Origin of the sequence: Streptomyces olivochromogenes (assembly GCF_021538895.1) — a bacterium.
GTDB classification, from domain to species: domain Bacteria; phylum Actinomycetota; class Actinomycetes; order Streptomycetales; family Streptomycetaceae; genus Streptomyces; species Streptomyces olivochromogenes_A.
On sequence record NZ_JADDRL010000048.1, the window covers coordinates 1 to 57,190 of the forward strand.

Genomic DNA, 57,190 nt, shown 5'->3' on the forward strand with positions numbered 1-57,190 from the left:
GCACCGGGCGGACGACTGTGAAGCCCTCGCCGACGCCGTACTCACCGACCTGCTCCCGCCCGGTGACGCCACCGACGACACCGCCCTGGTCATCGTGCGCCTGTGAAGGGCGGTGCCGGACCCCGGCGCCTGTCGTCGGACTCCCGCCGTCCGGTTGCTACTTCTTGGCGGAGGTGCGGTGGCGCTCTATCTCCAGGGCGAGGTCGCCGCGCTCCCTGCGCGCCGTGTCCGCCTCCTCGCGCACCTTGTCGAGGCGCTCCTCGAGCTGCGCGACCCGCTCGCGGTAGCGGTCCAGTTCGGCCCGTACGAACTCGGCGTCGGCCACCTGCTGCGCCGTCTCCTTGCGGATCTTCTCCGTCTCCGCTTCGAACTTCTCGTTGGCGTCGTCCAGTTCGGCGATGGCCATCTCCGCGGCCTCTTCCGCCAGCGCCGTGCGCTGCTCGGCGGCCAGGGTCCGCTGGGCCGAGGCCTTGGTCACGGTCTCGATGCGCGCCTCGGCGGCGGCCGAGTCCGTGACGATCGCCAACTCCTCGATGTAGACGGGCAGATCCGTGGCCAGCCGGGTCATGAGCGCCAGGAGATCGTCGCGGCCGCCCGTGGCCCCGTCCCGCGCGGATTCCATCGTCGGTACCGCCTCTGCGGCCTGCACAGCCTCCGCCGGCTCCCCGGCCTGGGTGTCGGTCCCTGCCTTGGCCGCCTTCTTGGCCTCGGCCACCTGGCGCTTCTCCTCCTTGCGCTGCTGCCGCTTGGCGCGGAACTTGCGGAAGGCCCCGAGCGCGTTGTGGTCGGGGTGAGCGCAGTAACGAGGCGCCGGGTCCTCGGGCGTCGGCGCCGCGGGAGGATGGGTGCAGTCCGGGTAAGCGCAGACCGCAAGCGTCTCGACAGTCATCTTCTCGCCTTTCCAGCGATGTTCAGGACGTTCGTCGATCACGCTAGAGGCGGACGGGGCCGAACGGGCGTCCTGCCGACTGGGCGTCAGCGATCGGTAAGAAGTCGTCAGCCCTTGCCGAGAAGCACGAGAAGCAGCTTGCGGTCAGTGCAGATAGGCGGGCGACACCGCCGCCGTGCTGATCCGTCGCGCCCGCCCCGAACCGTCCGCCGGGACCTCGTACAGATCGGCGCCGTAGTCCCCTGGCAGGGCGTACACGATCGTGCGGGCGTCCTTCCACACCGCCTGGTCGTCGACGCTTCTCGACTCGGCCAGCGGCGTCTCGCGCATCGTGCGCAGGTCGAGGACGTACAGATGCCAGGGGGCGTCCTTCGGGAGGCCCGCCACCCGCTTCTTGTAGGCGATGCGGGTGCCGTCGGGGGAGAGGGAGGGGCATTCGACGTTCGTGTGGAGGGTGGTGACCGTACGTGCGTGCAGGTCGCCCCGGACCAGATAGGTGTGCCCCCCGGTCGCCAGCGTCGCGTAGAACGTGCGGTCGTCCCCGGCGAACGTCACGCCCCAGAAGTTCACGTCCGCCGCGCGGTACGGACGGCCGTCCTTGACGATCCGGAAGGCCTCCAGGGACGGGATCAGCCGTCCCGTGCGGGTGTCCACGATCGCCGCGCGCGTGGAGAAGTTCGTACCGGCGTACGAGTCACCGCCCACGAACGCCGTCCAGGCGGCGTACCGACCGGTGGGGGAGACCCGGGCGCGGGACGGGATGCCCGGGACGTCGTAGCGGTCCCGGGTGCGCAGGCGGGAGTCCAGGATCAGGGCGCGGTAGGTGTCGGAGACGGCTCCGTGCACCGCCTGGAGGCACACTCCGGTGCCCGAGCCGGCGTAGAAACGCAGGCACTTGACGCCCGAGGCGGTGCGCGGGCCGGCCGGGTCCGTCGCCGGGACCGTGGTCAGCTCGTCGCGGTGCGGGCCCCAGGCCATGTTGCGGAACACCATGCGGCCGGGGCCCGTGAGCGTGACCTTGCCCGAGGTGACCCGGGGGCCGCCGGCCTGGGTGTGGTCGCGGCGGTCCGCCCGGGCCGACGCGTGCAGGACGGAGGCCAGGCCGACGGCCGCCAGGACGGCGACGGCGCCGAGCAGGATCAGGATGCGGGTGCGTACGGTCATCCCGTTGCCGTGCCTTTCGGGCGCAGAGGGGTCGGGTTTTTCGGGCGGAGGGTGTAGGAGAACGCCGCGCACGCCGCCAGTGCCGCGGTCGCCGCCACCAGGGCCGTACGGTCGCCCCACAGCGTCCAGGCCGCGCCGAACAGGAGCGAGCAGGCGAACCGGGCCAGCGCCTGTCCGGTCTGGACGACGGCCAGGCCCGACGAGCGCAGTTCCTCGGGCACGCGGTCCGAGGCCGCGGCCATCAGCACGCCGTCGGTGGCCGCGTAGAAGCCGCCGTGCAGGGTGAGGACCGCGTACGGCAGGGCGGTGCCGTGCCAGGAGGTGAGCAGCAGGGCGTACGCCAGGAGCAGGGAGCCATGGCCCGCCAGGAACACCCGCCAGCGGCCGGCGCGGTCCGCCAGGCGGCCCAGCGGCACCGCGAGGAGCAGGAACGCCGCGGCGGTCCCCAGCGGCAGCAGGGCGAACCAGCGGTCGGGGACGCCGAGCCGGCGTTGCAGCAGGAGGTAGATGAAGGAGTCGCTGACCGTGGCCAGGCCCAGCAGCAGGGCGCAGATCGTGAGGCGGCGCAGATCGCGCCGCCTCAGCAGGGCGAGCGCGGCGCGCAGGGTGGGCCGCACCGCGTCCGTGGCCGGCCGCGCCGCGGCGTCGGCCTGCGCCGGACCGTCCTCGCTCCCCTGAGGGGCCTCAGGGGTCTGTGCGACCGGCACCCGCTTGCCCGGCACGAACAGCACCAGTACCAGCACACCCGTCACGGCCACGCAGAAGCTGACCGTGAACACCGCGTCGTAGCCGTCCACCGTCGCCCGCAGGATCAGGAAGGCGGCCAGGGGCCCGAGCAGCGCGCCCGCCGTGTCCATCGCGCGGTGCACCCCGAAGGAGCGGCCACGGGTCTCGGGCGTGCTGGACAGGGAGATCAGTGCGTCGCGGGGCGCCGTGCGCAGGCCCTTGCCGGTGCGGTCGGCGGCCAGGATCAGGCCGATGGGCGTGAGGGAGTGCGCGAGCAGCAGCAGCGGCTTGCACAGGGCCGAGATGCCGTAGCCGAGCCCGGCCACCCACTTGTGGCGGCCCCCGCCCCGGTCGGCCAGGTGGCCCCCGGCCAGGCGGACCAGCGCCGAGAAGCCGTTGTAGATGCCGTCCAGGAGGCCGAAGCCCAGGGGCGACAGGCCCAGGCCCGCCACCAGGTACAGCGGCAGCACCGCGGTGACCATCTCGGACGAGACGTCGGTGATCAGACTGACCGTGCCCAGCGCGAGCACCGTGGGGGCGACCGCGGCACGGCGCCGCCCGGCCACAACGGGCCGGACGGCGCCTTCCGCGGAGGCCGGCGCGTCGGGGGAACTCGCGCGGCTGTCCGCTACGTACACGTCACGGCGCCCAGATGCCGGTGATGTCCCTGGCGGAGGCCGCGTTGCCCGCGTGCGCGGAGAGGCCCTGGGTGTCCTCCAGGGTGCGCAGCAGGTCGTAGTGGTTGTAGGTGGTGGAGGAGGACGACCCCGGCGTCACCTGCTGGCCGTACAGGACGGTCGGGATGCGGTTGCCGCTGAGCCGGTTGTCCTCGTCGAAGGTGACGACGAGCAGGCTGTTGTGGGTCTTGGCCCAGGTGGCGTAGGCGCCCAGGTTGTTCTTCAGCCAGGTGTCACCGGTCGACACCGAGCAGTCGTGCATGTCGCTGCACAGGTTCGGGACCACGAACGACATCTGCGGGAGCGTGGAGTAGTCGCTCGGGAACTGGGTGAACGTCTTCGCCGTCGAGGTCGGTACGTTGCTGAAGCCGAACCACGGGTTGTGCTTGCGCGCGTAGCGGCCGCTGCTGCAGGTGGTCGAGCCCTGGCTGGGCAGCGACTCGTTGTAGCTGGCCCACGTGCGGCCCGCGGCGATCACCTCGGAGGCCAGGTTCGCCTTCGAGGAGAAGCCCGGGGTGTAGCAGCTGTCGTCCGTGATGCCCTGGGTGGAGCCGGAGAACAGCGCGAAGTAGTTCGGTTGGCTGGGGTGGGTCTCGGCGTAGGACTGGCTGAGGTTGGCGCCGCCGGTCCTCAGCGAGTTGATGTACGGGGCGCTGGAGGAGCCGATGACCTGGCTGTAGGCGTGGTTCTCGAAGACCACGACGACCACGTGGTCCGGGGAAGGCACGGCGCCCGCGGCGTGCGCGGATCCGTTGCCGAGGCCGGTCCACAGCCCGATCGCGGCCGCGGCCAGGGCCGTACCGGACGCCACCATGGCGCGGGCACGGCGAAACGCCGAGCTGGCAGAACTGCCGGACACATCAACCTCCGGTAGGGGGAAGGACGGGGTTGGCGGTGCGGACAGAGCATGCGCACGCCATCATTCCCGTTCCTCACGGGCCGCAACCGGGCGGATGAAGACCGTGTGAACTACTCCTGAGTGTGGGCCAGTTGAGTCGGCACCCGGTGGGGCGGTCCGGTGGCCCGCTTGCGATACACCCGGCTCGCCCAGCCTCCCCCTGGGGGGCTATGCGCGGCGCCACCGGGTCTGACTGAACGGTCCGCCCTTTCCGAAGCCGAACACCGTCCCCGGGGTCACCGAGTAGACGAGGGCCCGTCCGGAGTCGTGATGGAAGGACCCGTCGCGCACCTCGAAGCGCCAGCCACTGCCGTACTTCGCCTGCCACGCGGCCGCCAGGGCGCGCAGCCGCCCCTCGTCGGACACCCGCACGGCCTCGCCCTCCACCACCAGGTCGTAGCCCTTGTCCCAGGTGTTCGTGCCGGTGGTGAGGACGACGTGCGGGCTGTGCTCCAGGTTGCGCGCCTTGCGCTCCTCGGGGCCGGTGCAGAAGTGCAGCGCGCCGTCCGCCCACACCGCGAGCAGCGGAGTCACGTGCGGTCGCCCGTCCGGCCGTACGGTGGAGATCCAGAACAGCTCGGCCGCGGCGAGCCGCTCCGCGACCGTGGACCAGGCGGGCGCGGCGGCGTCCGGGTCGGAGTAACGGCGGTCCAGCTCGCCCTGGGGTTCCTGCATGGTGCCTCCTCGGAACGGCGGTTGCCCGCGCAGGGGACCGGTCGACGGTCTCCCCGCCGATGAGACCGGGCACGGCGGCGGAACTCATCGGTGTCCGCCCCGGAGCCGGTGTCGGTCGGTGCGGTTAGGCTCGGGCCAGGACGACCTTGATCCGAGGGGAGGCCGCGGATGACGCCGGGGCGCAGGAGCAGTACGTTCACTCGGCTGCTGCGGCACGGATTCACGGACCCCTCGGCCGCCGAGCGGCTGCTGGACAGCGACGAGCTCGCGCCCGTGCGCAACGACCCGTTCCTGCTGGAGGCACTGGGTGCCACCGCAGAGCCGGACCTCGCCCTGCACGGCCTGGTGCGGCTCCTGGAGGCCCAGCCCGGTCCCACGGCCCGCCGCGAGCTCCTGGACACGCTGATAGCCGCCAAGCCGCTGCGGGACCGACTGCTCGGCGTCCTCGGTGCCTCCGCCGCCCTCGCCGACCACCTCACCCGGCATCCGCGCGACTGGGAGGCGCTGGTCACGTACGAGCCCCGGGACCTGCACCCCGGGGTGGAGGAGTTCGAGCGGGGCCTCGCGCAGGCCACCGACCCGGTCTCCCTGCGCGTCGCCTACCGCCGCTGCCTGCTGTCCATCGCCGCCCGCGACGTGTGCGGCACCACGGGCGTCGCCGAGACCGCCGCCGAGCTCGCCGACCTGGCCACCGCCACCCTGCGGGCCGCGCTCGGCATCGCGCGGGCCGCCGCGCCCGACGACGCCGCGCTGTGCCGGCTCGCGGTGATCGCGATGGGCAAGTGCGGCGGCCACGAGCTGAACTACGTCTCCGACGTGGACGTGATCTTCGTCGGGGAGGCCCTGGGGGCACCCCCAGGCCCTTCAGGCACTGGGGGAGGCGCCGACGAGGGCAAGGCGCTCAGGTCGGCCACCAAGCTCGCCTCGCACATGATGCGGATCTGCTCGGAGACCACGGTCGAGGGCTCCATCTGGCCCGTGGACGCCAATCTGCGCCCCGAGGGCCGCAACGGCCCCCTCGTGCGCACCCTGAGCAGCCACCTCGCCTACTACCAGCGCTGGGCCAAGACCTGGGAGTTCCAGGCGCTGCTCAAGGCCCGCCCGGTGGCCGGGGACCTGGAGCTCGGGCAGCAGTACATCGCCGCCGTCGAACCGCTGGTCTGGAAGGCCGCCGAGCGCGAGAACTTCGTCGCCGACGTGCAGAAGATGCGCCGCCGCGTCGTCGAGAACATCCCCGCCGCCGAGGTCGACCGCGAGCTGAAGCTGGGCCCCGGCGGCCTCAGAGACGTCGAATTCGCCGTCCAGCTGCTGCAGTTGGTGCACGGCCGCTCCGACGCCTCGCTGCGCAGCGGCACCACGCTGGACGCCCTGCAGGCCCTGGCCGCCGGCGGCTACGTCGGCCGCGCCGACGGTTCCCAGCTCGACGAGGCCTACCGCTTCCTGCGCTCCATGGAGCACCGCATCCAGCTCTACCGGTTGCGCCGCACCCACCTCGTCCCCGAGAGCGACGCCGATCTGCGCCGCCTCGGCCGCTCGCTCGGGCTGCGCGCCGACCCGGTGGCCGAGCTGACCCGCGAGTGGAAGCGGCACACCGGTGTCGTACGCCGCCTGCACGAGAAGATCTTCTACCGCCCGCTGCTCGACGCCGTCGCCCAACTCGCCCCGGGCGAGGCCCGGCTGAGCGCCGAGGCGGCCCGCGAACGGCTGGTCGCCCTCGGCTACGCGGACCCCGCCACCGCCCTGCGCCACCTGGAGGCGCTGGCCTCCGGCGTCACCCGCAAGGCCGCCATCCAACGCACCCTGCTGCCCGTCCTGTTGGGCTGGTTCGCGGACTCGGCCGACCCGGACGCGGGCCTGCTGAACTTCCGCAAGGTCTCGGACGCGCTCGGCAAGACCCCTTGGTATCTGCGGCTGTTGCGGGACGAGGGCGCGGCGGCGGAGAACCTCGCCCGCGTCCTGTCCGCCGGCCGCCTCGCCCCCGACCTGCTGATGCGCGCCCCCGAGGCGGTGGCCCTGCTCGGCGACGGGGACCGCGGCAGCGGGCTGGAACCGCGCGTCCGCGTCCACCTGGAACAGGAGATCCTCGCCGCGGTCGGCCGCGCCGAGAACGCCGAGCAGGCCGTCGCCGCCGCCCGTGGCGTCCGCCGCCGCGAGCTGTTCCGTACGGCCGCCGCGGACATCGTCGACTCCTACGGCACCGAGGCGAACCCCGCCGAGCCCGACCAGGGCGCGCTGGTCGACCGGGTCGGCAGCGCGGTCTCCGACCTCACGGCGGCGACCCTCGCGGGCACGCTGCGGGCCGTCGTCCGCGAGGGCTGGGGCGACACCCTGCCCACCCGGTTCACGATCATCGGCATGGGCCGCTTCGGCGGCCACGAGCTGGGTTACGGCTCCGACGCCGACGTGCTGTTCGTGCACGAGCCGTGGGAGGGCGTCGAGGAACGGGAGGCCTCGGAGGCGGCCAGCAAGGTGGTCGCCGAGATGCGCCGCCTGCTGCAGGTCCCCAGCGCCGACCCGCCGCTGCTCATCGACGCCGACCTGCGCCCGGAGGGCAAGTCCGGGCCGCTCGTGCGCACCCTCAAGTCGTACGCGGCGTACTACCGCCGTTGGTCCCTGGTCTGGGAGTCGCAGGCGCTGCTGCGGGCCGAGCCCGTCGCCGGGGACGAGGACCTGGGCCGTCGTTTCGTCGACCTGATCGACCCCCTGCGCTACCCGGTGGAGGGCCTGGGCGACGAGGCGGTGCGCGAGATCCGGCGTCTGAAGGCGCGCATGGAGTCCGAGCGGCTGCCGCGCGGCTCCGACCCGAAGCTGCACACCAAGCTCGGCCCCGGTGGCCTGTCCGACGTGGAGTGGACGGTCCAGCTGCTCCAGCTGCGGCACGGCTGGGTGGAGCCGGGCCTGCGCACCACCCGTACCCGCGAGGCGCTGGCCGCCGCCCGCGCGGCCGACCTGATCTCCACCGAGGACGCCGAGACCCTGGACGAGGCCTGGGTGCTGGCCACTCGGGTCCGCAACGCGGTCATGCTGGTCCGCGGCCGGGCCGGCGACACCTTCCCCACCGACGGCCGCGAGCTCGCCGCGGTCGGCCGCTACCTCGGCTACGGCGACGGCCACGTCGGCGACATGCTCGACGCCTACCGCCGCACCACCCGCCGGGCCCGCACGGTGGTGGAGGAACTCTTCTACGCCGCGTGATCCACCGGACGGGCGCCGGGCCCCTGCCGGGAAGCTCAGCAGTGGCCGCCGGACCGGGCTCAGGGCAGGTCCGGCGGGATGAGGTCGGAGCTGGCCGACGGTGCCACTGCGGCGCCAATGAGCGGGGGCTGGTGCGGGCAGCTGCAAGGTGGAGGAGGGCGTCGACGCGAGGGGGGTCCCCCGCGCGAGCGAAGCCGAGCGTGGGGGAGTCGGCAACCGACGACAACACGGCAGATGGGCGTGCAGGGCCCCGCGTCTCAGGCCCGATCCGCCGGACCGGCCCTAGGCCTCGCTCGGCAGCAGTGGGCCGTCCGTGCTCCTGTGGGGTGCCGGGCGGGGGAGGGCGTAGGGCAGGGCGCCGTACCAGAGCCGGGCCACGGTGAAGCCGAAGGCGAGGCAGAGGATGCCGCCGACCGCGTCGAGCCAGAAGTGGTTGGCGGTGGCGACGATGACGAGCAGGGTGGTCGCCGGGTAGAGCAGGCCCAGCACGCGCACCCACGGCACGGAGGCCAGCGCGAAGATGGTCAGCCCGCACCACAGGGACCAGCCGATGTGCATGGACGGCATCGCTGCGTACTGGTTCGACATGTTCTTCAGATCGCCGGACGCCATGGAACCCCAGGTGTGGTGGACCATGACGGTGTCGACGAAGTGGCCGCCGCGCATCAGGCGGGGCGGGGCCAGGGGGAACAGGTAGTAGCCGACCAGGGCGACGCCCGTCGTCGCGAACAGCACCAGACGGGTCGCCGCGTAGCGGCCGGGATGGCTGCGGTACAGCCACACCAGCACACCCAGCGTCACCACGAAGTGCAGCGTCGCGTAGTAGTAGTTCATGCCCACGATCAGCCAAGACACCGAGTTCAGGCCGTGGTTGACCGACTCCTCGACGGCGATGCCCAGGTGGTGCTCCAGCCGCCACAGCCAGTCGGCGTTGTGCAGTGCCTTGCCCCGCTGCTCCGGAACCGCGTTGCGGATGAGCGAGTACGTCCAGTAACTCACCGCGATCAGCAGGATCTCGAACCAGAGACGGGGCCGCCGGGGAGTGCGCATCCGACGCAGAAGTCCCTGCCCGCCCTCGCCCGTGACGGCCCGCGGAACGGCCACCTGGTCGCGACCTTCCGGTTCTGTCACGGTCGAGTCACTCATGGGCACAGAGTCTGCCAGAAAAGCCTTCTTCGACAGATCATCCCAAGGTCGGGTCCGTGACGCATGTCCTACGGCGCACGGACTCCCGGCTCTCCTACCAGGGAAGTGGCCGCGTCCGTCGGTCTTCCGTCCGAAGGACGATTCCGGACGATTCCAGCGAGACTCAAGGGCGATTCCGGTCACCGGGGGCCGAAGCGGTCGAACCGCGCACCACCAGCTCCGGCATGAAGACGAACTCGCTGTGCGGGGCGGGAGTCCCGCCGATCTCCTCCAGCAGCGTGCGCACCGAGGCCTGCCCCATCGCCGGCACCGGCTTGCGGATCGTCGTCAGCGGCGGGTCCGTGAAGGCGATCAGGGGGGAGTCGTCGAAGCCCACCACCGAGATGTCCCGGGGTACTTCCAGGCCGCGCTGCCGGGCCGCGCGTATCGCGCCCAGGGCCATCATGTCGCTCGCGCAGACGATGGCCGTGCAGGCCCGGTCGATGAGCGAGGTGGCGGCCGCCTGGCCGCCCTCCAGGGTGTAGAGGGAGTGCTGGACCAGCTCCGCCTCGACCACCTCGGGGCTCAGCCCTAGCTGGTCCTGCATCGCGCGCAGGAAGCCCTCGATCTTGCGCTGCACCGGCACGAACCGCTTGGGACCCAGCGCCAGGCCGATCCGCGTGTGCCCCAGCGACACCAGGTGCGTCACCGCCAGCGTCATCGCCGCCCGGTCGTCGGGGGAGATGAAGGGCGCCTGCACCTTCGGGGAGAAACCGTCGACCAGCACGTACGGCACGCCCTGGGCCCGCAGCCGCTCGTAGCGCTCCATGTCGGCCGTGGTGTCCGCGTGCAGTCCGGAGACGTAGATGATGCCCGCGACCCCGCGGTCCACGAGCATCTCGGTCAGCTCGTCCTCGGTGGACCCGCCCGGCGTCTGCGTGGCGAGCACCGGGGTGTATCCCTGCCGGGTCAGCGCCTGGCCGATGACCTGGGCGAGGGCGGGGAATATCGGGTTCTCCAGCTCCGGCGTGATCAGGCCCACCAGGCCCTCACTGCGCTGCCGCAGCCGTACCGGACGCTCGTAGCCGAGCACGTCCAGCGCGGCCAGCACGGACTGGCGGGTGGTGGCAGCGACGCCCGGCTTCCCATTGAGGACCCGGCTCACCGTCGCTTCGCTCACCCCCGCCTGCGCTGCGATGTCGGCAAGCCGTGTGGTCACGGCACTGGACTGTACCGGCCGTATCTCGCCTTGCACACCGATCGGACGTCGTGCGCGAGCGCTCCCACGGCTCACTGCGGGTTGCTGCGTCATCCGCGTCCTCGTCCTTCTCGTCGGCTCGTGGGCCGGTCGGCTGGTCATCGTCGTCCGGCCTGCAAGGGGATGATCCCCGTACCGGAAAGGTATGGCAAGAGCTTGCAGAGTCTTGCACAAGTGTCCGTCAACCCGCTGATCGGCAGCGGATCAGGGTTGCGGGGGAATAGAGCCCAGGTCACGGCGGGGTAACTGTCGTGTTCTCTTGCACTTTTTTTCTGCAAGGTCTTTCGCAACGCTTACATCGCTGTTACGTTCTCGACGCCCGGCGGCCGCAAAGGCGCAGTCGGCAAGTCGCAGGGGCGGCGGACGGGACCGCTCACTGCACCACTCGGGCTTTGACCCTCAAGGAGAACTCATGCGGCGTGGCATAGCGGCCTCCGCGCTGGTGGCGTCCCTCGCCCTCACGGCGACGGCGTGCGGCGGGAGCGACAGCGGGAGCGACAACGGCGACAAGGCTTCCGGCCCGGTCACCATTACTTGGTGGGACACGTCCAACGCCACGAATGAGGCACCGACGTACCAGGCCCTGATCAAGGACTTCGAGGCCGCCAACAAGAACATCAAGGTCAAGTACGTCAACGTCCCCTTCGACCAGGCGCAGAACAAGTTCGACACCGCCGCCGGTTCCAAGGGCGCCCCGGACATCCTGCGCTCCGAGGTCGGCTGGACCCCGGCCTTCGCCAAGAAGAGCTACCTGCTGCCGCTGGACGGCACCGAGGCTCTCGCGGACAAGGACAAGTTCAAGTCCAACCTGATCACCCAGGCCCAGTACGAGGGCAAGACGTACGGTGTGCCGATCGTCACCGACACCCTCGCGCTCGTCTACAACAAGGCGATCTTCAAGAAGGCCGGCATCACCGAGGCCCCCAAGACCTGGGACGAGCTGAAGTCCGACGCCGCCAAGGTCAAGGCCAAGACCAAGATCGACGGTTACTGGGGCTCCACCCAGGCCTACTACGCGCAGTCCTTCCTCTACGGCGAGGGCACCGACACCGTCGACGCCTCCGCCAAGAAGATCACGGTGAACTCCGACGCCGCCAAGAAGGCGTACGGCACCTGGCTGGGCCTCTTCTCCGGCAAGGGCCTGCACAAGGCCGACACGACCGCCGACGCGTACGCCCACATCCAGGACGCGTTCGTCAACGGCAAGGTCGCCGCGATCATCCAGGGCCCCTGGGAGATCACGAACTTCTACAAGGGCTCGGCCTTCGCGGACAAGTCCAACCTGGGCATCGCCACCGTCCCGGCCGGCTCCTCCGGCAAGGCGGGCGCCCCGACCGGCGGCCACAACCTCTCGGTCTACGCCGGCTCCGACAAGGCCCACCAGGCCGCCGCGCTGAAGTTCGTCAACTTCATGACCTCGGCGAAGTCCCAGTCGACCATCGCCCTGAAGAACTCCACGCTGCCCACCCGCGACGACGCCTACACCGACCAGGTCAAGGCCGACCCGGGCATCGCCGGCTACGGCACGGTCCTCTCCGCCGCCCAGCCGCGCCCCGCGCTGCCGGAGTACAGCTCCCTGTGGGGCCCGCTGGACACCGAGCTGCCGAAGATCGCCGGTGGCAAGGAGTCCCTGGACAAGGGTCTGAGCAACGTTGAGCTCGCGATCCAGAAGCTGGTTCCGGACTTCAGCAAGTAAGTCCCGAGTGGCCGCCGGATCTTCCCCCAAGCTCTCGACTTCGCTCGAGCAGGGGGGACCCCCACTTCTGACTGGGGGGAGAGATCCGGCGGCCACCGGCCGTGCCCAGCCCGTCCCCCTTGAACATCCAGAAGGTGTCGAACCATGACAGTCGCCATCGACCGCGCGACCGGTAAGCGCCGCGGTGACGCGCCTCGGCCCGGGCTGGGCCAGCGCCTGAAGCACGGATTCCAGAAGCACTGGTACGCCTACGCGATGATCGCCCCGGTGGTCGTCGTGCTCGGTGTCCTGGTGATCTACCCCCTGGTGTACGGCCTCTACCTGACGCTCACCGACGCCAACAGCCTCAACACGGCCCGCACCATCGGCGTCAACCACATCGATGCGACGTACAAGTTCATCGGCCTCGACAACTACAAGGACATCCTGTTCGGCCCGACGTCGTACGACCGCTTCTGGTCGCACTTCATCTGGACGATCGTGTGGACGGCGCTCTGTGTCGCCCTCCACTACGGCATCGGTCTCGGCCTCGCCCTGCTGCTCAACCAGAAGCTGCGCGGCCGCACCTTCTACCGGCTGGTCCTGATCCTGCCCTGGGCCGTGCCCACCTTCGTCACCGTGTTCGGCTGGCGCTTCATGCTCGCCGACGGCGGCATCATCAACTCCTTCCTCCACACGCTCCACCTGCCGGCGCCGGACTGGCTGGAGGACACCTTCTGGCAGCGCTTCGCCGCCATCATGGTCAACACCTGGTGCGGTGTGCCGTTCATGATGGTCTCGCTGCTCGGCGGCCTGCAGTCCATCGACGCCTCCCTCTACGAGGCCGCCGAGATGGACGGCGCCAACGCCTGGCAGCGCTTCCGGTACGTCACCCTGCCGGGGCTCAGGTCCGTCAGCTCCACCGTCGTACTCCTCGGCGTCATCTGGACCTTCAACCAGTTCGCCGTCATCTTCCTGCTGTTCGGCAGCACCGCCCCCGACGCGCAGATCCTGGTCACCTGGGCCTACTACCTCGGCTTCGGACAGCAGCCGCGTGACTTCGCCCAGTCCGCCGCCTACGGCATCCTGCTGCTGGCCATCCTGATCGTCTTCACCTCGTTCTACCGCCGCTGGCTGAACCGCAATGAGCAGCAGCTCGCGATCTGAGGCAGGAGCCCCCATGAGCACCACGACACCCGAGATCACCGACGAGAATCCGGTGACCCCCGAGGCTCCCGCCGCGCCGAACCGCGGCCCGGCGCGCCGGCGCGGCGAGCGCGGCCTCCTCGGCTCCCTCGCCTCCCACGGCATCCTGACCGTCGCGAGCCTGATCGCGCTCTTCCCGATCGCCTGGCTGCTCTTCCTCTCGCTCGGCCCGGACAAGGACGACTACCTCCACCCCGGAGGCATCTGGTCGAAGATGACCTTCGACAACTACTCGTTCGTCCTGCAGCACACGAACTTCTTCGACTGGCTGAAGAGTTCGCTGATCGTCTCGCTGGGCACCACGGTCGTCGGCGTGCTGGTGGCCGCGACCACCGGCTACGCCGTCTCCCGCATGCGCTTCCCCGGCTACAAGAAGCTGATGTGGGTGCTGCTGGTCACCCAGATGTTCCCGATCGCCGTGCTCATCGTGCCGATGTACCAGATCCTCTCGGACCTGCAGCTCATCGACACCTACCTGGGCCTGATCGTCGTCTACTGCTCGACCGCGGTGCCCTACAGCGCCTGGCTGCTCAAGGGCTACTTCGACACCATCCCGTTCGAGATCGACGAGGCGGGACGCGTCGACGGCCTGAGCCCCTTCGGCACCTTCACCCGGCTGATCCTGCCGCTCGCCAAGCCCGGCCTCGCGGTCGCGGCCTTCTACAACTTCATCACCGCCTTCGGCGAGGTCGCCTTCGCCTCGACGTTCATGCTGGACGACAGCAAGTACACCTTCGCCGTCGGTCTGCAGAGCTTCGTCAGCGAGCACGACGCCCAGCGCAACCTGATGGCGGCCACCGCGGTACTGGTCGCGATACCCGTGTCCGCGTTCTTCTACCTCGTACAGAAGAACCTGGTCGCCGGCCTCACCGCCGGCGGCACGAAGGGCTGACCCCTTCGGGGAAAAGGCTCCCGCGCGCCTGTCCGCGCGGGTGGCGGCCGCGGTGCACCTCCGACCCCGCTGGCACCGCGGCCGCCTCACCAGCCCGTCGCCCCACCCACGCTTCCACGACCCGACAGCCCTCCGCCCCAGGCCTCACCCGGGCGGGGGACCCCCCTCGCATCAAGGACGCCATGAGCCAGCACTCCGCCGACCCGGCACCGAACTCCGCCGTCGCCACCGTCGCCAAGCGCCGCGACTGGTGGCGGGACGCGGTGATCTACCAGGTCTATCCGCGCAGCTTCGCCGACAGCAACGGCGACGGCATGGGCGACCTGGAGGGCGTACGTTCCAGACTTCCGTATCTGCGCGACCTCGGCGTGGACGCCGTGTGGCTCAGCCCCTTCTACGCCTCGCCGCAGGCCGACGCCGGCTACGACGTCGCCGACTACCGTGCCGTGGACCCCATGTTCGGCAACCTGCTCGACGCCGACGCGCTGATCCGCGACGCGCACGGGCTGGGCCTGCGCATCATCGTCGACCTGGTCCCCAACCACTCCTCCGACCAGCACGAATGGTTCAAGCGCGCGCTCGCCGAGGGTCCCGGCTCCCCGCTGCGGGACCGCTACTACTTCCGCCCCGGCAAGGGCGAGAACGGCGAACTCCCGCCCAACGACTGGGAGTCGATCTTCGGCGGCCCGGCGTGGACCCGGGTCACCGAGCCGGACGGCACCCCCGGCGAGTGGTACCTCCACCTCTTCGCCCCCGAGCAGCCCGACTTCAACTGGGAGCACCCGGCCGTCGGCGACGAGTTCCGCTCCATCCTCCGGTTCTGGCTGGACATGGGCGTCGACGGCTTCCGCATCGACGTGGCCCACGGCATGGTGAAGGCGAAGGGCCTGCCGGACCTCGGTTCCCACGACCAGTTGAAGCTGCTCGGTAACGATGTCATGCCGTTCTTCGACCAGGACGGCGTGCACGACATCTACCGCCAGTGGCGCACGATCCTCGACGAGTACGCGGGCGAGCGGATCTTCGTGGCGGAGGCCTGGACGCCGACCGTCGAGCGCACCGCCAACTACGTCCGCCCGGACGAGCTCCACCAGGCCTTCAACTTCCAGTACCTCGGTACGGAGTGGGAGGCGCCGGAGCTGCGCCAGGTCATCGACCGCACCCTGGAGGCCATGCGCCCGGTCGGCGCCCCCGCCACCTGGGTGCTGTCCAACCACGACGTCACCCGCCACGCCACCCGCTTCGCCAACCCGCCCGGCCTCGGCACCCAGATCCGCACCGCGGGCGACCGCGAGCTGGGCCTGCGCCGCGCCCGCGCCGCCAGCCTCCTCATGCTGGCGCTGCCCGGTTCGGCGTACGTCTACCAGGGCGAGGAGCTCGGCCTGCCGGACGTCGTCGACCTGCCCGACGAGGTGCGCCAGGACCCGGCGTTCTTCCGGGGCGAAGGCCAGGACGGCTTCCGCGACGGCTGCCGGGTGCCGATCCCGTGGACGCGGGAGGGCTCCTCGTACGGCTTCGGCAGCGGCGGCAGCTGGCTTCCGCAGCCCGCGAGCTGGGGCGAGCTGAGCGTCGAGGCGCAGCGGGGCGTGGCCGGTTCCACGCTGGAGCTGTACCGCTCGGCGCTGGCCGTCCGCCGCTCGCAGCCCGACCTCGGCGCCGGTGACTCGGTCGAGTGGCTGCGCGCCCCCGAGGGCGTCGTCGCCTTCCGGCGCGGGGAGTTCGTGTGCGTCGCCAACACGACGGGGGAGTCGGTGACGATGCCCGCGTACGGACGTGTGCTGCTCAGCAGCGACGAGGTGACGGAGGCGGACGGCGAGGCGAAGGTGCCCGCGGACACCACGGTGTGGTGGACGGCGGCCTGACGGACGGCGGTCTGACGGACCGTCAGTAGGTAACTTCTTGCATCAACTTTCAACGGCCCGCTGCCCATTTGGGTGGCGGGCCTTTAACATCTCGCCAACCGAAAGGTTTCAGCAAGGTTTCAGCAAGAGCCTTCAACGGTGAAGGAACCCCCACATGACACGCAGAACCCTCTCCGGGGCGCTGGCCCTCACGGCCGCCGCCCTTGTCATGACCCCGACGGTCGCGCAGGCCTCCCCACCGGGCACCAAGGACGTCACCGCGGTCCTCTTCGAGTGGAAGTACGCCTCGGTCGCCCGCGAGTGCACCAACACCCTCGGCCCCGCCGGCTACGGATACGTGCAGGTCTCCCCACCCGCCGAGCACATACAGGGCTCGCAGTGGTGGACGTCGTACCAGCCGGTCAGCTACAAGATCGCCGGCCGGCTCGGCGACCGCGCGGCCTTCCAGAGCATGGTGAACACCTGCCACGCGGCGGGCGTCAAGGTCGTCGTCGACACCGTCGTCAACCACATGGCGGCGGCGAGCGGCACGGGCACCGGCGGCTCGTCGTACACGAAGTACGACTACCCCGGCCTGTACTCCTCCTACGACTTCGACGACTGCACGGCCCAGGTCACCAACTACGCCGACCGCTGGAACGTCCAGCACTGCGAACTGGTCGGCCTCGCCGACCTGGACACCGGCGAGGAGTACGTCCGCAAGGCCATCGCGGGCTACATGAACGACCTGCTCACCCTCGGCGTGGACGGCTTCCGCATCGACGCGGCCAAGCACATCCCCGCCGACGACCTCGCCAACATCAAGTCCCGCCTGACGAACCCGTCCGTCTACTGGAAGCAGGAGGTCATCTACGGCGCCAACGAGGCCGTCCAGCCCACCGAGTACACGGGCAACGGGGACGTCCAGGAGTTCCGCTACGCCTACGACCTCAAGCGGGTCTTCACCAACGAGCGCCTCGCCTACCTGAAGAACTACGGCGAGGGCTGGGGCTACATGAGCAGCTCGGTGGCCGGCGTCTTCGTCGACAACCACGACACCGAGCGCAACGGCTCCACCCTCAACTACAAGGACGGCGCGAACTACACCCTGGCCAGCGTCTTCATGCTGGCCTACCCCTACGGCGCCCCGGACATCAACTCCGGCTACGAGTGGTCCGACGTGGACGCCGGCCCGCCGAACGGCGGCACGGTCAACGCCTGCTGGCAGGACGGCTGGAAGTGTCAGCACGCCTGGCCGGAGATCATCCGCATGGTCGCCTTCCGCAACGCGACCCGGGGTCAGGCGCTGACGAACTGGTGGGACAACGGCTACCAGGCCATCGCCTTCGGCCGCGGGAACAAGGGCTACGTGGCGATCAACCACGAGGCGAGCTCCCTGACCCGGACGTACCAGACGTCGCTGCCCGCCGGGACGTACTGCGACGTCCAGAACAACACGACGGTGACGGTGAACTCCAGCGGGCAGTTCACGGCCACCCTGGGCGGCAACACGGCGCTCGCGATCTACGCGGGCAAGTCGAGCTGCTGAACCGGGCGGAGGCCCGCACCGCTGTCCCACGGCGGTGCGGGTCACGGTAGTTGAAATTTCTTACCGATGCTTTCAAGCCTCTTGCTGTAAACCTTTCGTCAGCGATACGGTCGCGCGGGCGCCCGGCATCGAAGCCGAGCCGTGGCGTGGGGTCGGACCCAACAGAGCCGCAATCGCAAGGAGTTCCCGCCTGTGATACCGAGATGGCCGGCGCCCCCGACGCGCCGCACCGCCCACGTCAGACGGGTCGCGGCCGTCACTGTGGCCGCCCTCGCCGCCGCCCTCGTGCAGCCCGTCGCCGCCCACGCGGCCACGCCGCCCGCGCCCCCCTCGGACGCGAAGCTGGCCGCACAGCCCGCCCGGCACGACGACACCCGCGAGCAGTTCTATTTCGTCATGCCGGACCGTTTCGCCAATGGGGACAAGTCCAATGACAAGGGCGGTCTGACCGGTTCTCGCCTGAGCACCGGTTACGACCCCACCGACAAGGGCTTCTACCAGGGTGGCGACCTCAAGGGCCTGACCAGGCGGCTCGACTACGTCAAGGGTCTCGGCACCACCTCCATCTGGATGGCGCCGATCTTCAAGAACCGGCCGGTGCAGGGGACGGGCACCAACGCCTCCGCCGGGTACCACGGTTACTGGATCACCGACTTCACTCAGGTCGACCCGCACTTCGGCACCAACAAGGACCTCGAAACCCTCATCTCCAAGGCGCACGCCAAGGGCATGAAGGTCTTCTTCGACGTCATCACCAACCACACCGCCGACGTCGTCGACTACAAGGAGAAGTCCTACGACTACCTCTCCAAGGGCGCCTTCCCGTATCTGACCAAGGACGGGCGGCCCTTCGACGACGCCGACTACGCCGACGGCCGCCGGAAGTTCCCGGCCGTGGACGCCGACTCCTTCCCGCGCACGCCGAAGGTCGCGAGCGACAGCAAGGTCCCGTCCTGGCTCAACGACCCGACGATGTACCACAACCGGGGCGATTCGACGTACGCGGGCGAGTCCACGACGTACGGCGACTTCTCCGGGCTCGACGACCTGTGGACCGAGCGTCCCGAGGTCGTCAGCGGCATGGAGAAGATCTACCAGCGCTGGGTGAAGGACTTCGGCGTCGACGGCTTCCGGATCGACACCGTGAAGCACGTGAACATGGAGTTCTGGACGCAGTGGGCGACGGCGCTGGACAGGTACGCCGCCGCGCACGGCCGCAAGAACTTCTTCATGTTCGGTGAGGTCTACTCGGCCGACGCCTCGATCACCTCCCCGTACGTCACCCAGGGCCGTCTCGACGCCACCCTCGACTTCCCCTTCCAGGAGGCGGCCCGCCAGTACGCCTCCCAGGGCGGCAGCGCGCAGAAGCTGGCCGGGGTCTTCGGCGACGACTACAAGTACACGACCGACAAGGCCAACGCCTACGAGCAGGTCACCTTCCTCGGCAACCACGACATGGGCCGCATCGGGTACTTCCTGAACCAGGACAACCCGAAGGCCACCGACGCCGAACTGCTCAAGAAGGACCGGCTCGCCAACGAGCTGATGTTCCTCAGCCGCGGCAACCCGGTCGTCTACTACGGCGACGAGCAGGGCTTCACCGGCTCCGGCGGGGACAAGGACGCCCGCCAGACGATGTTCGCCTCCAAGGTCGCCGACTACCTCGACGACGACGAGATCGGCACCGACCGCACCCACGCGAGCGACGCCTACGACAAGAGCGCACCGCTCTACAAGGAGATCGCCGCTCTCGCGAAGCTCCGCAGGAACAACCCGGCGCTCACGGACGGCGTCCAGACCCAGCGGTACACGGCCGACGGCTCGGGCATCTACGCCTTCACCCGCGCGGACGCGAAGACCGGCGCCGAGTACGTCGTCGCCTTCAACAACGCAGGCGAGGCGAAGACCGCGACCTTCGCGACCGGCTCCGCGGACATGACGTACCGCGGGATCTACGGCACGGACGCCACCGCCAGGACCGACGCCGACAAGAAGCTCACCGTCACCGTCCCGGCCGGCTCCGCCGTCGTCCTCAAGGCGGCCGGCACCCTCGCCGAGCCCGCCACCAAGCCGACGATCACCCTCAAGGCCCCGGACACCGGCGCCACCGGGACCGTCGAGCTCTCCGCCGATGTCGACGGAGGGCAGCTCAACCGGGTCGTCTTCGCCGCCCAGGTCGGCAACGGCAACTGGCGTGTCCTCGGCTCCGCCGACCACGCCCCGTACAAGGTCACGCAGGCCATCGGCAAGAACGTGCCGTCCGGCACGGCCCTGCGCTACAAGGCGGTCGTGATCGACTCCGCCGGCCGGACCGCGAGCGCCACCGCCACGAGCACCACCGGCACCCCGCCCGCCCCGGAGGTCCCCACGGCCTCCTCCCGCGACTACGCGATCGTCCACTACAAGCGCACCGACGGCGACTACGCCGACTGGGGCCTGTACGCCTGGGGCGACCTCGCCGACGGCGAGGCCACGAACTGGCCGGCCAGCCACCCCTTCGTCGGCCGCGACGCGTACGGCGCCTTCGCCTACGTCAAGCTGAAGTCCGGCGCCTCGAACGTCGGCTTCCTGGTCATCGACAAGGACGGCAACAAGGACGTCTCCACCGACCGCACGATCGACGTCACCAAGACGGGCGAGGTCTGGGTCGAGCAGGGCAAGCCGGACGTCCTGACCCAGAAGCCCGACCACCCGGCGCAGGACAAGACCAAGGCGGTCGTCCACTACCACCGCGCCGACGGGAACTACGACGGCTGGGGCTTGCACGTCTGGACGGGCGCCGCGAACCCCACCGACTGGTCGAACCCCCTGAAGCCGGTGAAGACTGATGCCTATGGCGCGGTCTTCGAGGTGCCGCTCAGCGACGGTGCCACCAGCCTCAGCTACATCATCCACAAGGGCGACGACAAGGATCTCCCCGCCGACCAGTCCCTGGACCTCAAGACCAACGGCTACGAGGTGTGGCTGTTGAACGGCCAGGAGAAGTACCTGCTGCCGCAGCCCGCCGGCAGCGCGGCCGCCCTCGACCTGACCACCTCCAAGGCGGTCTGGATCGACCGGAACACGGTCGCCTGGAACGGCGCCGACGGTGCCGTCTCCACCCAGCTGCTCTCCTCCCACGACGGCTCGATCGCCGTCAAGGACGGGACGCTGACCAGCGACGATGAGCGCTGGCTGCGGCTGTCCAAGACCACCCTCACCGACGCCCAGAAGGCCAAGTTCCCGCACCTGAAGGACTACACGGCCTGGTCCGTCGACCCGCGTGACCGCGACCGGGTGCGCCAGGCGCTCGGCGGCCAGATCGTGGCCTCCCAGCGCGCGGCGAACGGCGCGGTGCTGGCCGCGACCGGTGTGCAGATCGCGGGTGTGCTCGACGACGTGTACGACGCGACCAAGGCGAAGCTGGGCCCGGTCTTCCGCGACGGCAAGCCGACCCTGTCCGTCTGGGCGCCGACGGCGCAGAGCGTCTCCCTGGAGCTGGACGGCTCCAAGGTGGCCATGCACCGCGACGCGGCGACCGGCGTCTGGTCCGTCACGGGTCCGGCGTCCTGGAAGAACAAGCCCTACCGGTACCTCGTGAAGGTCTGGGCCCCGAGCGTCCGCAAGGTCGTCACCAACAAGGTCACCGACCCCTACTCGGTCGCCCTCACCGCGAACTCCGAGCGCAGCCTCGTCGTCGACCTGAACGACAAGGCCCTCGCCCCGGGCGGCTGGTCGACCCTGCGCAAGCCCAAGGCCGTACCGCTGAAGGACGCGCAGATCCAGGAACTGCACATCCGGGACTTCTCCGTCGCCGACAAGACGGTCCCGGCGAAGGACCAGGGCACCTACCTGGCCTTCACCGACAAGGGCAGCGACGGTTCCAAGCACCTGCGTGAGCTGGCGAAGTCGGGCACCTCGTACGTGCACCTGCTGCCCGCCTTCGACATCGCCACCATCCCCGAGAAGAAGGCCGACCAGGCGAGTCCCGACTGCGACCTGGCCTCCTTCGCGGCCGACTCCGACAAGCAGCAGGAGTGCGTCGCGAAGGCCGCCGCGAAGGACGCCTACAACTGGGGCTACGACCCGTACCACTACACGGTCCCCGAGGGCTCGTACGCCACCGACCCGAGCGGCACCGCCCGCACGGTCCAGTTCCGCAGGATGGTCAAGTCGCTCAACGACGACGGCCTCAGGGTCGTCATGGACGTCGTCTACAACCACACGGCGGCCAGCGGCCAGGCGGACACCAGCGTCCTGGACAAGATCGTGCCGGGCTACTACCAGCGGCTCCTCGCGGACGGCTCGGTCGCGAACAGCACCTGCTGCTCCAACACCGCGACCGAGAACGCGATGATGGGCAAGCTGGTGGTCGACTCGATCGTCACCTGGGCCAAGCAGTACAAGGTCGACGGCTTCCGCTTCGACCTGATGGGCCACCACCCGAAGGCCAACATCCTCGCCGTGCGCAAGGCGCTCGACGCGCTGACCGTGGCGAAGGACGGCGTCGACGGCAAGAAGATCATCCTCTACGGCGAGGGCTGGAACTTCGGCGAGGTGGCGAACGACGCCCGGTTCGTGCAGGCCACGCAGCAGAACATGGCCGGCACCGGCATCGCCACCTTCTCCGACCGGGCCCGTGACGCGGTGCGCGGCGGCGGCCCCTTCGACTCGGACCCCGGCATCCAGGGCTTCGCGACGGGGCTCTACACCGACCCCAACGCGTCCACGGCCAACGGCACGAAGGAGGAGCAGAAGGCCCGCCTGCTGCACTACCAGGACCTGATCAAGGTGGGCCTGTCCGGCAACCTGAAGGCCTTCACCTTCACCGACACCGCCGGCAAGCAGGTCAAGGGCTCCGAGGTCGACTACAACGGCGCTCCCGCGGGCTACGCGGACGCGCCCGGCGACGCCCTCGCCTATGTCGACGCGCACGACAACGAGTCGCTGTTCGACGCCCTCACCTACAAGCTGCCCAAGGACACCTCGGCGTCCGACCGGGCCCGGATGCAGGTCCTGGCGATGGCCACGGCCTCCCTCTCGCAGGGTCCGTCCCTGTCCCAGGCGGGCAGCGACCTGCTGCGCTCCAAGTCGCTGGACCGCAACTCCTTCGACAGCGGCGACTGGTTCAACGCCATCCACTGGAACTGCGCGGACGGCAACGGCTTCGGCCGCGGGCTGCCCATGGCGGCCGACAACGAGTCCAAGTGGGAGTACGCCAAGCCCCTGCTCAGCTCGGTGAGCGTCGGCTGCCCGCAGATCACCGGTACCTCGGCCGCGTACCAGGACCTGCTCAGGATCCGTACGACGGAGAAGGCGTTCTCCCTCGGCACGGCCGCGCAGGTGCAGTCGCGGCTCTCCTTCCCGCTGTCGGGCAAGGACGAGACGCCGGGCGTGATCACCATGCAACTCGGTGACCTCGTGGTGGTGTTCAACGCGACGCCGCAGCGGCAGGAGCAGCGGATCACCGCCCTCGCCGGGGCGCACTACCGGCTGCACCCGGTGCAGGCGGCGGGCGCGGACTCTACCGTGAAGTCCTCCTCGTACGAGGCGGAATCGGGAACGTTCGCCGTTCCGGGCCGCAGTGTCGCGGTGTTCACCCGGGCGTCCTGACGGAGCACTAACTTGGGTGGGGCAGGGCCCGTTCTCGGGACTGCCCCACCCTTGGTGCGTCTAGGGCCTGTGGAGATGGACGGTAAAGGCGAGCACACGGACACCACGATCATGGTCGTCGACGACGCGGCGACCGGCCGGTACGCCCTGAGCGCGGTGTTGCACCGCGCCGGGCACCGGGTGGTGCCGGTCGCCAGCGCCGGTGAGGCCCTGGTGGAGCTCGACGCGCGGCTGCGCGAGGGCATGCTGCCCGATGTGGCCCTGGTCGACGTCGGGCTGCCGGACATGAGCGGCTTCGAGCTGTGCCGCCGGGTGAAGTCCCGGCCGACCACGGCCGCGCTGCCCGTGGTGCACTTCTCCGCGGCGGCGGTGGGGCCCGACGACCGGTGCCGGGGGCTGGACGCGGGCGGTGAGGCGTATCTGGCGATGCCCGCCGAGCCGGAGGAGATCCAGGCCGTGGTCCGGGCCGCCGTGTGCCGGTCCCGTCGGCGCACCGGGGCCGAGACGCTGGTCAGGCGACTGACCCTGCTGTCCGAGGCCACCGTCGCCGTCCAGGCGGCGCGCGGCCCCTGGGAACTGGCCGAGGCGGCCGCCGAGGGCGCCGCCCGGCTCACCGCGGGACCCGCCGCGGTCTTCGTGGTCGGCCCCGACGACGAGCTGTACCGGGGCACCTCCCGGCAGCGCGGCGGCCTCGCCCCGCCCGACGCCGCCGCGCACGCGGCCGTGGCCCGGCTGATCGCCGGGCTGACGAAGGGCCCGGACCAGGTGCACACGGCCGTCGTGCCCGCCCCGCTGTGGCCGGCCGGCTTCTTCCGCGCCGGAGCCGACGACGCCCACCTCGTCCTGGCCCGCACCCGCCCCGGGGGAACCCCGGTCTGCGTCGCCACCCCGGCGCACCGCGCCCCCGACATCGACACCCTGTTCGCCCGGCCCGCGTCCGCCGCCCCGGACCCGGCGGGCGACACACCGCTCACCGGACTCGCGCCCCACGGTGCCGCCTCCGCGGGCGAGGGACTGCTCACCGGGCTCACCTCCGCCGGCACCGGCCAGGCCTTCGGCACGCTCGTCACCCGCCTCGCCCAGGTCACCGCGCTGGCCGCCGAGCCGCTGCTGATGTACCAGGCGGAGCGGCGCGTCGCCCGGACCCTCCAGCACAGCTTCCTGCCCCGCCCCGGCGACCTGAGCCTGCCCGGGCTGGAGATCGTCGTCCGGTACGTGCCCGCCTGTCCCCGCGCCGAGATCGGCGGGGACTTCTACGCCGCCCTGGCCACGGGCGCCGGCGTGCTCACCGCGGTCGGCGACGTCGCCGGGCACTCGCTGGACGCGGCCACCGTGATGGTGGAGATCCGGCACGCGCTGCGCGCCTACTGCGTCGAGGACAGCGACCCGGGCGGGCTCGCCGCCCGCCTCGACCGGATGCTCCAGCGGCACCACCCCGACGTCACGGCCACCGTCTGCCTGGTCCTGATCTCCCCGGACAGCGGTCGCGCCCTGATCGCCAACGCCGGGCACATCCCGCCGCTCGTCGTGCCCGAGGAGGGCGGCGCCGCGTACGCGCGGGCCGACGGTCCGCTGCTCGGCCTCGGCCTGGAGCGGCCGCCGCCCACCGAGCTGTACCTGCGGCCCGCCGACCGGCTGCTCATGATCACCGACGGTCTGATCGAGACCCGCGGCACGGACCTGGCGACCTCCATGGACAGCCTGCTCGGGGCCGCCGCGGCCGCCCCGCCGGGGGTGGGCGCCCTGTGCGACACCCTGCTCGGCCACTTCGGCCACGACCGCGAGGACGACATCGCCATGATGGCGCTGCGGCTGGCGGACCAAGGGCCTGTTCTAGGGTGAGCCCTGTCGCCATAGAACAGGAGTGCCCATGCCGCAGATCACCGTCGACTACTCCGCCACGATGGCCCCCGTCTTCGACCGGGCGGCGTTCGCGCACGCCCTGCACACCGCGACGGTCGAGATCGCGGCCGCGAAGCCGGAGGCCTGCAAGACCCAGTTCCGCCCCAGCGCGTTCACGGCGTTCGGCTACGAGGACCCCGAGGACCAGCACCACGCGATCGTGCACGTCACCATCGGACTGCTCGCGGGGCGCACCGACGAGACGAAGGCGCAGCTCACCGAGACCGTCCTGGAACTGCTGCGGACGCACGTCGAGGACGACGGGTTCGTCCTGCACGCCTCCGCCGAGGTGCGCGACCTGGACCCGTCCTACCGCAAGTTCGAGCGCTGACCGGACTCAGGGTCCGAGGGTGATCAGCCGGCCGACCAGCTCGGCGAAGGTGCCGTCGGCCGGCTCGTCCTTGAGCATGTGGCGCAGCACCGAGGCCATCTCCTCGTCCTGGGTGGCGCTGACCGCCGCCAGCGCGCCGAAGTCGTGCACGAGCTGGACCTCCAGCTCGGCGCGCGGGATGCGCCGCCCGTCCAGCCAGATCAGGGCCGTCGACTCGGTGAGCGAGATCCAGGAACGGACGACCAGTTCCAGCCGGGCCGGCGGATCGGTGATCCGCAGATGCACCAGGATCTGTTCGTAGGCGGCCTGGCGTACGGAGTCGACGAGCGCGTTGGTGGCCGAGGAACCCACCGCAGGGCCGCCGCGCATCAGCGCCGAGAAGCCGGGGCCGTGCTCGTCCACGAAGTCGAAGAACCGGCGCATCACCCGCAGCAGCCGGCCGCCCAGCGGCCCCTCCTGCGGCTCCGCGAACCGGCCCGCCAGATCCTCCGCCGCCCGCTTCAACGCGGCCTCGTACAGGCTGAGTTTGCCGGGGAAGTAGTGGTACACCAGCGGGCGCGAGATGCCCGCGGCCGACGCTATCTCGTCGATCGAGACCTCGTCGGGCGAGCGTCGGCTGAACAGTTCGAGGGCAACGCCGATCAACTGCTGGCGGCGTTCCTCGACGCCCATTCGGCGGCGTACCCCGGTACTCATGCGAACACCTTACCGATCGGATCCGGCCCCGAACGGGCCGGTCCGGTCGTCGGGTTCACGCGAAACCGTCACATGTCCAACACCAGACGCTCACTTCGCGCCCGGGACACACAGATCAGCATCGAGTCCGCGCGCTCCCCGTCCGTCAGCAGCTCGTCCCGGTGGTCCACCTCACCCGCCAGCACCCGCTGTTGGCAGGTCCCGCAGAACCCCTGCTCGCAGGAGTAGGGAGTGTCCGGCAGCGCCCCGCGGATCGTGGCCAGCGCGGTGCTGTCGGCCGGCACGGTCAGGGTCCGCCCGCTGCGCCGGAGTTCCAGCTCGAAGGCGTGGTTGCCCTCGGCCGAGGCGCGTGGCGCGAACCGCTCCAGGTGCAGCGTGGCGCCGTCGGGCAGCCGCTCCTCCACCGCCTCCATCAGCCCCTGGGGCCCGCAGCAGTAGACCGCGGTGCCCTGCGCCGTGTCCGCGAACAGCGCGTCCAGGTCCGGCAGACCGTCCTCGTCCTGCGCGACGACGACCAGCCTGTCCCCGGCGAGCTTCTCGACCTCCTCCAGGAACGGCATCGAGGCCCGGGTCCGCCCGCCGTACAGCAGCCGCCACCGCGCGTGCTCCGGCAGCGCCCGCAGCATCGGCAGGATCGGGGTGATCCCGATGCCGCCCGCCACGAAGACGTACGCGGGGGCCTCGACCAGCGGGAAGCGATTGCGCGGCCCGCGCACCTCCAGCGTCGTGCCCTCGGTGACCCCCTCGTGCACCTCGCGCGAACCGCCCCGGCCGTCCGGGACCAGCCGCGTGGCGACGGTGTACGACGAGGTGTCCTCCGGGTCCCCGCACAGCGAGTACTGCCGCACCAGCCCGGACGGCAGCACCACGTCGAGGTGCGCCCCGGGCTCCCAGCGCGGCAGCCCGTGCCCCTCCAGACGCAGTCGTACGACCCCGTCGGCGACCGTCTCGTGCGCGGCGACCGCAAGCCGCAGCGCACGCGAGCGGGGCCGGCCGGAGATCGGCGGGTCCAGGGCGGGCATCGGCCACAGCGGCGAGGCCTCGATACGGCGGCGCATGGCCCGCCTCGCGAGCAGGGCGGCGCCGGTCAGGACCACGACGGTGCGCAGCTTCGGCATCACGCCGCTCCCTTCTCGGCCTTCTCGGCGGCCAGCGCGGCGGGGGAGGTGGCGAGATAGGCGAGCGCCTGCTCGGTGCAGCCGTCCTGGGAGGGGTGGTAGGCGCGGCTGAGATAGCGCGGGATGGATTTCAGCATGTCGCCGGTCGCGGGCAGGGTGCCGCGCCGGCCGCACACGTAGAAGTCCTTGAAGGAGGCCTTGCCGTCGACCAGTGTGGGGTCGTTCTCCATGAAGAAGCGGGCCCCGCGCTGCCACAGGAACACCAGCGCGCTGAAGGCCGTCGCCCAGGTGCGCACCCGGCGCCGGTAGCTCCCGTCGACGTGCATGAACAGGTCGAAGGCGACCGAGCGGTGCTCGACCTCCTCGGCGCCGTGCCAGCGCATCAGGTCCAGCATGGTGGGATCGGCCCGGCGCCGGTCCAGTTCGTCGGCGTTCAGTATCCAGTCGCCGAGGAAGGCCGTGTAGTGCTCGATGGCCGCGATGAGCGCCACCCGCTCCATCAGCCACCACCGGCGGGCCCTGCCCGGCGATGGGGGTACCACCCACGCGTTCAGCAGTGGGGGAGTACGGTCGCCGAGCAGCTTCTCGAAGAACCAGTCGATCTGCGCCGTGTACGGCGTCGGGTCCAGCCCGAGCTCCTTCAGATGCGGCAGCACCTCGTCGTGGGCCTGGGAGTGCATCGCCTCCTGGCCGATGAACCCGATGACGTCCTCGCGGAGCCGGTCGTCCCGGATCAGCGGCAGCACCTGCTTGTACACGTGCACGAACCACCGCTCACCGGCGGGCAGCAGGAGGTGCAGCACATTCATGGTGTGCGTGGCGAACGGGTCCCCGGGCACCCAGTGCATCGGGGTGCCCTCCCACGAGAAGGACACCTTCCGGGCCTTGAGCGGCGTGTTAGACATGGCGTCAATGTACTGACGGGTAAGTCCGAGGGAAACCCTTCTGCGCGGACTTGTTGACGCGAGTGTCAGCAGGTCGTTCCGGCAGGCCGGTCAGTGGAGCCCGTGCAGCTCGGAGCCGTCGTCCAGGGTGCCGGTCAGCTCCGCCCGCGCCCCCTGCTTGGCCGGTGCGGCCAGCATCCGGCCCTCGGCGGACTCGGTGACCCCGCCGGTCGAGCGGATCGACTCGGTGCCGCGCCCGCCCGCCGCCAGCAGGTACCAGCTCCCGTCCTCGGACTTCCACAGCACCCCGGCCAGCACATGGGGATCGCGCGGACCGCAGGCCCTGCCGTCGGTGCCCTTGGCCGCGACCGCACCGTACCGCCCGCCCGGCGTGTGGAACTGGGCCAGGGCCACCGTCCCGTCGCCCCGCCAGGTCTCGGCGCGGGTGCACACCCACTCACCCGTCCCGCTCCCGTCGGGCAGCGGCTGGTCGGCGTACTGCCAGGCGTTGACGCTCCTGATCCCCGCCGAGCGCTGCGCGGCCAGCGAGCAGGCGAACGGCGCCCACTCCCGCAGCCCCTCGGCCGTGGACACGTCCCGGATCGAGCCCGGCCGCCCCGCGGTGAGCCGCGCGGGGACCAACTCCCCGAGGTCCCCGGCGAGATGCGTGCCGGCGGCGTCGGTCAGCTGGAGCACGTTCCACGACGAGCACGCCCCGGGCTGCAGGGCCGGGCTGGCCAGCGGAGCGGTGACACCGTCGGTCAGGTCGAGGTCCATCGCGCCCGCCGCCGGCTTCGTCAGGTCCCGCTCGGCCGCCTTCGTCACCCAGGGAGCGGTCAGATAGCGGACGTTGCCGTCGGAGCGGCCGAGGACCAGCGCGCTCGCCTCGGTGCCGGTCGCGCCGTCCACGCGGGCGAAGTCGAGGGCCGCGCCCTGCGTGCCGTCCTTCGGCTCGGCGTAGCGGGCGATGCGCAGACCGTCGTACAGGATCACCACGCGGGCGTTGTCGACCTCGCCCGCGTACAGCAGCTGGGGCGGGCCGGCCGGGCCGCCGGTCTGGGTGCCGGGGGTCGCCGAGACCCGGACCCGCTCGCCGGGGCGGGCCCAGACGGCGAGGGCGCGGCGCAGCAGGGCGGTGTCGTCGGCGAGAGGCCCGCGCGCGGGCCAGACGGAGAAGTCGGCGCGCGCCGCGGTCTTCCAGGCGGCGGGGGTGACCCGGACCAGCCGGCCCGGGTCCAGGGCGGCCTCGGCGGCCGGGTTCTGGGCGTACGCGGGGGCGGCGGCGCCGTCCGGGCCCCAGCCGCCGCCCGGCAGCGCGACCAGCGCGCCGCACACCGCGAGGGCGGCGACCGCGGCGAGCGCGGCCTTGGTGTGCTGCCGGCGCCGCATCAGGTCGGTGGGCCGGGCCTGCAGCGAGCAGGGGTCGAACTCGGGGGAGGCGAGCAGCGCGTACTGCGCGGGAACGCCGTCGGCCTCCCGCAGCGCCGCGGTCGTGCTCACCACCCCTGCGGCCCTCAGCACCTGGCGTACGTCGCCGTCGGCGAGCCCCTCCAGGCCGCGCAGCACGTACGCGACGCGGGCCGCGCCGGACAGGCCCGCCAGCCGCTGGTCCAGGGCGAGTTCCTCGGCACCGCCGGAGCGCGGGAACAGACGCAGGCCCCACACCTGGGGGAGCAGCGGCGGCAGCTGGGACCGCCGGGGCCACACCCGGCGCCCGGACGACGGGCCCGCCTCCAGGGCCGTACGCACCACCTGGAGGCGGACGAAGGCGTAGCCGGGGTCGCCGTCCCGGCCGGTCGACTGGGCCGGGATCGCGGACGCCGCGGACGACCGGCCCCGGGGCAGTGCGCGCTGGGTGAGGGCGTGCGCGGTCAGGACGCGCCGGCTCCGGCCGAGGCCCGGCGGCAGCATCAGGTAGGCGAGCCGCACGAGTCGCGGGTAGTGCTCGACGAGCGCGGCCTCGGCCTGCTCGACGTCGACGACCCGGTCGGTGGAGGCGGACGAGGGGTGCGGGGCGACATCCTGTGACTGCACGTTCAGCTGAACGAGCGAATCGGTGGTTGGTCACCCGCCGCCCGTGTGATTCCCTCCCACGAGGGGTAACCTCACCGGCCGGTCGGTCTCAGGCCTCCGGTTCCACCAGCAGCCGGGCGTAGTTCGCCATGGACCGCTGGTAGCGCGGCAGGTGCGGGGCGAGGGCGCCGAGGACCAGGGACAGGCCCTCGCGGTCGCGGCCGAGGCTGGATAGGCACAGGGCGAGACAGGCGCGGACCGCGTCGTCCAACTCGTCGGACGGGGCGTCCAGTTCGGGCGTGAGCAGCGCGACGCCCTCCTCCGCCCGACCGGTGTTCCGCAGCGAGCTGGACAGCTGGATCCTGGCCCGGCGCCCCTTGTAGCCGCTCAGCCCGCGCGCGAGCGCCTCCCGGTACAGCGGCACCGCCCGGTCCGAGTGGCCGGTCGAGTCCCAGGCGCAGGCCTGCTCGAACGGGCCGAGCGGGCTGTCCCCGGGCAGTTCGGCCACCAGCTTGTCGATCACGGCGCGGAAGTCGGCCGCGTCGTCCTCGGCGTAGTCGTCGAAGGTCGCCCAGGCGGCGGTCACGCGGTCTTCCCAGTCCTTGGTCACCGGCCCACCCTCGCACACGTGTGCCCACCGGGTCAGCGAATTTGAGCGGGACGCCCGCGGCGGCCGTATCGAAGGGCGGGGCCCGCAGTCCGGGCTCTCTGCGGCATGCTTACGCCCACCGGGACCGGAGGAACGACACATGAGGTTGACGCGACCGATGCTCGCCGTGACGGGCGTCGCGGCCGTACTGGCGCTGGCGGGCTGCGGCTCGGGGGGCGACGACGCGAAGGCGGTTCCGGCCACCGCCACGGGCAGCCTGGAGAGCCTGGCCGCCGAGGTGAAGTGCAAGCCGAACATCCAGACCGATGCCGACGAGCTCCGCCAGGCCATCTGCAAGAACTCCGACGGCAGGTTCATCCTCGCCACCTTCGCCACCGACCGCGGCCAGCGCGAGTGGATCAACGACGCGAAGGACTACGGCGGGTTCTACCTGGTCGGCCGCAAGTGGGTCGCCGTCGGCGACGACGGGGTCGTCAAGGCGCTGCGCGGCACCCTCGGCGGCGACGTGGAGATCGGCACGAACCACGCCGCGCACAGCGGTCACAGCGGCTGAACCCGGTTCGGCACGAACGAAGAGCGGGCGGTGGGAGATTCCCACCGCCCGCTCTTCGTCTCACCGGTTCACGCTCTTCGTCTCACCGGTTCACGCGCTCCGGCCTACCGGTTCACGTGCTCCGTACGATCCGCTCACGCGCACCGCTGGCCGCGGTTGATGCAGCTGGCGATCCGGTTCGCCAGGCCACCGGTCGTGACGCTGATGAAGTCGTCGTGGTCGGTGGCCGCCTTGTGGAGCTGCTCCGGGAAGCCGTCCACCGCGAAGGCGTTCTTCACCACACCGTTCTGGATGGTCGGCGGCGTGATGTTGTAGGTCAGACGCATCGTCAGCTGCGGGATCGCCTTGAAGCCGTTCTGGCAGTTGCCGCCTGCGTCGGCGAAGGCGACGTGCGTGCGGTGGTTGGCGCTGTCGATGTTCTGGCCGTCCCAGCAGCTCTGGAAGGCGAACGTGCGGACCACCTTGCTGCCCTGCGGACAGATCGGGTACTGCTGTGTCAGCTGGACCTTGTTCTCGAAGCCGGTGCAGCTCCAGTGCGCGTTGGCGTTCGCCAGACCGTTGGTCGTGGTCTTGGCGTCACCGGTGATGATGCGCAGGAACTGCGGCATCGCGACGACCTTGCTGGTCGGGCTGCCGACGTACTTGATCTGGGCCGAGACGGGGGTCAGGATCTTGCCGACGTTGCCTTCCTTGCCGCCGCCGTCCTTGTTCTGGTCGAAGTCCTGCGTGCCGTCCTGGATACGGACGACCGGCCAGTAGTACGACGACAGGTCGCTGCGGTTCTGGCAGCTGGTCCCGCCCTGCAGGAACGTGTTGTTGCTGGAGAACGCGTTGACCTTCTGGTTGCCGACGTAGTCGTGCAGGTGGTGCGCGCCGTTGGTCACGCCGGGCGCCACGATCACGTTGTCGGTGTTGAAGTTCTTGTTCGCGTTCACACCACAGCGGGTGGTGAACGTACCGTTCGAGGCGTTGCCGCCCCGCTGCGGCTTCGCGGGAACGTTCGGCTGCACCTTCGTGATGTCCACGAAGTCGGCCGCGACCGGGCCGTTGCCGGCCTGCCCGCCGACGTTCTGCTGCTGCCCGCCGGCCTGCTGCTGGCCACCGTTCTGCTGCTGACCGCCGGTCTGCGGCTGAGCGGTGTTGGTCTGGCCCGTGTTGGGCTGGCCGGTGTTGTTCTGACCGGTGTTGTCCTGGCCGGTCTGACCGGTCTGACCTGTCTGGCCGGCCGTGGTCTGGTTGACCGTGGTTCCGGTGCAGGAGGCCAGGGTCTCCAGGCCGGAGGGCGTGGTGCCGCCGGCCCGGGAGATCTCCAGCTTGATGCGGTCGAGGATCGCCGCACGGCGGTCCTTCAGCGGCTGGAGGATGGAGTTCTGGACGAAACTCGCGTCCCTGGTCTGCGCGTCCCGGGTGGTGGCCAGACGCTGGTAGGCGTCCGTGATCTGGCTGTCGAGGTTGGCCAGTTCACCGTTGACCTCGGTCCGGGCCCGGTACGGCACGTTCGTCAGCTTCTGGCCGACGTCCGGGCAGGAGATCGTGGCCACCTGAGCGCCGGCGGCCTTCGTCTGGTTCCACCCGTTGTTGTTCGACTCGTGAGCCGAGGCATAGAAGTTCGCCCAGATCAGCCCGCCCCCACCGAGCGCTAGGGCCGCCGATGCGGCAATGGCCTTGGTGGCCAGCGGCGTACGGCGTTTTCGTGTGTTGCGTCCCATGGAACTCCTCTGACTTCCTTGCGGGGCAGCATCGAGGCGCCCGACAGGAGTGAAGCGGCGCCCTTCCATACGCATGCCGCCCCAGGGGTGTTCAGCCGCCTCACGAATTCATCAGAGGTTTGAGGCGCACCTGACCGTCAACAGCTCGCTGAGCAGCGGAAGTTGTAAAAAATTCGTGGAAAATCAGCGCTCACGGTCCAGGTAGGCCAGCACCGCCAGAACGCGCCGATTGTCGTCGTCCGACACCTCCAGTCCCAGTTTGGCGAAGATGTTGGAGGTGTGTTTGGCGATCGCCCGTTCCGTGACGACCAGTTGCCCAGCGATCGCCGCGTTCGACCGGCCCTGCGCCATCAGTTCCATGACCTCCAGCTCCCTGGGGGTCAGTTGGGCCAGCGGCCGGTCGCCGGCGGCCTGCCGGGACAGCAGCTGCTGGATCACCTGTGGGTCCATCGCCGTACCGCCGGCCGCCACCCGCCGTACCGCGTCCACGAACTGCTCCGCGTCGAACACCCGGTCCTTGAGCAGATAGCCCACCCCGCCGCTGCCGTCGGCGAGCAGTTCGCGCGCGTACAACTGCTCCACGTGCTGGGAGAGCACCAGCACCGGCAGCCCGGGTCTGTCCTGCCGGGCCCGCAGCGCGCACTGCAGGCCCTCGTCGGTGTGCGTGGGCGGCAGCCGGACGTCGACCACGGCGACGTCCGGCTCCAGCTCGGTCAGGGCGCGGGCGAGTTCGGGGCCGGACTCGACGGCCGCGGCGATCTCGAAGCCGTAGGCTTCGAGCATCCGGACCAGTCCGTCGCGCAGCAGGAACAGGTCTTCGGCTAGGACAACGCGCACGGAATCTCCATGGTGACCATGGTGGGACCGCCCTCGGGGCTGCTGACGGCCAGGACGCCGTCGAATGTACCCAGCCGCCGTTCGACGCCGGCCAGCCCGGAGCCCGCGCCGATCGCGGCGCCGCCCCGGCCGTTGTCGGTGACCGTGATCCGCAGCATGTCGTCGGCGTGGTGCAGGTCGACCCAGATCCGGTCGGCACCGGAGTGCTTGACGGCGTTGGTGAGGACCTCGCTGACCGCGAAGTAGCCGGCCGACTCGACGGGCGCCTCCGCGCGGCCGGTCAGCTCCACGTCCACGTCGACCGGCAGCGGCAGCCGCAGCGCCAGCGCCCGTACGGCGTCGCCGAGTCCGCGTTCGGCCAGCACCGGCGGGTGGATGCCGCGGACCAGGTCGCGCAGTTCCTCCAGGGCCTCGACGGAGTTCCGGCGGGCCTGGGTGATGAGCCTCTTCGCCTGCTCCGGATCCTTGTCCAGCAGCAGTTCGATCGTGCCGAGGTCCATGCCCATCGCGACCAGCCGGGCCTGCGCCCCGTCGTGCAGGTCCCGCTCGATACGGCGCAGTTCGGCGGCCGAGGTGTCCACGGCGTCGCGCCGGGTCTCGGTCAACACCCGCACACGCTCGGCGAGTTCTCCCTGATCGGCGCCGAGGACGGCCCGGGTGAGCCGGAAGTGGACGAGGAGCAGGCGCGGGGCGAGACGGTAGGCGGCGACCAGGAGGACCGCGGCCGTGGCGCCCGCGCCGAGTGCGGTCGGCTGGTCGGTGACCGGCACGAAGCCGTACCAGTAGGTCTGGCCGTCGGCGAGCACCCGCCACAGCCCGGCCGCCACCGCGAACCCCTCGAAGGGGTAGAGGAGCAGGACGGCCGGAAGCAGCGCCGTGAGGTAGCCCGCCGTCATGTCCACCAGCAGCCACCGCAGGTCCCGCCGGACCTGCGGGTCGCGGAGCATTCCGAAGCAGCGCGCCCAGGGGTTGGCGTCCGGAGGTATCGGCCGGTACGCCGACGGGATCCGCACCCCGCACCACTCGGCCGCGAGCCGCCGCCGTACGTCCGCGAAGTCCCGTACCCCGCCCAGGACATAGGGGGTCGTGACGATGCCGATGCCGATCGGGATCGTCGCGATGGAGACGACGGCCAGCGTGAAGACGAGTACGGCGACGGGCAGCATCGCCAGGGCCAGCACGAATCCCCGTACGGCGGCCAGCACCACTTCCCGGGTGCGCCCGCCGGCGCCGCCGCTCTTCGTGTCGGTGTTCATGACATCAGTCTCGCCGACCCCCGGGCCCCGGTCACGGGGCCGAACCCCCATGTCAGGGGGTGGTGCCAACTACACCCCCGACTCCGCCAGCAGCTTCGCCTCCACCTGTGGGTCCAGTCCCTTGACCGTCCGGTCCGGGCGCCGCGGTGCCGCACCGCCGATCTCCGTCAGCCACCGCCAGGTGTCGGCGACGGTCTCGCCCACCGGCCGGCACACCAGCCCCGTGGCCAGCGCCCGGGAGACGTCGGCGCCGTGCAACTGGCCGTACCACTCGCTGTCCGCCGGCACCCACACGGGCAGTTGCGTCCACGGCTCGACGCCCGCGCCGAGGATCACCTCCGGATCGGTCCAGCGCAGCTCGGCTCCCGAACCCGTGACCTCGACGCACGCGTCGAGGAACTCGCCCATCGTGGTGTGCCCCGGCGGACTCACCAGGTTGTACGGCCCGCTCACCTCCCGTTCCACCGCCCCGAGGGTCCACTCGGCGAGATCGCGGACGTCGATGTACTGCAGGCGCAGGTCCCGTGGGCCGGGCGCCAGTACGGGGCCGCCGCGGGCGATCCGGGCCAGCCACCAGGGCAGCCGGCCGACGTTCTCGTACGGGCCGAGGATCAGCCCGGCCCGCACCAGCACCGAGCGGTCCGCCCCGAAGGCCTCGACGGCGGCCAGCTCGCCGCCCCGCTTGTCCTGCTGGTACTCGGTCTGCTCCGCGTCGGCCGAGGCGTCCTCGACCACGGGCGCGTCCTCGTCGCCGCCGACGGGCTGCGGCGAGACGTACACCGACCGGCTCGACACGTACACGTACCGCCCGGCCCGCTCCCGCAGCAGCCGTGCCGCCTCGCGTACGGCACGGGGAGCGGCCGACCAGGTGTCGACGACGGCGTCCCACTCCTCGGCCCCGGCCAGCGCCGCGAGCCCGTCGGGCGCGGTGCGGTCGCCGTGCAACGACCGCACTCCGGCGGGGGGTTCGTGCCGTCCCCGGTGGAAGACGGTCACCTCCCAGCCGCGCGCCAGCGCCGACTCGACCACGGCCCGCCCCACGAACTCCGTACCGCCCAGCATCAGAAGTCTCATGCCGGTGATCGTGCCCGGTGCGACCGTGGGGGCGGAACCGAATCTGCCGAGGGCAGACCGATCAGCGGCCGGTCGGCGGCGTGTACTTGTAGCCGACGCGGCGGACCGTCTGGATCGTCCGGCGGTGCTCGGCGCCCAGCTTGCGGCGCAGCCGGGCGATGTGGACGTCGACGGTGCGGCCGTCGCCCACGTGGCCGTACCCCCACACCGTGCTGACCAGCTGGTCGCGGGTGTGCACCCGGTGCGGGTGCGCCACCAGGTGCGCGAGCAGCTCGAACTCCAGGTAGGTGAGGTCGAGTTCACGCTCGTCGACCCGGGCGGTGCGGCGCGCGGTGTCGATGCGCACGAGCGGGTTGCCTGCACCCGCACCGGCGCTCGCCCCCGCGCGCGCACCGGCCTCGGCCTCGGCTTCGGTGCCCGGGTCGGGCGCCGGGCCGTCCGCCTGCTGCTGGTCCGCGACCGCGACGGCGACCGGTGGGAACGGCGGGAACGGCGGCTGCTGGTCCGCCGGCACCAGCACCAGGTAGCCGATCATCGGCGGCCGGCCGGGCAGGGTCGGCAGGGCGTGCGGGGGCGCCGGCAGCCAGGTGGCACCCGGCGGCAGGAAGTCCGCGAGCTCCACGACCTCGTCACGGTCGACGGCACGCAGCCGGTGCCGTGCGCCGCTCGCGGCGGGCGAGGAGACGGGGGCGGAGACGGACGCGGCGGGGAAGGAACGAGTGGTCGCCATGAGAGGTCAGCTCTTTCGCGCGAGGAGTTCGTCGGGGAGGACGGCGGCCGCGATTCGTGGTCGGGCGCGCCGAAGGACGTACGTCGTTTCGCGCTGGCCGAAGGCCGGGGTGTACGGCTTTAGAGGGCCCGCGCGTTCATCGCGCGGCAACACACCCGGTCGTAGTCGTGGTGCTGACGGGAGGGCCAGAAGGGCTCCAGGTCATGGCGACCCGTCGCGGTGCACTTCCGGTGGCTGGCCATGCGCTCATTGAAGCAGACGCGGGCCCGCCACAGGAGCCTCCTCTCACTGCTCGGACACTTCCCCGGCGGGCAGTTGGCGTTGCCTCTCTCACCCCACCAGACGTTTGTGCCAGGTCAGGGAGGTGACGTCGATCGCCTGGCCCGAATCGCCGTCCCACATCGTGGACAGCTCGGCGGCGGTGAGAGCGGTGACGACCTCGCGTCCGACCGCCGTGGTGGTCTCGGCCGAGCCGTCGAACCCGCCGTAGTACAGGCCCAGTCCGCCTCCCTCGGCGGCGCGCTCCGTGCCCTGCCGGTGGAAGAAGACGAAGCCGCGCGCCCCCTCCCGCTCGGCGCCTATCTCCGTCATGCCGCAGCTCCGGCAGCAGGTGAAGTCCTCCCGGGCCGTGATGCCGGTCTCCTCCAGCGCTCCGAAGGCGAGGGTGAGCCGCTCGGGGTCGGTGACCCCCTCCCAGGTCTCCTGCTCGGCCAGCCTCCCCCAAGTTCTCGGCTTCGCTCGAACAGGGGGGACCCCCATCAGCCACAGCCTGTCCACCAACTGCCGGGCCTGCGCCCCCGACACCGGTCGCTTCTTGCCCTCGACCAGGTGGTCCTCGGCGGCCTCGGCCAGCGCCTTGCGGGTGTCGTAGCCACAGCGCAGCAACAGCCGCACATGCTCCTCGACCCGCGTGCGCACCTCGTCCGGCAGCTCGGGCACCTTCTCACGGGGCCCGAGGTCCACCGGCCGCCAGTCCACGCCCGCGTCCCAGCCGTCCCGCTGCCGCGCCCAGCCGGTGAGCAGGTCCACCACCCGGTCCCGGTCCGTGAGGTCCGTACCGAAGAACCCCGCCTCGCCGCGGCGGTGTTCGAGCCGGTAGTCCCCGCCCTTCTCGTGCCACACCTGCGCGAAGACGTCCGGGATGTCGGGTATCCGCTGGATGGCCAGGAACTGGTCCCGGGGGCCGCCGATCCGCTCCACCAGCTCCCGCAGTCCCCGCTCCGACACCCACGCGTGGGTCCGCGAGTTCTCCGTCTCCACCTTGATGGGGAGCGTGCCCCCGGCGTCCTTGCCGTTGTCCCCGCCCATGACCTCGCCCTCGTCGCCTTCGTCGCGCTCGTCCCCGCCGATCTCCATGCCCCCACCACGGCACGCGCCACTGACAACGCGAGGGGGCGCCCACCTCGACGGTGGACGCCCCCTCGCGTTGTCAGTGGCGCGGATCAGACCTGGCCGGCCTTCTCCAGCGCGGAGCAGCAGGTGTCGACGATCAGGCGGGTGACCACGTAGGGGTCGACGTTGGCGTTGGGACGGCGGTCCTCGATGTAGCCCTTGCCGTCCTTCTCGACCTGCCACGGGATACGGACCGAGGCGCCGCGGTCGGAGACGCCGTAGGAGTACTCGTTCCACGGGGCGGTCTCGTGCAGACCGGTCAGCCGGTCGTCGATGCCGGCGCCGTAGTTCTTGACGTGGTCGAGCGGCTTGGAGCCCTCGCCGAGCGACTCGCAGGCGGTGATGATCGCGTCGTAGCCCTCGCGCATCGCCTTGGTGGAGAAGTTGGTGTGCGCGCCCGCGCCGTTCCAGTCACCCTTGACCGGCTTGGGGTCGAGGGTGGCGGAGATGCCGAAGTCCTCGGCGGTGCGGTAGAGCAGCCAGCGGGCCACCCACAGCTGGTCGGCGACCACCAGCGGGGACAGCGGACCGACCTGGAACTCCCACTGGCCGGGCATGACCTCGGCGTTGATGCCGGAGATGCCCAGGCCCGCCTTCAGGCAGTTGTCCAGGTGGGCCTCGACGATGTCACGGCCGAAGATCTCGTCGGCGCCGACACCGCAGTAGTAGCCGCCCTGGGGGGCCGGGAAGCCGCCTTCGGGGAAGCCCAGCGGGCGGGCGCCGTCGAAGAAGGTGTACTCCTGCTCGATGCCGAAGATCGGCTCCTGCGCGGCGAAGCGCTCGGCCACCTCGGCCAGCGCGGCACGCGTGTTGGAGGAGTGCGGGGTCATGTCGATGTCGAGGACCTCGCACAGGACGAGGATGTCGTCGCCGCCGCGGATCGGGTCCGGGCAGGAGAAGACCGGCTTGAGCACACGGTCCGAGGCGTGACCCTCGGCCTGGTTGGTGGAGGACCCGTCGAAGCCCCAGATCGGCAGTTCGGCACCCTTGGCGTCGTCGGCGAGGATCTTCGTCTTGGAACGAAGCTTGGCCGTCGGCTCGGTGCCGTCGATCCAGATGTACTCAGCCTTGAAGCTCACGGGGCCACATCCTTAGGGGTGGGTCAGGCGCACTTGCGGGTGCTGCGGCGCTGCGGCACTGGGGCGCCGCTGTAATGCCGGGCAGCCTGTCAACAGGCGATTTCCCGATCATTGCCCATGTGTGAACCCTGTGTTACCTGGTGGTTCGCCGAGTGCCCCGGCCGGGGCGGCGACCGTCACCCCCGTACGGTCGCCGACCTCACGGCCCGGTCGGCAGCGCTCCCCGGCGGGGCACCGCGCACGGTGTGCCGGTGCCCCGTCCAGTGCCGGGTGCGCCGCCTGTTCCTCCTGTATCCGGTCGCGTTCCGCGCCGGGTACAAGGCGGCGTACCTGATTCCCCCTTGTCGGTGCCGGACATGTCGGTCCCGCTGCTCCTCACCGCTCCTGGCCGGGAACAGCGGGACCCTCGACACGACCGGTGTGGTGGCCCAAACCGGCGGTCGGGCCGTCGCCTCACCGAGGCGCCGGGTGCCCGCGCCTCACCCCACCTTCTCGATGACCGCGCGCCGGATCAGGAACTTCCCGGGCTCCCGGACCTGCTCGAAGGCGGCGTTGTTGAGCAGCACACAGCTGCCGGAGACCGAGGTGACCTTCACCGTCGTGGACTTGTTGTTGTCCAGGTTGGTGACCTTCAGCGTCGTCCCCGCGGGGAACTGGCTGCTGGAGGCCGCCGGGGCGCCGCCCTCGCCGGAGAGCGTGACGGTGGAGCCCTTGCAGACCTGCTGGCCGGCGGCGGCGCCCGCGTTCCCGGCATTGCCCGCGTTCCCGGCGTTGCCTGCGTTGCCCGCGTTTCCGTTGGCACCGGCGGCGGGCTGCGAGGGCTGGCCGGCCTGCTGGTTCCCCTGGCCGTTGGCCTGCCCGTTCTGCGCGCCCTGGGAGCCCTGAGCCGACTCCCCAACCGCGCAACCGGACGCCTTTTGCTGGACCTTGATCTGCGCGATGACCGCCTCGCGGTTGGCGATGCGGGCCGCCGACTGGGCGTCCGGATTGGCCTTCTGGCCGTCGATGAACTTCTGGTTGTTGCCGAGGGCCGTGGCCAGCCCCTGGCAGACCGAGGAGTCCGCGGCGGACAGGGTCCGGGCCTTCTGTGGCGGTGCCGCGTTCGACGTGGTCGCCAGGGCGAAGGCCCCGCCGCCCGCCACCGCCGCGGCGCTGACCAGCAGCGCGACCTTCTTCTTCGTGCTGACAGTTCTCCTACGCGACATGCGCGCCTCCTGAAGAGGTAGGGGAGCGTACGCCGTTATGTACGAGGTGCCGAACGACGTTACTCAGTGGTTTTCGAAGCCTCTGAAGTAACGTGCGTCACACCGGAGTTGAGAAGAGCTCAGCTTTTGTTCCGGGACAGGGCGTCCTGCACGGCCTCCTCCGTGCGGGCCACCAGTGCCGTGCCGTCGTCCGCCGTGATGATCGGGCGCTGGATGAGCTTGGGGTGCTCGGCGAGGGCCTTGATCCAGCGCTCGCGCGAGGCGTCGTCGCGCGGCCAGTCCTTGAGCGCCAGCGCCTTGGCCGCCGACTCCTGGGTGCGGGTGATGTCCCACGGTTCGAGACCGAGGCGCGCCAGTACGTCCCTGATCTCGTCCTCGCTCGGTACGTCCTCCAGGTAGCGGCGGACGGTGTAGTCGGCGCCCTCGGCGTCGAGCAGGCTGATCGCGCTGCGGCACTTGGAGCAGGCCGGATTGATCCAGATTTCCATGCCGCCCACGGTAGCTCGTGGTACCCGAAAACCCGTGCTCCACCTGCGTCTCAGCCGCCCCGAAAGCCCTGGTGGCCAGGGGGTTTTGTCAGTGGTGGGCAGTAGAATAGAAGCAGTGTTCGAGGGTGTTGCCGGGGGCGCCGAAGTCTCCGGCGGGCGACGCCCTGACCGCGACAGGAGGATGCCTGTGCCCGCTGCCGCACTGAAGCCGAAGTCGACTCCCAAGCCGCTGCCGACCCAGTCCACCACCAAGCGTCCGGTCCGGATGGACCTGCCGTACGCGCCCATGGACAAGCGCCCGCTGCCGCCCGGACGGCCGCGCGAGTGGTACGTCACGCACAACCGCCGCCTCAAGGCCATGCGGCTGGCCATAGCCCTGCTCGACTCGGGTGTCTATGTGCCGAACCAGGCCCGCAACGAGACGATCCGCAGCACGGCGGAGATGATCGGTGTCCATCCGCCGTCGGACACGACGTGCCACATGGTGCGGGCGTTCATGCGGTATTCGCGTTAGCCGTGGCGCCGGGTGCCCTGCGTTTCTCGGGCACCCGGCGTCCGTGCTTGCGCCTGAATGATGCAGGCCGGTGCTGAGTGGTGCCGTTACGCCGACAACTGCTTCTCCACCGGTGTACGGAATCTGGGCGTCACTCTCGCCTCGCCCAGCCAGGTGCGCAGGCGGGCCGCCTCCGCCTCGATCGCCGCCTTCGCCTCGCGGTCCACGCCCTGCTCGTCCAGGATCCGGCAGACGATCTCGCCGTCCGCCCGCTGGGCCCACCCGCCGACGACCCGCCCGTTCCACCACACCGTCGGCCCCACGTTGCCGCTGTAGTCGAAGAGGTGGGGGCGCAGCTCGGGCGCGAGATACCAGTCCCGGTCCTTCCAGCCCATCGCCGTCGGATCCAGCGCGGGGAGCAGGGCCGCCCAGGGCTCCACCGGCGCCGTCACCGGCTGGTCGTCGGCCACCACGTACCCGGTGCCGCCCGTGTCCAGCGACACCGCCTGCGCCACGATCGCCGCCAGCGCCCGCCGTACCTCCGTCACCCGCCACCCGGTCCACCACTTCAGGTCGGCCTCCGTCGCCGGACCGCAGGTCGCCAGCCAGCGGCGCAGCAGCTCGGCCTGGGCCTCGGCGGCGTCCAGCTCGGGGTGTGCGGGGGCGAGCGCCCAGCGGAACTGGCTCGACGTCCAGGAGCCCAGCGGGCGGCCCCGGACCACCTTTCCCTCCACGCCCAGCACCCGCAGCAGCCGCGTCGAGACCGTGTGGACACCCTCGTAGCTCTTGCCCGCCGCGTACGCGAACTGCTCCCGCAGGCGCGGTTCGTCGGCCGCCAGCTCCGTCGCCGTCGCCTGCCCGCGCCGCGACAGCGCGGCCAGCGTCGACTCCTCGACCTCCGTCAGCCAGGCCGCGTCCGGCGCGCCGGCCTTCGCCATGTCCTTGAGCAGGCCGGCCCGCTCGCGGGCGGCCACGGTCAGGCTCGTCGAGGCGTGGACCACGGCCGTGAGATCCGTGGGGAACGACCACACCGTGTGCCGCATGCCGTGCATCCGCACCAGCGCGCGGTCCTCGTACAGGGCGCGCTCGGTCCGCGCCACCGTGTCGGCCGGTTCCGCGAGCCGCGCGCCCACCGCGAGGTACACCGTCGCCGGGTCCGAACCGTGCAGCGCCACCAGCGAGGCCGCCACGTCCTCGGGGGCCGCCGCCCGTGACGAAGGGGCCAGACGGTGGCGCAGGGCCAGCCGCGCCCGCCGCTCCGCCACGCCGATGTGCCGCCGCCCGTCCTCGCCGCCCATGCGTCCTCCGCCCACGTCCGCCACGCCTTGATCCCATCCTGGCGGACGCCACTGACAATCGGCCCCCGTCACCCGTTTCGCCGTCTGGGCATGCGGACCCCCACCCGCGCGGCCTTGACTTCGAACAGACAGTCCATGAGGTGACGGGAGCAGGTGACGGGACCCAGGGAGGAGCGCCCCATGACCACCCCCGCCGATCGTGCCGACCGTGGCAAGGCCGCCCGCAAACGAGTCCCCCGCACGGCGCACGCGCTCTGGCTCCCATCCGTCGACCGGCTCGATCCCGTCGCCGTACTGGAACGGCAGGGCCGGGACCGGCTGCCGGAACTGCTGCCGCTGCGCTACGGGCGGATGATCGCCTCGCCGTTCTCCTTCCTGCGCGGCGCCGCCGCCGTCATGGCCGCCGATCTGGCCGCCCAGCCGCACACCGGGCTCACCGTGCAACTGTGCGGCGACGCCCATCTGCTCAACTTCGGGGTGTACGCCTCCCCGGAACGGTCCCTGCTCTTCGACGTCAACGACTTCGACGAGACCTTCCCCGGCCCCTTCGAGTGGGACGTCAAGCGGCTCGCCGCTTCCATCGCCGTGGCCGCCCGCGACAACGGCCAGAGCGAGACGCAGGCCCGCGCGGCCGTGCTGGGGGCCGTGGGCGCCTACCGGATCTCCATACGGCGGCTCGCCCGGCTCGGGGAGCTCGCCGTCTGGTACGAGCGCATCGAGGCCGACAGCCTGCTGCCCCTCGTCCGTTCCGCCCAGCGCCGCAGGCGCGTCGAGTCCAGCCTCACCCGGGCCCGCCGCCGCACCAGTCTGCAGGTCCTCGGGAAGCTGACGGAGGAGGCCGGCGGGCGGCGGCGCATCATCCACGACCCACCGCTCCTGGAACCGGCCTGCGCCTCCGACATGGCCTCCCTGCGCAAGATCTTCAGCGACTACCGCTCCACCCTCTCCGAGGAGCGCCGCATCCTCCTCGACCGCTACCGCTTCGTGGACGCCGCCCGCAAGGTCGTCGGCGTGGGCAGCGTCGGCCTCCGCTGCTTCATCGTGCTGCTGGCCGGACGGGACGGCGAGGACCCGCTGTTCCTGCAGATCAAGGAGGCCAGGAAGGCCGTACTGGAGGAGCACCTGCCCACCGGGCCGTACGTGCATCCGGGGCACCGGGTGGTGGCGGGGCAGCGGTTGCTCCAGGCCGCGAGCGACATCTTCCTCGGCTGGATGACCGGGCCGCAGGGACGCGCCTTCTACTGGCGCCAGCTGCGCGACATGAAGGGCTCCGCCGACGTCGCCGGGATGACGGCGACCGGGCTGCTGGAGTACGGCCGGATGTGCGGCACCGCCCTGGCCCGCGCCCACGCCCGCTCCGGCGACCGCGTCGCCATCGCCGGCTACCTGGGCACCGCCGACACCTTCGACCGTGCCGTCACCGACTTCGCGCAGCGCTACGACCAGACCGTCGCCGACCACGCGGCCCTCGCCGCCGCCGTCGAGGCAGGGGTGGTGTCGGCGACGCGGGAGGCCTGAGGCCGGGGAGACGGGGGATGCCGGGGAGACCTGCGGAGGGGGCCCGGCCGCACCGCTGCGGCAGGGCGACCGTCAGCCGTACCGCTCCAGTAGAGCGCGCACGTACGCCTCCAGCCGGGCGCTCAGCACCTCCAGCTGGGCCGCCAGCAGGTCAAGGCGGCGGTCCAGATCCTCCTCGTCGACCCGGACCCGGCCCGGCAGTCGGGTCGTCAACAGGCAGGGGTGGTCGCAGTGTTCGGCCGTCGCGTCCAGCGCGAGCGGGGTGGCCGCCGGAAGAACGGCTTCAGCCCGACAGCGGGCGGGAGTCGGCGATCGTACGGCCCTCGGGCAGCTGCTCGGCCGGCCAGGACCGCGTGGTCGTCCGGCCGCCGTCCCCGAGGCCCGTCAGCAACGCGTCCGCGAACTCCCGGCAGTCGTCCGGGTGGTCCTGGAACCACAGGCCCAACTGGTGGGTGGCATCCGGGAGTTCGAAGCGGGTGAACTGGGCGCGGGTGGCCATCGACTCCTGGACGGCCTCCGTCACCGGCGGCGGGATGACCGCGTCCGTGCCCGGCACCGCGAGCACCGCACGCCCCTCGAAGCCGCGCAGCACGTCGAGCGCGGGGGACCGGCGCCAGCTCTCCGGCGTCCGGATGACCGCGCTGAACCGTCCGTCTCCCTCCCCGAACGGCAGGTCCCACGCCTCGGGCGCGTACACCGCGGGCGCGCACAGCCCCAGCGCCGCGACCCGCTCGCCGTAGTACCGGGCGAGGTCCGCCACCGTCTGCCCGCTCATGCTGAACCCGACCAGGGCCAGCGGCTCGGCGGCGGGCACCCGCGCGTCGATCACCGCCACGGCCTGCTCGAACCGCCGCCGCAGGCTCAACTCCCGCAGCGCGCCGGTGCTGTCGCCGTGCCCGGAGAAGTCGAAGGCCACGCCCCGGCAGCCGCGCGCGACGAACTGCGCGAGCAGCGGCCGCAGTCGCTCCTTGCTGCCCCTGCCCGCGCCGTGCAGCAGCACCACGGCGGCCCGCCCGGGACCGCCGCCGTACAGACCGCGGAGGTGCTCACCGTCGTACGCCTGAGTGAAGGTGTCGAGCTCGCTCATGACGCCCATTCACTCACGGAAAATTGGGATGCACGGTGCGTAGCCGCGTCCCTACTCTGGAGTCACGTCGATCACACATCCAAGCGAACGGAGGACCGTCATGGGCACCATCGTCCTGTCCGGGACCGCCGTCCTGGTGATCCTGGGATTCGGAAACCACACCTGGTGGCTCGCCGCCGTCGCCGTCCTCTGCCTCTACGTGCGGTACGGGCGGGCCGGAACCCCGTCCGCGGGCGGGACGGGACAGCCGGCCGCGCCCGCCACCTACCAGGCCTACCGCGAGCGCCGTGACCGCCAGGCCAAGTGGGAGCGCCGCTACCGTCGCGAGCACCCCTTCGAGGCCCGGCGTCAGGAGCGCGAGAAGAGCCGGTGAGGCTCGGGGGCGCCCCGGTCACAGACCGGGCGCGCCCCACACCGGGAACCAGCGGCTCAGGTCCTGCTCGATGCGCAGGTCGTTCGCGAGGACCGCCTTCACCTGGAGCTCCAGCGCGTTGTCGCGACGCTCGGCCCCGCCGGGCAGCGGCGCGAAGGGGTAGAAGGAGCCCCGCTTGTAGAGGTAGACCAGAGCCAGGGCACGGCCGGAGTCGTCCCGGAAGGCCGCCAGCGAGCACAGCAGCTGCGGCCCGAAGCCATTGATCTCCATCGAGCTGTTCACCGCGTGCAGGTCGTTGACCAGCTGCGGCAGCTGGCCGGGGTCGCGCCGCGACACCAGCCAGGAGTAGCCGTAGTCGTCCCGCCGGAGTTCGACCGGGGGACCGGTGCGGTCGGCGTCCGCGTCGAGGAGCGCCTGGACCTCCCGGTGGATCTGCTCGAAGGCCGAGCCCTCGACCGTGGCGAAGCACACCGCGCCGCTCCCGGTCGGCGTGAAGCCGGCCGCCGCCTGGAGCGTCACGGCCGCCGAGGGAAGCGCGAACAGCTGGTCGAGGTCGGGTGCGACGGGCTTCGTACGGCCCAGGAGGATGTCCAGGATCCCCATGCTCAGTCCGTCCTCCCTGGCTTCCCCGGCTTCCCCGGCTTCGCCGCCTCACCCAGCTCGGCCGAGATCCGGCCCAGCTGCTCCAGCCGCTGCTCCAGGCTGGGGTGGGTGGAGAAGAGCCGGGACAGGCCGGGCTCGGCGCCCAGGGCCGGAGTGAAGTAGAAGGCGTTGAAGGCCTGGGCCGTGCGCAGGTCCTTCGTCGGGATCCGCGCGATGTCCCCGGTGACCTTGGTCAGCGCGGAGGCCAGCGCCGAGGGCCGCCCGGTCAGCAGCGCGGCGGCGCGGTCCGCGGCCAGCTCCCGGTACCGGGACAGCGCCCGGATCAGCAGGAAGCTGATCGCGTACACGGCCGCCGAGACGCCCATCACCGCGGCGAACACCACGGCCGTGTTCTGGTCCCTGCGCCCGCCGCCGAACAGCTGCGAGTAGAAGGCGAACCGCACGATCAGTCCCGCGATCACGCCGAGGAAGGACGCGATCGTGATCACGGCGACGTCCTTGTGCGCCACGTGCGACAGCTCGTGCGCCAGCACGCCCTCCAGCTCGCCCGGCTCCAGCCGTCGGAGCAGCCCGGTGGTCACACAGACCACGGCATTGTCGGGATTCCGCCCGGTCGCGAACGCGTTCGGCATATCCATGTCCGAGACGGCGACCACCGGCTTGGGCATGTCCGCCATGGCGCACAGCCGGTCGATCACCGCGTGCAGCTCCGGATACTCCTCGCGCTCCACGACCCGCCCGCGCATCGCGAACAGGGCGATCCGGTCGGAGAACCAGAACTGCGCCACGAACATCGCGCCGATCACGACGACGACCAGTACCCAGGACTTCAGCAACACGATCAGTGCGGCGATGAACCCCACGTACAACAACCCGAGCAGGAACAGCGTGACCCCCATGCGCGTGGTCAACCGCCGATCGCTCCGGAAGCGGCTCTGCATCTTGCCTCACCTCGCAGTCAGGCACTCGTCCCGCTGTCCAGTGTGCACCTGTGGATTGTCATGAGGTGGTTCCGAACGACCCTAGGAGCAGCAAAAGGTCCCGGTACGTCGGCGCGGGTGCGCCCCGCTAGTACGACGAGCCCTAGTAGGCCCGGCGGGGCGCGTCCCGGTGGACCTAATAAGGGGAGCGCAGCTGGATGTATCCCAGAACGACGATCACCGCGGCCACACAGCCGAGCACGATGGTCGTCGACACCCAGGACGAACGGCGGGGCCCCACCGGGTCCGGGTCGGCGCGGAAGGGCGCCGGGTCCGGCGGGTTCTCCTTCCAGCGGGCGGCGAGCATGCGCGCGCGGGCCGAGGGCTCTTTGTGCTCGGCCGAGTTCGCCCACTTGTAGTCGAACTCGTACTCCGAGTCGTCCTGTTCAGACATCCCCGTTCAACCTCTCTCGTACGACAGAGTCAGGAGGGATGATCTCCCGATTGTAGGAAGTATGTGAAGCGTCGGCGGTTGCACAGGATGCCGGGTGGTCGACGGGCAGCTAGCATCGGATGTTGAGAGCCGTGATGCGGGCTGCGCCCCTGGATGGCGTCGTCCCAGCTCAACGGGGCCCGACAGTCCCGTTCCGTGTCATCGGGCGGCACCACCTACGACCTCACCGCATATGTCGCACCGAGGTCGCGGCCATCCGTCTCGTGCCCGCAAACCGCACGAGGGGGTGGAAGGAGGTACACCATGAATGCACCGCGTATCAGGCGTCTCGCCGCACTGTCCGCCGTCTCCGTTCTGATGGCCGGTGGCGCCGCCATCGGCGCAGCCGGTACGGCCTCGGCAGCCACCCCGAACCAGGTCTCTCAGGTCTCCCAGGTCTCCACGGGGCGTGGCTGCTTCAGCTGGGGCAACTGTGGCGGCTTCGGCTTCAACAGCGGCTTCGGTTTCAACAACGGCTTCGGCTTCAGCCCCTTCGGCTTCAACAACGGCTTCGGCAGCAGCGGCGTCGTCGTAGTCGTCGTGGGCTGACGAAGGCGGTGTGACACAACCCTGAGCACGGCGGAGGGCCGCCACCGCGACAATCGCGGCGGCGGCCCTCACCGTTGCACAGGGCGCCCGACGGGCGGCCCGCTCACACGTCGAAGTACAGCTCGAACTCGTGCGGGTGCGGACGCAGCTGCAGCGGAGCGATCTCGTTCGTGCGCTTGAAGTCGATCCACGTCTCGATCAGGTCGGACGTGAAGACGTCGCCCGCGAGCAGGAACTCGTGGTCGCGCTCAAGGGAGTCGAGGACGGCCGGGAGGGAGGTCGGGACCTGCGCCACGTTCGCGTGCTCCTCGGGAGCCAGCTCGTAGAGGTCCTTGTCGATCGGCTCGGCCGGCTCGATCTTGTTCTTGATGCCGTCCAGGCCCGCCAGGAGCAGGGCCGAGAAGGCGAGGTACGGGTTGCCGGAGGAGTCGGGCGCGCGGAACTCGACGCGCTTGGCCTTCGGGTTGGAGCCCGTGATCGGGATGCGCATCGCGGCCGAGCGGTTGCGCTGCGAGTACACCAGGTTGATCGGCGCCTCGAAGCCCGGCACCAGACGGTGGTAGGAGTTCACCGTCGGGTTGGTGAAGGCCAGCAGCGACGGGGCGTGCTTGAGGATGCCGCCGATGTAGTAGCGGGCGGTGTCCGACAGGCCGGCGTAGCCCTGCTCGTCGTAGAAGAGCGGCTCGCCGCCGGTCCACAGGGACTGGTGGACGTGCATGCCCGAGCCGTTGTCACCGAAGATCGGCTTCGGCATGAAGGTCGCGGTCTTGCCGTTGCGCCAGGCCACGTTCTTCACGATGTACTTGAAGAGCTGGAGGTCGTCGGCGGCCGCGAGCAGCGTGTTGAACTTGTAGTTGATCTCGGCCTGGCCGGCGGTGCCGACCTCGTGGTGCTGGCGCTCGACCTTCAGGCCCTGCTTGTCCAGCTCCAGGGAGATCTCGGCGCGCAGGTCGGCGAAGTGGTCGACCGGCGGGACCGGGAAGTAGCCGCCCTTGTAGCGGACCTTGTAACCACGGTTGTTCTCCAGGGCACCGGTGTTCCAGGCGCCGGCCTCGGAGTCGATGTGGTAGAAGGACTCGTTCGCGCCCGTCGCGAAGCGGACGGAGTCGAAGACGTAGAACTCGGCCTCGGGACCGAAGTACGCGGTGTCCGCGATACCGGTGGAGGCGAGGTAGGCCTCGGCCTTCTTCGCCACGTTGCGCGGGTCACGGGAGTACTGCTCGCCCGTGATCGGGTCGTGGATGAAGAAGTTGATGTTGAGCGTCTTGTCGCGGCGGAACGGGTCCACGCGGGCGGTGGACAGGTCCGCGCGGAGCGCCATGTCGGACTCGTGAATGGCCTGGAAGCCCCGGATCGAGGACCCGTCGAAGGCAAGCTCCTCGTCCGGGTCGAACGCGCCGACGGGCACCGTGAAGTGCTGCATCACGCCCGGCAGGTCGCAGAAACGGACGTCGACGAACTTGACGTCCTCGTCCGCGATGAACTTCTTGGCCTCGTCGGCGTTCTGGAACATCCAGCTCCTCCTACTCCCGACCGTCCTCGCCGGGGTGGTAGATCGTTCGTGCTGCCAGTGCGGTGGCACACTCAGGCCTCGACCCTAGGGACGGGTGATTTCTCGGGCGTGACCCATTTGTTTCGCAGAAGTTAACCGGCCACGGTTCCACCCTAGCCCCGGGACACCCCGCCGTCCCGTGGGCAATTGCGGGCGCAGTACCGTGGACGGGTGGACAACAGGCAAGCAATGGGATCGTGGCTCTCCGGGCCGCGCGCGGCCATGGAAGAGGCCGGTGCCGACTTCGGATACCGGGGCGAGCAGCTCGGTCTGCCCCAGGAGGGGCCGGGCTCGATCGCCCGCCCGGGACGCCGGCTCGGGGCGCTGGCCGTGGACTGGGGACTGTGCGTCTTGATCGCATACGGCCTGATCACTGACGGCTACAGCCCGGCGACCAGCAACTGGGCGCTGCTCGTCTTCTTCGTGCTGGGCGTCCTGACCGTCGGCACGGTCGGCTTCACCCCCGGCAAGCGGCTCTTCGGTCTGCGGGTGGTCGGCGTGGACACCGGTCGTGTACAGCCGCTGCGGTCCCTGGTCCGCACGCTCCTGCTGTGCCTCGCCCTCCCGGCCCTGATCTGGGACCGCGACGGCCGCGGCCTGCACGACCGGCTGGCACGGACCGTCGAGGTGCGGATCTAGTCCCGCGTACGACGAAGGGGGCGCCCGGATCACTCCGGGCGCCCCCTTCGTGTTGCTGGGGTCAGCGGGCCTTCGGACGGTGCCTAGCGGGCCTTCGGACGGTGCCTAGCGGGCCTTCGGACGGTGCCTAGCGGGCCTTCGGACGGTGCCTAGCGGGCCTTCGGACGGTGCCTAGCGGGCCTTCGGCCCGCCCTTCGGCATCCGCATGCCCTTGGGCATCGGGCCCTTCGGCAGCGGCATGTTGCTCATCAGGTCGCCCATGGCGCGCAGCCGGTCGTTGGTCGTGGTCACCTGCGGTCCGGTCAGCACGCGCGGGAACTTCAGCATGGTCGTGCGCAGCTTCTTCAGCTCGACCTGGCCCTCGCCCGTGCCCACGATCACGTCGTGCACCGGCACGTCCGCGACGATCCGGTTCATCTTCTTCTTCTCGGCGGCCAGCAGGCCCTTCACCCGGTTCGGGTTGCCCTCGGCGACCAGCACGATGCCGGCCTTGCCGACCGCGCGGTGCACCACGTCCTGGCTGCGGTTCATCGCCACCGCGGGCGTGGTCGTCCAGCCCCGGCCGATGTTGTCCAGCACGGCCGCCGCGGCGCCCGGCTGGCCCTCCATCTGCCCGAAGGCGGCCCGCTCGGCCCGGCGGCCGAACACGATCGCCGTCGCGAGGACGGCGAGGAGCAGGCCCAGGATGCCGAGATAGACGGGGTGACCGATCAAGAAACCGATCGCGAGGAAGACACCGAGGATGCCGATGCCGACAGCCGCGAGTACAAGGCCGATCTTCTTGTCGGCCCTGCGGGTCATCTTGTACGTCAGGGCGATCTGCTTCAGTCGCCCGGCATTCGCAGCGTCCGCTGCGGTTTCCTTCCCAGCCATGCCACGAAGTCTACGTGGCCCCGGGAGTGCCCACGACGGCAGTGCCCGGTGGGAAGGCGTCAGGAGCGGGAGGCGGCCTGTTCCAGGACTCGCTGCGCCTCGACCCGGTCCTTGGCGCGACGGCGATCCTCCAGGACGGACGTCCAGGCGTTGCGGCGGGCGGTGCGCTGTCCACCGCTCATGAGCAGGGACTCGACGGCGCGGAGCGCGTCGGTGAACGACGGGATGGCGGTGGCGCGAACGGGCGCGGCCTGCATGGCGGGGGTCTCCTCAGGACGTGAGTACGTGGCGTGATACCAGGGTCACTGATTGGTGTTACCAGGGCGTGACCGACCGGTCAAACACCAATGAAACCTTGATACGTGTCCCGGAAACGCTGACGCGGCCCTGACGTATGCCCTCATCTGCGAGGACGGTCAGGACCGCGGCCAAACGGTTATTACTGCCCGGTAGCTCCTAGTGCGTGAATTCACACGGCCTGGGAGGCGATGTACGTGCCGCGCTTTTCGACCGCCATCCGGTACAGCCGGCCGGCACGGTACGAGGAGCGGACCAGCGGGCCGGACATCACACCGGAGAAGCCGATCTGCTCGGCCTCCTCCTTGAGCTCCACGAACTCCTGCGGCTTGACCCAGCGCTCCACGGGGTGGTGCCGCACGCTCGGCCGCAGGTACTGGGTGATGGTGACCAGCTCGCAGCCGGCGTCGTGCAGCTGCTTGAGCGCCTCGACGACCTCCTCGCGGGTCTCGCCCATGCCGAGGATCAGGTTCGACTTGGTGACCAGGCCGTAGTCGCGGGCGGCCGTGATGACCTTCAGGGAGCGCTCGTAACGGAAGCCGGGGCGGATGCGCTTGAAGATCCGCGGCACCGTCTCGACGTTGTGCGCGAAGACCTCGGGGCGGGACGAGAAGACCTCTTCGAGCTGCTCCGGGACCGCGTTGAAGTCGGGGGCGAGGAGCTCGACCTTGGTGCGGCCGGCCTCGCGCTCGGCGGTCTGCTGGTGGATCTGGCGCACGGTCTCGGCGTACAGCCAGGCGCCGCCGTCCTCCAGGTCGTCGCGGGCGACGCCGGTGATGGTGGCGTAGTTCAGGTCCATGGTGACCACGGACTCGCCCACGCGGCGCGGCTCGTCCCGGTCGAGGGCCTCGGGCTTGCCGGTGTCGATCTGGCAGAAGTCGCAGCGCCGGGTGCACTGGTCGCCGCCGATGAGGAAGGTCGCCTCGCGGTCCTCCCAGCACTCGTAGATGTTCGGGCAGCCGGCTTCCTGGCAGACCGTGTGCAGGCCCTCGCTCTTCACGAGGTTCTGCATCTGCGTGTACTCGGGACCCATTTTCGCCCGGGTCTTGATCCACTCGGGCTTGCGCTCGATGGGGGTCTGGCTGTTGCGGACCTCCAGGCGCAGCATCTTGCGTCCGTCGGGTGAGACTGCGGACACGACCGGCTCCCTGCTGATTGCTTTGAGTAGTCTTCGATTCCTCGGCGTACACCAGCGTACGCCCGTGCTTGTTGGGCCCCGTCGGTGAGGCCGACCTGCGGGCCTCGGGGTCCATTCCCCCGTCGGGCGCCGCTCTACGCGGTCGCCGGCGCCTTCTCGATCACACGCGGCTGCAGCTCCGCATGTTCCAGGATGTCCGTCAGGTGCCGCTCGACCACCGGCAGGACCTCCTCCACGGAGAGGTCCCGGCCCAGCTCGCCTGCGAGCGAGGTGACGCCTGCGTCGCGGATGCCGCACGGGATGATCCGGTCGAACCAGGCGTTGTCCGGGTTCACGTTGAAGGAGAAGCCGTGCATCGTGACGCCCTTGGCGACGCGGATGCCGATCGCGGCGATCTTGCGGTCCTCGCGGCGCTGGCCCGCGTTGGAGGGCGCGTACTCCGGGCCGTTCAGGCGGGGGTCGAACTCCTCGTCGGTCATCCGCGGGTCGAGGTCGAGGGAGAGTCCTCCGAGTGCCGGGCGCTGCTCGACCGGGTCGCCGAGGACCCACACGCCGCTGCGGCCCTCGATCCGGGTGGTCTCGACGCCGTACTCCGCGCAGGTGCGGATCAGCGCCTCCTCCAGGCGCCGCACGTGCGCGACCACGTCCACCGGGCGGGGGAGCTTCTGGATCGGGTAGCCGACCAGCTGGCCGGGGCCGTGCCAGGTGATCTTGCCGCCGCGGTCCACGTCGATGACCGGGGTGCCGTCGAGCGGTCGCTCGCTGTCCTCGGTGCGGCGGCCCGCCGTGTAGACCGGGGGGTGCTCCAGGAGCAGCACGGTGTCGGGAATCTCGTCGGCGAACCGCGCCGCGTGCACCCGGCGCTGCTCGTCCCACGCCTCCTGGTAGTCGACGGCCTCAGCGCCGAACCCCATGCGGACGAACCGCAACTCACTCACGGCAAGCGCCTCCCTCGGGCGATGGGTGTGTCAGGCATGTAACGCGCCCAAGCCACTGTACGTCCGCCTGCCGCGCGTCAGCCCTGGGGGCAATCCTCACACGATCGGATGAATGAGCGGCGAAGTGTGCGACCGGCCGCTCACTCTCCGCTACATTCGCGCCGTTCACGAGGCCATAAGGGCTGCTCACAGGCAATCCGGGCACAACACGCCCGAAAGGCAGGAGACCGCACCGCAGATGACGGAACGACCCGCGCAGCGCACCCCCAACCGCCAACTCGCCGCGCTCATCTCAGAAGCGGGGTTCTCCAACGCAGGTCTGGCCCGTCGCGTCGACCAGCTCGGCCTCGAACACGGGCTGGATCTCAGATACGACAAGACATCCGTGACCCGGTGGCTGCGCGGGCAGCAGCCCCGGGGCACCACCCCCGCCCTGATCGCCGAGGTCTTCACGCGTCGGCTCGGGCGCCGGCTCAGCGCCCAGGACCTGGGCCTGGACGCCTGTGCGCCGGTGTACGCCGGGCTGGAGTTCGCCGCCACCCCCGAGGAGGCCGTCGACATCGTCAGCGGGCTGTGGCGCAAGGACTCCGGCAGCCACGCCGAGCTGCGCAAGATCGCCTTCACCCCGGCGGGCCTCGTCGTGCCCAGCCGGGACTGGCTGATCGGCCGGGCCGACGACAGGGTGGCCCGCGGCGAGCCCACCGTCCGGGTGCCCGTCCAGAGCCGCCCGGCCCCCGCCAAGCCCATCGCCCTGCCCGCCCAGGTCGCGCCCCCGGCGCGCCCGCGCGCCCAGTCCGAGCGCGGCCCCGGCCAGAAGGTCACCGGCGGCGACATCTCCGCGCTCCGCTCGGTCGGCGACCTGTTCCGCTCCCTCGACGACCAGTACGGCGGCGGCCACGCCCGCCAGGCGCTCGTGCGCTACCTGGAGCACGAGTGCGAGCCGATGCTGCGCGGCAGCTACGGCGAGCAGACCGGCCGCCGCCTGTTCGCCGCGGCCTCCGACCTGACCCGGCTGGCCGGCTGGACCTCGTACGACATCGCCGCGCACGGACTGGCCCAGCGCTACTTCGTCCAGGCGCTCCGGCTCGCCCAGGCGGCCGGCGACCGGGCCTACGGCTCCTACGTCCTGGTCACCATGAGCCGCCAGGCCGTCTACCTCGGGCACGGCCGGGAGGCCGTCCAGCTGGCGCGGGTGGCGCAGCAGGGGGTCGGGACCAACGCCCCGCCCGTGGTCCAGGCGCTGCTGCACTCTGCCGAAGCCCGCGCGCACGGCGTGCTGGGCGAGGTGCGGGCGTGCACCGGCGCGCTGGTACGCGCCGAGCGCGCCCTGGAGGCGGCCCGGCCCGGGGACGAGGTGCCGTACTGGGCCCGCTTCTTCGACGAGGCGCAGCTCGCCGACGAGTTCGGGCACTGCCACCGGGACCTGCAGCAGTTCCGCGCCGCCGCCCAGCACGCCGAACGCTCCCTGCAACTGCGTGCCCCCGCCTTCGCCCGCAGCCGCCTGTTCTGCCGGGTCGTCCTCGCTACCGCCCGCCTCGGCCTCGGCGAACTCGACCAGGCGTGCACGCTGGCCGCCGAGGCGGCGGGGCAGGCGGCGGAGATGCGCTCGGTGCGGGCGCTCGAATACGTCAGGGACTTCGAGCGCCGGCTGGAGCCCTACAAGGACGCGGCGCCGGTCCGGGGGTACCGGGACAGGGTCGCGGCCCTCGGGTGACCGTGACCGGCGCCCGGCCGGTTCAGGCCGCCCGACGCATCGCCGGCAGCGGGTCCGCCCGGTGCAGCGAGCCCGCCGCGCCCAGGTCCGCCAGGATCGCCGAGGCGGCGCGGTGGGCCGAGTGCAGGGCGCCCTGGACGGTGCTGGTGTCGCGGTGGTCGCCGCAGACGTACAGGCCCGCCAGCAGCCGTACGGGGCGGCGCAGGTCGTGCGGCGGGCGCATCGCCGGGACTGCCTCGGCGGTGTGGTGCACGGCGAGGGTCTCCCAGCGGTGGGTGGAGGTGCCGTAGAGCCGCGCGAGGTGCATGCGGACGGCGGTGTCGACCTCGTCGGGCGGGGTGCCCAGCACGGTCGACGACACGAGCGCCCGGCCCGCGGGCGCGCGGCTCGGGTCGACGTTGCTGACGACCGCGGTGTGCGCGACCGGGCCGCCGCGGTCGGCGTCGAGCAGCAGCGAGGCGCCGGTGGACAGGTCCGCCGGCTCGTCCGTGGTGTGGTGCACCACCGTCACCGGGTGGAAGTCCGGTACGCGCAGGCCGGGCAGCAGCCCCGCGGCGGCCCGCGCGTCGGTGGCCAGCAGGACGGCACGGCAGCGGATCTCGCCGTGCTCCGTGGTGGTCACCGAGGTCGTGGAGACGGAGGTGGCGCGGACGCCGGTGTGCACGGTGCCGGGCGGCAGCGCGCGGGCGAGCAGCTCCGGCAGCACCTCGGCGCCGCCCTCCGGCACGCACAGCCGCCCGCTCGCGAAGGCGCGCAGCGCGAGGTCGGCGCACCGGCTGGACGTGGCCAGCTCCGGGTCGCAGAGCAGGGCGGCGAGCAGCGGGCGCAGGAACGCGTCGATCGTCCGGGCGGGCACCCCGCGGGCGGCGAGGGCCTGGGTGGCGGGCAGTTCGGGGCGGGCCAGCATGCGCTCGACGGGCGTACCGGCGGTGCGGGAGAGCAGCGCGCGCAGCCGGGCCTGGTCGACGGCGCCGCCCACCGGCGGGCCGGTCCGTACCGGCGACACGGCCGAACCCCGGGGAGCGCTCGCGAGGGCGCGCACGGCGTGGAGTGCGCCCCTCGCGCTCCCGCCGGGCGCCGGAGTGCCCGCCCGGTGCCGCCGTCCGTCGTGGTGCAGCAGCACGCCCGGCGCGAAGGAGCGCAGGACGAGGGCGTCGAGGCCCGGTGTCAGGCGCAGCTCGGGATACGACGTGGACAGGAGCTGTCCGATCCGATCGAGCCGGAAGCCGTCGACCTTCTCCGTCGACATGCGGCCGCCCACGTAGGGGGCGGCCTCCAGGACTGCGGTCGTCACTCCTGCGCTGGTCAGCCGATGGGCCGCAGAGAGGCCGGCGATCCCGGCTCCTACGACGACGACGTCCGCCTGGTACGCGGGCTCAAGCACGTGGCCCCTCCTCAGGGTTGCGCGGCCGGTGGAGACGTCATGCCCCCAACTGGCTCCAGGGATACCCGAGTTCGCGTCGAGG

47 protein-coding genes and 1 pseudogene are annotated in these 57,190 nt (G+C 71.1%); 16 read left to right on the forward strand and 32 right to left on the reverse strand.

Annotated elements, in window-relative coordinates; genetic code table 11:
* Positions 1–157: 157 nt before the first annotated feature.
* From IPZ69_RS23895 to IPZ69_RS23915, 5 genes are all read right to left on the reverse strand, one after another.
* Positions 158–889 (reverse strand): hypothetical protein, encoded by a 732-nt coding sequence (locus tag IPZ69_RS23895; RefSeq protein ID WP_235456351.1) that lies wholly within the window; start codon positions 887–889, stop codon positions 158–160.
* A gap of 144 nt (positions 890–1,033) precedes the next feature.
* Complete coding sequence (locus tag IPZ69_RS23900; RefSeq protein WP_235456352.1) at positions 1,034–2,053, reverse strand: TolB family protein; 1,020 nt, start codon at positions 2,051–2,053, stop codon at positions 1,034–1,036.
* Positions 2,050–3,417 carry an MFS transporter gene (locus IPZ69_RS23905; protein ID WP_235456353.1) on the reverse strand — a complete coding sequence of 456 codons (1,368 nt, stop codon included), beginning with the start codon at positions 3,415–3,417 and terminating at the stop codon, positions 2,050–2,052. The genes IPZ69_RS23900 and IPZ69_RS23905 overlap by 4 nt, the downstream gene beginning before the upstream one ends.
* Before the next feature lies 1 nt (position 3,418).
* Positions 3,419–4,270, reverse strand: coding sequence for an alkaline phosphatase family protein (locus tag IPZ69_RS23910; RefSeq protein ID WP_235456415.1), 852 nt, complete (start codon positions 4,268–4,270; stop codon positions 3,419–3,421).
* Between the two features lie 252 nt (positions 4,271–4,522).
* Positions 4,523–5,029: a pyridoxamine 5'-phosphate oxidase family protein gene (locus IPZ69_RS23915; RefSeq protein ID WP_235456354.1), complete on the reverse strand. Its 507-nt coding sequence runs from the start codon at positions 5,027–5,029 to the stop codon at positions 4,523–4,525.
* A 168-nt stretch (positions 5,030–5,197) separates the two neighbouring features.
* Between IPZ69_RS23915 and IPZ69_RS23920 the strand changes: the two genes are divergently transcribed.
* Positions 5,198–8,224, forward strand: coding sequence for a bifunctional [glutamine synthetase] adenylyltransferase/[glutamine synthetase]-adenylyl-L-tyrosine phosphorylase (locus tag IPZ69_RS23920; protein ID WP_235456355.1), 3,027 nt, complete (start codon positions 5,198–5,200; stop codon positions 8,222–8,224).
* Positions 8,225–8,506: 282 nt separating this feature from the next.
* Here IPZ69_RS23920 and IPZ69_RS23925 read toward each other — a convergent pair whose 3' ends face one another.
* Both IPZ69_RS23925 and IPZ69_RS23930 read right to left on the reverse strand, forming a co-directional pair.
* The gene (locus IPZ69_RS23925; RefSeq protein ID WP_235456356.1) at positions 8,507–9,370 is read right to left on the reverse strand and encodes a phosphatase PAP2 family protein; all 864 of its coding nucleotides are present in this window, start codon (positions 9,368–9,370) and stop codon (positions 8,507–8,509) included.
* Between the two features lie 163 nt (positions 9,371–9,533).
* The gene (locus IPZ69_RS23930; protein ID WP_308407539.1) at positions 9,534–10,568 is read right to left on the reverse strand and encodes a LacI family DNA-binding transcriptional regulator; all 1,035 of its coding nucleotides are present in this window, start codon (positions 10,566–10,568) and stop codon (positions 9,534–9,536) included.
* Between the two features lie 451 nt (positions 10,569–11,019).
* Here IPZ69_RS23930 and IPZ69_RS23935 point away from each other — a divergent pair, with 451 nt between their 5' ends.
* The 8 genes from IPZ69_RS23935 to IPZ69_RS23970 all read left to right on the forward strand — a co-directional run bounded on the left by IPZ69_RS23935 (position 11,020) and on the right by IPZ69_RS23970 (position 25,595).
* Positions 11,020–12,303, forward strand: a complete 1,284-nt coding sequence (locus tag IPZ69_RS23935) for an extracellular solute-binding protein (RefSeq protein WP_235456358.1) — start codon at positions 11,020–11,022, stop codon at positions 12,301–12,303.
* Between the two features lie 144 nt (positions 12,304–12,447).
* Complete coding sequence (locus IPZ69_RS23940) at positions 12,448–13,449, forward strand: carbohydrate ABC transporter permease (protein WP_235456360.1); 1,002 nt, start codon at positions 12,448–12,450, stop codon at positions 13,447–13,449.
* Positions 13,450–13,462: 13 nt separating this feature from the next.
* Complete coding sequence (locus IPZ69_RS23945) at positions 13,463–14,380, forward strand: sugar ABC transporter permease (protein WP_235456361.1); 918 nt, start codon at positions 13,463–13,465, stop codon at positions 14,378–14,380.
* Positions 14,381–14,562: 182 nt separating this feature from the next.
* Positions 14,563–16,242, forward strand: coding sequence for a glycoside hydrolase family 13 protein (locus tag IPZ69_RS23950; protein ID WP_235456362.1), 1,680 nt, complete (start codon positions 14,563–14,565; stop codon positions 16,240–16,242).
* Between the two features lie 154 nt (positions 16,243–16,396).
* Positions 16,397–17,770, forward strand: coding sequence for an alpha-amylase (locus IPZ69_RS23955; protein WP_235456363.1), 1,374 nt, complete (start codon positions 16,397–16,399; stop codon positions 17,768–17,770).
* Positions 17,771–17,962: 192 nt separating this feature from the next.
* The gene (pulA, locus tag IPZ69_RS23960; protein ID WP_235456364.1) at positions 17,963–23,362 is read left to right on the forward strand and encodes a pullulanase-type alpha-1,6-glucosidase; all 5,400 of its coding nucleotides are present in this window, start codon (positions 17,963–17,965) and stop codon (positions 23,360–23,362) included.
* Between the two features lie 75 nt (positions 23,363–23,437).
* Positions 23,438–25,204, forward strand: coding sequence for a fused response regulator/phosphatase (locus tag IPZ69_RS23965; protein WP_235456365.1), 1,767 nt, complete (start codon positions 23,438–23,440; stop codon positions 25,202–25,204).
* Between the two features lie 28 nt (positions 25,205–25,232).
* Positions 25,233–25,595 carry a 5-carboxymethyl-2-hydroxymuconate Delta-isomerase gene (locus IPZ69_RS23970; protein ID WP_235456366.1) on the forward strand — a complete coding sequence of 121 codons (363 nt, stop codon included), beginning with the start codon at positions 25,233–25,235 and terminating at the stop codon, positions 25,593–25,595.
* A 6-nt stretch (positions 25,596–25,601) separates the two neighbouring features.
* On the opposite strand, the gene IPZ69_RS23975 is transcribed toward IPZ69_RS23970, so the two are convergent.
* The 5 genes from IPZ69_RS23975 to IPZ69_RS23995 all read right to left on the reverse strand — a co-directional run bounded on the left by IPZ69_RS23975 (position 25,602) and on the right by IPZ69_RS23995 (position 30,934).
* Positions 25,602–26,291 (reverse strand): TetR/AcrR family transcriptional regulator, encoded by a 690-nt coding sequence (locus tag IPZ69_RS23975; protein ID WP_235456367.1) that lies wholly within the window; start codon positions 26,289–26,291, stop codon positions 25,602–25,604.
* A 68-nt stretch (positions 26,292–26,359) separates the two neighbouring features.
* Positions 26,360–27,409, reverse strand: coding sequence for a PDR/VanB family oxidoreductase (locus tag IPZ69_RS23980; protein WP_235456368.1), 1,050 nt, complete (start codon positions 27,407–27,409; stop codon positions 26,360–26,362).
* Positions 27,409–28,314, reverse strand: a complete 906-nt coding sequence (locus IPZ69_RS23985) for a metal-dependent hydrolase (RefSeq protein WP_235456369.1) — start codon at positions 28,312–28,314, stop codon at positions 27,409–27,411. The genes IPZ69_RS23980 and IPZ69_RS23985 overlap by 1 nt, the downstream gene beginning before the upstream one ends.
* 90 nt (positions 28,315–28,404) lie before the next feature.
* Positions 28,405–30,327 (reverse strand): hypothetical protein, encoded by a 1,923-nt coding sequence (locus tag IPZ69_RS23990; protein ID WP_235456371.1) that lies wholly within the window; start codon positions 30,325–30,327, stop codon positions 28,405–28,407.
* 88 nt (positions 30,328–30,415) lie between these two features.
* A complete protein-coding gene (locus IPZ69_RS23995) occupies positions 30,416–30,934 on the reverse strand; it encodes a tetratricopeptide repeat protein (RefSeq protein ID WP_235456372.1) in 519 nt (172 codons plus the stop codon).
* A gap of 121 nt (positions 30,935–31,055) precedes the next feature.
* On the opposite strand from IPZ69_RS23995, the gene IPZ69_RS24000 reads away from it, so the two are divergent.
* Entirely contained in the window at positions 31,056–31,469 is a 414-nt protein-coding gene (locus tag IPZ69_RS24000) for a hypothetical protein (protein WP_235456373.1), read from the forward strand.
* 134 nt (positions 31,470–31,603) lie between these two features.
* On the opposite strand, the gene IPZ69_RS24005 is transcribed toward IPZ69_RS24000, so the two are convergent.
* From IPZ69_RS24005 to IPZ69_RS24045, 9 genes are all read right to left on the reverse strand, one after another.
* On the reverse strand, positions 31,604–33,178 hold the full coding sequence (locus tag IPZ69_RS24005; RefSeq protein WP_235456374.1) for a DUF1996 domain-containing protein: 1,575 nt from the start codon (positions 33,176–33,178) through the stop codon (positions 31,604–31,606).
* A 183-nt stretch (positions 33,179–33,361) separates the two neighbouring features.
* The gene (locus tag IPZ69_RS24010) at positions 33,362–34,015 is read right to left on the reverse strand and encodes a response regulator transcription factor (protein ID WP_235456376.1); all 654 of its coding nucleotides are present in this window, start codon (positions 34,013–34,015) and stop codon (positions 33,362–33,364) included.
* The gene (locus tag IPZ69_RS24015) at positions 34,000–35,271 is read right to left on the reverse strand and encodes a sensor histidine kinase (RefSeq protein ID WP_235456377.1); all 1,272 of its coding nucleotides are present in this window, start codon (positions 35,269–35,271) and stop codon (positions 34,000–34,002) included. Before IPZ69_RS24015 ends, IPZ69_RS24010 begins: the two co-directional genes overlap by 16 nt.
* A 69-nt stretch (positions 35,272–35,340) precedes the next feature.
* On the reverse strand, positions 35,341–36,345 hold the full coding sequence (locus IPZ69_RS24020; RefSeq protein WP_235456378.1) for an SDR family oxidoreductase: 1,005 nt from the start codon (positions 36,343–36,345) through the stop codon (positions 35,341–35,343).
* A gap of 61 nt (positions 36,346–36,406) precedes the next feature.
* Positions 36,407–37,075, reverse strand: a complete 669-nt coding sequence (locus IPZ69_RS24025; RefSeq protein ID WP_235456379.1) for a winged helix-turn-helix domain-containing protein — start codon at positions 37,073–37,075, stop codon at positions 36,407–36,409.
* A 330-nt stretch (positions 37,076–37,405) separates the two neighbouring features.
* Positions 37,406–38,383: a DUF6891 domain-containing protein gene (locus tag IPZ69_RS24030; protein ID WP_235456417.1), complete on the reverse strand. Its 978-nt coding sequence runs from the start codon at positions 38,381–38,383 to the stop codon at positions 37,406–37,408.
* Between the two features lie 134 nt (positions 38,384–38,517).
* Entirely contained in the window at positions 38,518–39,546 is a 1,029-nt protein-coding gene (gene glnII / locus IPZ69_RS24035) for a glutamine synthetase (protein ID WP_235456380.1), read from the reverse strand.
* Positions 39,547–40,025: 479 nt separating this feature from the next.
* Complete coding sequence (locus IPZ69_RS24040; protein WP_235456381.1) at positions 40,026–40,751, reverse strand: septal ring lytic transglycosylase RlpA family protein; 726 nt, start codon at positions 40,749–40,751, stop codon at positions 40,026–40,028.
* A gap of 119 nt (positions 40,752–40,870) precedes the next feature.
* Positions 40,871–41,239, reverse strand: coding sequence for an arsenate reductase family protein (locus tag IPZ69_RS24045; protein WP_235456382.1), 369 nt, complete (start codon positions 41,237–41,239; stop codon positions 40,871–40,873).
* Between the two features lie 187 nt (positions 41,240–41,426).
* On the opposite strand from IPZ69_RS24045, the gene IPZ69_RS24050 reads away from it, so the two are divergent.
* The gene (locus IPZ69_RS24050) at positions 41,427–41,753 is read left to right on the forward strand and encodes a hypothetical protein (RefSeq protein ID WP_235456383.1); all 327 of its coding nucleotides are present in this window, start codon (positions 41,427–41,429) and stop codon (positions 41,751–41,753) included.
* A gap of 86 nt (positions 41,754–41,839) precedes the next feature.
* On the opposite strand, the gene IPZ69_RS24055 is transcribed toward IPZ69_RS24050, so the two are convergent.
* Positions 41,840–43,030: a winged helix DNA-binding domain-containing protein gene (locus tag IPZ69_RS24055; RefSeq protein ID WP_235456420.1), complete on the reverse strand. Its 1,191-nt coding sequence runs from the start codon at positions 43,028–43,030 to the stop codon at positions 41,840–41,842.
* Between the two features lie 180 nt (positions 43,031–43,210).
* Here IPZ69_RS24055 and IPZ69_RS24060 point away from each other — a divergent pair, with 180 nt between their 5' ends.
* Complete coding sequence (locus IPZ69_RS24060) at positions 43,211–44,548, forward strand: DUF2252 domain-containing protein (protein ID WP_235456384.1); 1,338 nt, start codon at positions 43,211–43,213, stop codon at positions 44,546–44,548.
* 132 nt (positions 44,549–44,680) lie between these two features.
* On the opposite strand, the pseudogene IPZ69_RS24065 reads toward IPZ69_RS24060, so the two are convergent.
* Positions 44,681–45,644, reverse strand: a pseudogene (locus IPZ69_RS24065) (alpha/beta hydrolase); the annotation flags it as partial.
* Positions 45,645–45,735: 91 nt separating this feature from the next.
* Between IPZ69_RS24065 and IPZ69_RS24070 the strand changes: the two are divergent.
* The gene (locus IPZ69_RS24070; protein ID WP_235456385.1) at positions 45,736–46,008 is read left to right on the forward strand and encodes a hypothetical protein; all 273 of its coding nucleotides are present in this window, start codon (positions 45,736–45,738) and stop codon (positions 46,006–46,008) included.
* 18 nt (positions 46,009–46,026) lie between these two features.
* Here the strand turns inward: IPZ69_RS24070 and pspAB are convergent, their stop codons facing one another.
* The 3 genes from pspAB to IPZ69_RS24085 form a co-directional block, all read right to left on the reverse strand.
* Positions 46,027–46,611, reverse strand: coding sequence for a PspA-associated protein PspAB (pspAB, locus tag IPZ69_RS24075; protein ID WP_235456386.1), 585 nt, complete (start codon positions 46,609–46,611; stop codon positions 46,027–46,029).
* 2 nt (positions 46,612–46,613) lie between these two features.
* Complete coding sequence (gene htpX, locus IPZ69_RS24080; protein ID WP_235456387.1) at positions 46,614–47,552, reverse strand: zinc metalloprotease HtpX; 939 nt, start codon at positions 47,550–47,552, stop codon at positions 46,614–46,616.
* Positions 47,553–47,727: 175 nt separating this feature from the next.
* Positions 47,728–47,985, reverse strand: a complete 258-nt coding sequence (locus IPZ69_RS24085) for an SCO2583/SCO2584 N-terminal domain-containing protein (protein ID WP_235456388.1) — start codon at positions 47,983–47,985, stop codon at positions 47,728–47,730.
* 303 nt (positions 47,986–48,288) lie between these two features.
* Here IPZ69_RS24085 and IPZ69_RS24090 point away from each other — a divergent pair, with 303 nt between their 5' ends.
* Positions 48,289–48,573 carry a hypothetical protein gene (locus IPZ69_RS24090; protein WP_235456390.1) on the forward strand — a complete coding sequence of 95 codons (285 nt, stop codon included), beginning with the start codon at positions 48,289–48,291 and terminating at the stop codon, positions 48,571–48,573.
* Between the two features lie 103 nt (positions 48,574–48,676).
* Here the strand turns inward: IPZ69_RS24090 and glnA are convergent, their stop codons facing one another.
* Positions 48,677–50,086, reverse strand: a complete 1,410-nt coding sequence (gene glnA, locus IPZ69_RS24095) for a type I glutamate--ammonia ligase (RefSeq protein ID WP_235456391.1) — start codon at positions 50,084–50,086, stop codon at positions 48,677–48,679.
* A 210-nt stretch (positions 50,087–50,296) separates the two neighbouring features.
* On the opposite strand from glnA, the gene IPZ69_RS24100 reads away from it, so the two are divergent.
* Positions 50,297–50,764, forward strand: coding sequence for an RDD family protein (locus tag IPZ69_RS24100; RefSeq protein WP_235456392.1), 468 nt, complete (start codon positions 50,297–50,299; stop codon positions 50,762–50,764).
* Between the two features lie 171 nt (positions 50,765–50,935).
* Here IPZ69_RS24100 and IPZ69_RS24105 read toward each other — a convergent pair whose 3' ends face one another.
* From IPZ69_RS24105 to lipB, 4 genes are all read right to left on the reverse strand, one after another.
* Positions 50,936–51,637: a DUF4191 domain-containing protein gene (locus IPZ69_RS24105; protein ID WP_235456393.1), complete on the reverse strand. Its 702-nt coding sequence runs from the start codon at positions 51,635–51,637 to the stop codon at positions 50,936–50,938.
* Between the two features lie 59 nt (positions 51,638–51,696).
* On the reverse strand, positions 51,697–51,894 hold the full coding sequence (locus IPZ69_RS24110) for an SCO2195 family GlnR-regulated protein (RefSeq protein ID WP_235456394.1): 198 nt from the start codon (positions 51,892–51,894) through the stop codon (positions 51,697–51,699).
* A gap of 212 nt (positions 51,895–52,106) precedes the next feature.
* Positions 52,107–53,072, reverse strand: a complete 966-nt coding sequence (gene lipA / locus IPZ69_RS24115) for a lipoyl synthase (RefSeq protein WP_235456395.1) — start codon at positions 53,070–53,072, stop codon at positions 52,107–52,109.
* 134 nt (positions 53,073–53,206) lie between these two features.
* The gene (gene lipB, locus IPZ69_RS24120) at positions 53,207–54,010 is read right to left on the reverse strand and encodes a lipoyl(octanoyl) transferase LipB (protein WP_235456396.1); all 804 of its coding nucleotides are present in this window, start codon (positions 54,008–54,010) and stop codon (positions 53,207–53,209) included.
* A 238-nt stretch (positions 54,011–54,248) separates the two neighbouring features.
* Here lipB and IPZ69_RS24125 point away from each other — a divergent pair, with 238 nt between their 5' ends.
* Positions 54,249–55,724 (forward strand): regulator, encoded by a 1,476-nt coding sequence (locus tag IPZ69_RS24125; RefSeq protein WP_235456398.1) that lies wholly within the window; start codon positions 54,249–54,251, stop codon positions 55,722–55,724.
* A 22-nt stretch (positions 55,725–55,746) separates the two neighbouring features.
* On the opposite strand, the gene IPZ69_RS24130 is transcribed toward IPZ69_RS24125, so the two are convergent.
* Entirely contained in the window at positions 55,747–57,108 is a 1,362-nt protein-coding gene (locus IPZ69_RS24130) for an NAD(P)/FAD-dependent oxidoreductase (protein ID WP_235456399.1), read from the reverse strand.
* Positions 57,109–57,190: the final 82 nt, after the last annotated feature.

What these genes read in the sequence shown, in the direction of transcription:
- IPZ69_RS23925 (WP_235456356.1), bottom strand. Translation starts at nt 9,370, where the DNA reads ATGAGTGACTCGACCGTGACAGAACCGGAAGGTCGCGACCAGGTGGCC.
- IPZ69_RS24085 (WP_235456388.1), bottom strand. Translation starts at nt 47,985, where the DNA reads ATGTCTGAACAGGACGACTCGGAGTACGAGTTCGACTACAAGTGGGCG.
- IPZ69_RS24125 (WP_235456398.1), top strand. Translation starts at nt 54,249, where the DNA reads ATGACGGAACGACCCGCGCAGCGCACCCCCAACCGCCAACTCGCCGCG.
- IPZ69_RS23950 (WP_235456362.1), top strand. Translation starts at nt 14,563, where the DNA reads ATGAGCCAGCACTCCGCCGACCCGGCACCGAACTCCGCCGTCGCCACC.
- IPZ69_RS23980 (WP_235456368.1), bottom strand. Translation starts at nt 27,409, where the DNA reads ATGCCGAAGCTGCGCACCGTCGTGGTCCTGACCGGCGCCGCCCTGCTC.
- IPZ69_RS24060 (WP_235456384.1), top strand. Translation starts at nt 43,211, where the DNA reads ATGACCACCCCCGCCGATCGTGCCGACCGTGGCAAGGCCGCCCGCAAA.
- IPZ69_RS23910 (WP_235456415.1), bottom strand. Translation starts at nt 4,270, where the DNA reads ATGGTGGCGTCCGGTACGGCCCTGGCCGCGGCCGCGATCGGGCTGTGG.
- IPZ69_RS23920 (WP_235456355.1), top strand. Translation starts at nt 5,198, where the DNA reads ATGACGCCGGGGCGCAGGAGCAGTACGTTCACTCGGCTGCTGCGGCAC.
- IPZ69_RS23945 (WP_235456361.1), top strand. Translation starts at nt 13,463, where the DNA reads ATGAGCACCACGACACCCGAGATCACCGACGAGAATCCGGTGACCCCC.
- IPZ69_RS23955 (WP_235456363.1), top strand. Translation starts at nt 16,397, where the DNA reads ATGACACGCAGAACCCTCTCCGGGGCGCTGGCCCTCACGGCCGCCGCC.
- IPZ69_RS23915 (WP_235456354.1), bottom strand. Translation starts at nt 5,029, where the DNA reads ATGCAGGAACCCCAGGGCGAGCTGGACCGCCGTTACTCCGACCCGGAC.
- IPZ69_RS24020 (WP_235456378.1), bottom strand. Translation starts at nt 36,345, where the DNA reads ATGAGACTTCTGATGCTGGGCGGTACGGAGTTCGTGGGGCGGGCCGTG.
- IPZ69_RS24030 (WP_235456417.1), bottom strand. Translation starts at nt 38,383, where the DNA reads ATGGGCGGGGACAACGGCAAGGACGCCGGGGGCACGCTCCCCATCAAG.
- pspAB (WP_235456386.1), bottom strand. Translation starts at nt 46,611, where the DNA reads ATGGGGATCCTGGACATCCTCCTGGGCCGTACGAAGCCCGTCGCACCC.
- IPZ69_RS24110 (WP_235456394.1), bottom strand. Translation starts at nt 51,894, where the DNA reads ATGCAGGCCGCGCCCGTTCGCGCCACCGCCATCCCGTCGTTCACCGAC.
- IPZ69_RS24040 (WP_235456381.1), bottom strand. Translation starts at nt 40,751, where the DNA reads ATGTCGCGTAGGAGAACTGTCAGCACGAAGAAGAAGGTCGCGCTGCTG.
- IPZ69_RS24005 (WP_235456374.1), bottom strand. Translation starts at nt 33,178, where the DNA reads ATGGGACGCAACACACGAAAACGCCGTACGCCGCTGGCCACCAAGGCC.
- IPZ69_RS23970 (WP_235456366.1), top strand. Translation starts at nt 25,233, where the DNA reads ATGCCGCAGATCACCGTCGACTACTCCGCCACGATGGCCCCCGTCTTC.
- IPZ69_RS23900 (WP_235456352.1), bottom strand. Translation starts at nt 2,053, where the DNA reads ATGACCGTACGCACCCGCATCCTGATCCTGCTCGGCGCCGTCGCCGTC.
- IPZ69_RS23895 (WP_235456351.1), bottom strand. Translation starts at nt 889, where the DNA reads ATGACTGTCGAGACGCTTGCGGTCTGCGCTTACCCGGACTGCACCCAT.
- IPZ69_RS23940 (WP_235456360.1), top strand. Translation starts at nt 12,448, where the DNA reads ATGACAGTCGCCATCGACCGCGCGACCGGTAAGCGCCGCGGTGACGCG.
- IPZ69_RS24045 (WP_235456382.1), bottom strand. Translation starts at nt 41,239, where the DNA reads ATGGAAATCTGGATCAATCCGGCCTGCTCCAAGTGCCGCAGCGCGATC.
- IPZ69_RS24015 (WP_235456377.1), bottom strand. Translation starts at nt 35,271, where the DNA reads ATGAACACCGACACGAAGAGCGGCGGCGCCGGCGGGCGCACCCGGGAA.
- IPZ69_RS24055 (WP_235456420.1), bottom strand. Translation starts at nt 43,030, where the DNA reads ATGGGCGGCGAGGACGGGCGGCGGCACATCGGCGTGGCGGAGCGGCGG.
- IPZ69_RS23985 (WP_235456369.1), bottom strand. Translation starts at nt 28,314, where the DNA reads ATGTCTAACACGCCGCTCAAGGCCCGGAAGGTGTCCTTCTCGTGGGAG.
- glnA (WP_235456391.1), bottom strand. Translation starts at nt 50,086, where the DNA reads ATGTTCCAGAACGCCGACGAGGCCAAGAAGTTCATCGCGGACGAGGAC.
- IPZ69_RS24070 (WP_235456385.1), top strand. Translation starts at nt 45,736, where the DNA reads ATGGGCACCATCGTCCTGTCCGGGACCGCCGTCCTGGTGATCCTGGGA.
- IPZ69_RS24025 (WP_235456379.1), bottom strand. Translation starts at nt 37,075, where the DNA reads ATGGCGACCACTCGTTCCTTCCCCGCCGCGTCCGTCTCCGCCCCCGTC.
- htpX (WP_235456387.1), bottom strand. Translation starts at nt 47,552, where the DNA reads ATGCAGAGCCGCTTCCGGAGCGATCGGCGGTTGACCACGCGCATGGGG.
- IPZ69_RS24105 (WP_235456393.1), bottom strand. Translation starts at nt 51,637, where the DNA reads ATGGCTGGGAAGGAAACCGCAGCGGACGCTGCGAATGCCGGGCGACTG.
- IPZ69_RS23935 (WP_235456358.1), top strand. Translation starts at nt 11,020, where the DNA reads ATGCGGCGTGGCATAGCGGCCTCCGCGCTGGTGGCGTCCCTCGCCCTC.
- IPZ69_RS23975 (WP_235456367.1), bottom strand. Translation starts at nt 26,291, where the DNA reads ATGAGTACCGGGGTACGCCGCCGAATGGGCGTCGAGGAACGCCGCCAG.
- IPZ69_RS23965 (WP_235456365.1), top strand. Translation starts at nt 23,438, where the DNA reads ATGGACGGTAAAGGCGAGCACACGGACACCACGATCATGGTCGTCGAC.
- IPZ69_RS24000 (WP_235456373.1), top strand. Translation starts at nt 31,056, where the DNA reads ATGAGGTTGACGCGACCGATGCTCGCCGTGACGGGCGTCGCGGCCGTA.
- IPZ69_RS24090 (WP_235456390.1), top strand. Translation starts at nt 48,289, where the DNA reads ATGAATGCACCGCGTATCAGGCGTCTCGCCGCACTGTCCGCCGTCTCC.